Genomic DNA, 57,671 nt, shown 5'->3' with positions numbered 1-57,671 from the left:
TATTACTTGCACAAGGCGTTTTAGACCAAGCAAAAAAATATTCAACTCTTCCTTTTACTCAAGCTCATATCATCCGTCCACGAGTTGACGAAAAATATTATAGCTGGACACATTACGGTATTTTTTTCCCGCTTTTACCAGAGCCGCATCGTTACTTAAATATTATGATTTTAATCGGTACGCCCGGTGCACTTGCTTTTGACCATGATGATATCATCACTGGAAATCCTAGAAAAACAGCTACTTTCTTTTCAAGCACAGCTGCTCTGGAACAAGCTTTACTGAGGGCCTATGTCATTCCCGAAGATACAAAAATTAATAAAGATGGGAGCTTAATAGAACTAGGTCAAGAAATTTCAATTCAAGGTAAATTCCCTCAAATTCACATTAATGGTCATTATGATGGATTTGATTTCGACTTTGATATCGATATTACTTCACATGTTTCATGGTTTATAAAAACACCAATCTATGATCATTTTAGCTTATTGGCAAAGTTTAAAGGTTTTCTAAGCTATCAAGCAGAACGCATTGAAAGCCAAGGACTCTGCACTTACGAATATGCTCGAGCAGTTGGTCCTCACTCCATCACAAACAAACTTATTCCTGATGTATATAAACTGCCACTTGATTTTTTCACTTATCAAATCATCAATTTAAATGAAACCACTCAACTTCTTCTTACCAAAGCCGATATTGCAGGACAAACAGCTGCATATACCCTGCATATTCGACATCTGGACCAGCCAGCTGAAATTTATACAGATGTAAGCTTTGATATTATTTCGCATCAAGTTGATGACTTTGTTTCACCTACTGGGCATAAAATGCGACTTCCAAAATATTTTTCTTGGATCGCTAGAAATGAGGCAAAGCAAATTATCTTAAACATTCAGGCAGAAATTGACTGCCCATTCCGCTATGGTCATGGGCGAGGTTATGCGAGTAGCTATATATTTACAGGTCATTATTTTGGTAATGAAGTTCAAGGCCGTGGTTACATCGAATATATTGATATCGAAAACCAACATGCTTTTGAAGATGAATAATTTTACTCAGGAATAGTGAGTTCAGTCATCGGCCAGCGCGGCGTGGTCGTTACCGCTAAACCATCATGCTGACCTGCTTTTAAACGTTGATAGCCAGCAAAAGCAATCATTGCCCCATTATCAGTACATAAAGCAGGCTCTGCATAATAAACTTGCGCTTTAATTTTCGCCAAAGAGGTTTCTAATTGCTCGCGTAGTCTTAAATTTGCGCTAACTCCACCTGCAATCACTAAACGTTTAAGTCCAGTTTGCTTTAAAGCTTTTACTGATTTTTTTACCAAGGTATCTACAATTGCTTCTTGGAATGAAGCAGCAATATCAGCGTCACGATTTTCGCCATTCAATTTTTTCAATTGAACAGAAACAGCTGTTTTTAAGCCACTAAAAGAAAAATCCAAGCCTTGATGAAGCATAGGTCTTGGAAACTCAAAAGCTAATGGATCACCAGATAATGCAAGTTTTGCGATATTTGGCCCACCTGGATATGGCAAGCTCATCATTTTTGCAACTTTATCAAAAGCTTCGCCCGCAGCGTCATCAATAGACTCACCCAATAGTTCATATTGACCAATAGCGTGGGCTGCCATCAATTGTGTATGTCCACCTGAAACTAACAATGCTACAAACGGAAATTCAGGTGGTTGACTTGAAAGTAATGGGGCCAACATATGACCTTCCATATGGTGAACACCAATTGCAGGCTTGTTTAAAGAAAAAGCTAAAGTTCTGCCAAACAGTGCACCTGTCATTAATGCTCCCATTAAGCCAGGACCACGCGTATAAGCAACCGCATCAATCTCTTGTTTTGTTACACCACTTTGTTCAAGCAATTGATTCATTAAAGGAATTAATTTACGAACATGGTCTCGAGAAGCAAGTTCAGGTACTACGCCACCATATTCAGCATGAAGTTTAATCTGGCTATAAAGAACCTGTCCCCGTAAGCCGAGTTCGCTATCATAAAGTGCCAACCCTGTTTCATCACAAGAAGTTTCCAAGCCTAAAACAATCATCAAAACTGCCTTTTATATGAGTCAAAATATTGCAATCGCTATTATAGACTTGTGATATGAGTTGTAAATGAGTAAAATACTGACCTTCACTTGTGATCCGGCGCAATGGTGTGCCTGATCTTATCCATAATCTAGAGGATTTTACATGCCACAAGTTAAGTTGAAAGAAGGCGAACCAGTTGACGTAGCTATCCGTCGTTTCAAACGTTCATGCGAAAAAGCTGGTGTTTTAGCTGACGTTCGTAAACGCGAATTCTACGAAAAACCAACTCAAGAACGTAAGCGCAAAAAAGCTGCAGCAGTTAAACGCTACCAAAAGAAATTGGCTCGCGAATCTGTACGTACTACTCGCCTTTACTAATTAATTTGTGATTGACTGCTGAATTATGACTACTTTAAAAAACCAAATTACTGATGCATTAAAAACTTCTATGCGTGCCAAAGATATGGCAACAGTGACGGTTTTGCGTAGTCTACAAGCGGCAATTAAGCAAATCGAAGTCGATGAGCGCAAAGAGCTTGACGACGCTCAGGTTCTTGCGGTCATTGAAAAGCAAATTAAACAACGTAAAGAATCGATCAAAGCCTTTGAAGGTGCTGGTCGTAATGATTTAGCTAGTAAAGAACAAGCCGAAGCTGAGATTATCTCTCAGTTTCTACCAGAAGCTATGACTGAGGAAGAGCTTGATTCTATCATTGAGCAAACGATTGCTGCTCAAGAAGCAACTAGCATGAAAGATATGGGTAAGGTGATGAATTCTCTACGTCCGATCATAGCCGGGCGTGCCGATCCTGCTCAAGTTTCAGCAAAAATTAAAGCTAAATTAGCTTAATTCCTCTTTTTTAAATTTATATTTCTTCCAATCAAGCTTCTTTAGTTTGTATATATTTGCACATCTGCAAATTAAGTAAGATATAACTCTTAAATCTTCATTCTTCGCTCATCTTGCATTTGTTTCAAACGACTGTCTATTCTTGCCGACATTGCTTGATTATCTTTTGCCAATCGCTGAGCATGCAACATTGATTTAATTGCATTTTCCTCACTACCTGACCAATATTCTGCTTCAGCCCGATAGCGTAAAACATTGACTGCTCTCAACGGTCCTGTCTTGTCCAAATTAGCAGCCTGCTGCAGAAATTGCCAACCTTGGATATCTCTTGGGTTTTTATTGATAAATCGTTGAACAAGAGTTTGAACCTGTGAAAATTTTCCTTGGCGCAGCAACACTTCAGCCAACTTATAACTAAAAGCTTTATTTTCAGGCATCGTCATTTGTGTAGAAGCAATTGTTGTATAAGCTTGATCTAGCTTGTTTTGGCCAAGATAAATATCTGTCTGCAATAATGTGACAAGAGGCTTCCCACTAGATTTCGCTTGATCTAAAGTAGACTGCGCTTGCACATAATCACCTTGTCTTGTGTAAAATGCTGCTAAAGCAATCAGACCAGCAATATTTTTTTGGGACGCCAAACTTTGTAGTTGGTTTTCAGTTGCCTGATTGGCAATCACCATGGTGTACCATTTTAAAATCTCAAAATCTGCATCATATATACGATTTTTAACTCGAGGCATCTGGTTTGCACGCAGCCGCGCTTCACTCATACGCTCAGTCGTCAATGGATGAGTCAACCAGAAATCCGGTAAAAAACTTACTCGACTTGTAGCTCTATGCATTGTTTCAAAGTAATCAGCCATACTTTGAGGGTTATAACCCGCCGCATACATATATTGCATACCAATACGGTCTGCTTCACGCTCTTGATTTCGACTATATGTTAATTGCTTATCCATGAGTGCAGCTTGGGTTCCAAGCATCACTGCTGCACCCGCATCGCCACCACCCTGCGCAGCTATAGCCACCCCCGCTAAAAGTCCTGCTAGACTTAGCAAGGTTTGACCTTTAAAGGCTTCTTCAGAACGACTAAAATGTCTTTGCGATACATGCGCAATTTCATGCGCCATAACCCCAGCAATTTCATCAATATTTCGTGCTGAGGCAATAAGCCCTGTATTAAGCGCAAATAAGCCACCTGGGACAGCAAAAGCATTAATTTGTGGATCTTTAATCACGACTAGACCAATCGGCTGCCCAAGCTGAGTTTCACTTAAAATACTCGAAAATACCTGAAAAAATTGATCTTCTAGCCAGACATCCTGAATAACGGGCATTTGTTTGTGAACTTCACGAAAAACTTTTTCGCCAATGAACTTTTCTTTTTGTTGATCAAGTAAACCTATCCCACTTCCAATATTTGGAATTTCTACCTGATTTGCAGAAGGCTGAGGGTCGAAAGGCTGCGCGTACGAAGCATTTGTTATAAAAGCCGTACTTAAAATAATTGGCAAAAATCTCAAAAGTTTTTCTCTAGTAAAATTAAACCATCAAAAAAAGTCTACTGATATAAAACATAAAAAATTATGTTCAATCAATAGACTTTTAATATATCACTCGAGATCGCTTAGTTTTGCAATGAAGTGTTATTAATCATTTATGCAAAGTTTGGGTTTACCAAATATCTAGGAGTTTTATCCTCTAAAGCTTCAACCAGATTTTTATAAGCAAGATTTGCCATTTTTTTACGGGTCTCTGCAGTCGCAGATCCTACGTGAGGCAAAGTAACAACATTTGGCAGTTTAAAAAGCTCTGAATCTTGTAAAGGTTCTTTTTCATATACATCTAAACCAGCCCCGAAGATTTCACTACTTTGTAAGGCCTCAATTAAAGCTTGCTCGTCAACCACTGAACCACGCGCAATATTTATAAAAATAGCGTGCTTTTGCATAAGCTCAAATTGAGCTTTACCCATCAAGGCTTTCGATTCATTATTTAAATCAACTGCGGTTACTACAAAATCAGACTGTTGCAATAACTCATCTAAACCAAGATATTGTGCTTTTAAAGGCTCTGCCAATTCAGGCTTTTCACGACGGTTATGGTAAACAATATTCATGTTAAATCCATAAAAACCACGTCGTGCAATTGCAGCACCAATATTACCAAGTCCAATAATTCCTAGCGTCTTTCCAAAAACATCTAAACCAAACTGCTGAGGCCCAACAGTTCTTTTCCATTCACCTTGTTTAGTCCAATGATCAAGAAAAGGAACTTTTCTAGCAGCGCTAAGTAATAATGTAAAAGCAAGATCAGCCGTTGTTTCAGTTAAAACATGAGGTGTATTTGATAACCAGATTTTTCTTTGGTTTAGATAAGCTACATCATAATTATCATAACCAACTGTTACAGATGAAATAATTTTGAGTTTTTGAGCAGGCGCAAGATTACTTTCATTAAGAAGTCGACCAGCACCAATCATTCCATCAGCATCTACAACTTGTTGGCGTATTTGCTCATTAATATCACCCAGTTTTGGATTAAGAACTACAACATGATAATCCTGTTGTAATCGAGACAAAATTTCTTCATCAATTTGGCTAAAAACTACAACTTTTTTCATGTAAATCCCTACTACTCGTTGTTATCTTGCATTAATTGCCATAACCTTTTTTTAAGGAGTGGTTTCTCCAACATTTCTTTTAAACTCGCCAAATGAATAATATTGGCATGTTGAATATAAGAACATTCCCCAAGACACAAGATTTTCTTGTCTGCTGCGACAGCATCTAAAAAGCCTTGAATATATGAACCTGCACCACGTTGGTCTTGATAGTTAGCTAAAGGGAACGGCCATTTTAGTTCAGCATATTGCCCTATTTTTGCTTTTTGAATGTTATTCCAAAGCTGCTTTTCTTCTTCACTTAAATTGGTAACATCTAAAAAAATAACGCATTTTTCAAGTGCAAAAGCCTGCAACTCAAATGAAGCAATCGTAACTACTGGAGCTTGTACTTCAGTACGAGGCGACACAACAGGCGGAACTGCTACTGGAAGTGGTACCGCAATTTCAGATTCAACTTTTGGAACTTCATTAACTTGCGGTTTTGTCGGCTGCTCAAGAACTGGATTGTTCTTAGAAGGTAATATAATTGGCTCACCTTCTGGAGCAGCTTGATCTCGCCAGAGACTTTGAGCATTATTTTTTTGGCACACCTGTGTCTTAGGAATCCACACATCAATTCCTAAAGTTGCCAATATATTTCTTTGCTGCCCAATCATCTGTAAATCAATACCTCTACTCTATCTACATTCTAACGGGCTTCAGTTTTTTTTTCAGTGTTTTATTTCATTCAGATGTTTTTATAATCGCATATGTCTTTTAAATAATCATCACACTATTTCTCTTTTGCATTTGATCCACAATTTCTTCTGTCTCGAAGCCAAAACGCCAATAAAGCAATTCAAGCACATCCAGTTCATCTTGCGTAATAATACGGTCGCTCCACAAACACATTTCTGCAATAGCTAGAATACTTAGACGGTCACGTAATAATAAACCAGCAATATCATTTAAAATTTCAGCTAGATCTAATGGCTCATCTGAAATTTCATCATAGATATACATTTCATCAGGATTGAGCAGCGAACGTAAAATGCGCTCACGTACTTCTAATTGATTTGGGCTATTAATTTGCTGAACATGAAGCAAAGCATCAATCAAACGAACAATTTGAGGTTTCACTTCTTCAAATGCAGTCGGTAAATGTAACGGCATCAAGTTCAACTCATGTTTAACCCGCTCCAGTAAAAGTGCATCTAACAACCCAATTTCACCATCTTCTTGGATAATAAGTGCTAGCTTAGTAAGAAATTGCCGCGCAATACTTGCAGGTATATGCCCAATATTTTTACAAGCATCATGAAATATTTGAATATGAATACGCCCATCCAAATTCAATAATGCATCGATAATGGCATGACTCACAGGTGCATCTTTTGGAATAAACTCGCGATATTGGCGAATCATCAAAATAGCAACCATAACTTCACGTGAACCAGTCGCAGTTTGTAGTGCTCGCTGAATTAATTCAGGACGCTTCTTATTTCGACGTACATCACTACTCAGGGGTTTAATGGCATCATTTAATGCAAAACTAATTGGCGACAGCCTTAACAAAGGTAGAGGCTGTGGAGATGACCACGGAATATAAATTTCTTTCTCAGATTCTTCCAAGAAATGAAATAAACTAAACAACGGACGGTTGCGAAGCTTCTTTAAATTTTCTAATTGTAAATCTTGTAGCAAAGTGGGATTTAACTCATAAATACGTTCACGAATACTGGGGTGAATATTCATCCAGCTTTGTGGGCTCAGTGAGTTAGCAAAACACATATGCGCGATTGACTCAGAATAAGCACTATGAATTTGCGAACCAGAATGGTGAACATAAATACGCAACAAGGTTTGGGTATTCGCATTATTTTTTAATAGTCGCACTGTTTTTTGGTCATTACGAAAGGTACGTCCACTCAAAGTCAAATATTTGATAAAACGAGTAATCAGTACACCGAGGCTTCCAGCCAACCAAATGACTCCACCTACCGCAACAAAAACTGTTTCAAATTTATGTTTATAGCCCGGGCTATAGCGCTTAAAACCTTGCTTAGCTAATTTACTGCCCCACTGACTAAAAGTTGTTAAACCACTATATAAAATCTTTAATTTAGTATTCTCAACAGCCTCACCAGATAAAATCTGATTAAACTCATGGCCCAATAAACCATATAACTCAAGCTTATCCAGATTCTGTAAAGCACCCCATGTGAGAATAATAACGATATCTTTAGGATGAAACCCTGCCGTAAGTGCATTTACACCAACTTCATCAGGTAATACATATACAGTTGGAACTTTAAGTGAAAAATTTTGAGCTAAGTGTTCTGTAATTTTTAATGCCGCGAGTTCTTCGGGAGTGCTCTCCTCTTTCACCAAACGACGTGCTTTAAGTTGTTTTGCTAAAGAGTGCCCACCTTTACGCAGGATATAAAGTTCGGTAACTACCGACCAAACCATAATAAAAAGTAATAGTGCAACGAAGTAAGGACTTAAGGTATGCCACCAAATTGGCTGGCTATAATCAAAAAAATGAACGAGTAAACCTAAAATTAAATTTAAGATAAAAATAGTAAGCAGCACAGCAACCAAACACATAGTGATGGACCATGCCATATTTTTATTTTCGATGAGATAGTGGCTTACTTCTTTCAATGTAAATATTCCCAATTACATTGTTAGGTTTCATCATAAAAGAAAAAAGCGGGAAATACCCGCTTTTTTCGGCTATTTCTATTCTTCTTTGATGCCTGTTAAATCTACAGAAGCAGCATCGACATTAACGTCAATATAACCATCTTTTTTCTTCTTAGCAGAGTCATTACGCTTCTGCTCCAAATTATTTAGATAGTTACCATCAATATCACCTGTTACGTAGATTCCATCAAATACTGAGCAATCGAACTCAGTTAAGTCAGGCACTTTGCTGGTACGTACAGCATTTTTCAAGTCTTCCAATTCTTGGAAAATCAAACGATCAGCACCAATAATTTCTTGGATCTCTTCCACGCTACGTTCTGAAGCAATAAGCTCAGCTTTAGCAGGCATATCAATACCGTAAACGTTTGGATACATTACTTTCGGTGCTGCTGACGCAAAGTATACTTTTTTTGCACCAGAATCACGTGCCATCTGAATAATCTCATTACACGTTGTACCACGTACAATAGAGTCATCCACCAATAGAACGTTCTTACCTTTGAATTCTAACTCAACAGGGTTTAATTTCTGACGTACAGATTTTTTACGTTGCTGTTGACCCGGCATAATAAAGGTACGGCCGATATAACGGTTTTTCATAAAACCTTCACGGAACTTCACACCTAGAATATTTGCAAGTTCTAAAGCTGAAGTACGGCTCGTATCTGGAATTGGAATCACCACATCAATATCATGGTCTTCGCCCCAGTCACGTAAAATTTTATGAGCAAGCTTTTCACCCATTTTTAAACGTGCTTTATAAACCGAGATTCCATCAATAATCGCATCAGGACGAGCAAAATAAACGTACTCAAAAATACATGGGCGGTATTTCGGATTAGCAGCACATTGCTTAGAGAACAACTCGCCATTTGCATTGATGAAAATTGCTTCACCCGGTTCAATATCACGCTCAATTTTGAAACCAAGAGCAGTAATAGCAACCGATTCAGAAGCAATGATGTATTCCATCTCACCTTGTTCAGTTACACGCGAACCGTAAATAAGTGGGCGAATACCATTCGGATCACGGAAACCAACCAAACCATGACCAGTAATCATTGCTACTACCCCATACGCACCTTGGCAACGCTCATGCACACGAGAAACCGTGTGAAAAATATCGTCAGGAGTAGGATTTAAAGTGCCTTTTTTCTGTAATTCATGCGCGAATACGTTTAAAAGAACTTCTGAGTCAGAATCTGTATTCATATGACGTAAATCTGTTTTAAACAGGTCATCATGAATTTCTTCTGCATTGGTCAAGTTACCATTATGTGCAAGCGTAATACCGTAAGGTGAGTTTACATAAAATGGTTGTGCTTCAGCACTGCTCGCAGAACCAGCAGTTGGGTAACGTACATGGCCAATACCATAATTACCAAGTAATGCTCTCATATGACGAGTATGAAAGACATCACGCACCATACCGTTATCCTTACGAAGGAAAAGACGGCCTTCATGGCAGGTTACTATTCCAGCTGCATCTTGCCCACGATGTTGCAACATCGTTAAAGCATCAAACAACATTTGGTTCACTGGCGATTTACCGGCTATACCAACAACTCCACACATAGCAACCTCGCAGACAAGCTAGGAATTAATAAAAAGGATTCTTTGTCGAATGGTCGGATCGGTTTTCTAAATCTTCCGATTCGTCCATTGGTTTTGAAGGAGTGCCTGATACACTACCTCCAGATGTTATTTGATGAAATGCCTCACTTGCAGCATCTTTAGACAACTCGGTAGCTAAAGGCGCATAAGGCAATAAAAACTGTATAAATTTGGACTGTTTCCAGTGCGGTGAACTTTCAACCCAAGGTCCTACACCCTGCATTGTAATTAGTACAACCAACAAGCCCTTTAAAGAACCAAAAGCACCACCTGCTAAACGATTTAATGGCCCCAATTTCAGACTTTTCAAGAGGCCATTTAAAAATGCAGAGACGATCCATGTTAAAACAATGATCAAAAGCGCTATAAATGCAAAAGCTGCAATTTTTTGAACAACTGGATCATGACTTAAACCCGACATAGACGGAGCAAGAAGGACAGCATATTTTGCACCCATAATTAATGCAATGACCCATCCTACCAAGTTCGCAAAGGCTTTAATAAATCCTTGTCGCAAACCGTTTAGCCCCCCAATGAGCAAAAGTATCAGAATAATGATATCAATTGTGTTCATATTCACTTAAGACATAGCTGCAACACATTGTTTCACTAAAATAGGACCTGTATAAATTAGCCCACTATAGATCTGTACTAATGTTGCTCCAGCTTGCTGTTTGACTGCTGCTTGTTCACCCGACAAAATTCCACCCACGCCAATTAACGGGATTTGTCCTTTTAATGTTTGGGAGAACAAACGTAAGCATTCTGTACTTTTTTCAAAAACAGGCGCGCCTGATAAACCTCCCGACTCATTACCATAAGGAAGATTTTCTACACCTTCTCTTGATAAGGTCGTATTAGTAACGATCAAGCCATCAATTTTAAACTGTACTAACTGCGCTGCAATAAATTCAACATCTTCCGCTGTTAAATCAGGTGCAACTTTCAGTACCAAAGGAACATAGTGATTATTTTGTTCAGCTAGCTCAAGTTGTCTTTCTTTTAAGGTTTGCAATAGTTCAGTTAATGCATCACCACTTTGTAAACTTCTTAAGTTCTTAGTATTTGGAGATGAAATATTAACGGTAATATAAGAAGCGTAGTTATACACTTTCTCAAGGCAAATCAGGTAATCATCAACAGCTTTTTCTACAGGTGTATCAGCATTCTTACCAATATTAATGCCTAAAATTCCTTTAAACTTTGAAGCTTTGACATTTTCAATCAGCTTATCAACACCATCATTATTGAACCCCATACGGTTAATAATGGCTTGAGCTTCGGGAATACGGAATAAGCGTGGTTGCGGATTACCCGATTGAGGACGAGGTGTAATGGTTCCAATTTCAATAAAACCAAACCCTAACCCAGCTAAAGCATCAATGTGTGCACCATTTTTATCAAGACCGGCTGCCAAACCTACTGGATTTGGAAATTCAATTCCCATACAAGTCGTCGGTTTCGCTTCTACGCTCTGACGGAGTAAGCCGAACTTATGTGCTTTATCAAGCATAGATAATGTTAATTCATGGGCACGCTCTGGTGCTAAACTAAACAACATCGGGCGAGCAAGTGAATATAACATACCAATCACAATCTACTGATTTTAGGTAGGCATATTATAGGCACAGGGAGCACAAAACACCATGCTTAAGACCAGCATATTTTAATATGTTATTGAACCGTCGCTGTTAATTTAATCTGACCTTCACTTGAAACCATTTCCATTTTTTCAATACTTAAGCCCATTTGTGCCAGTTGGGTTAAAAAGTTAGCTAAAATTGCGTAATTCTGATGAGTAACAATAATTTGTAACTGCTCGCCATTTTGCTGAGAAGTAACCGTTAAACCTTGCTGTTGAGCTACACGTTGTATTTTTTCTGCCTGCCCCAGCTCAAGCTCACTCGCAGGTTTCATAGTGACTGCATTACTTTGCATCCACACCATCAAATCTTTTAAATCATTTAAGCGCTGTTGCTGCTGTTCTGCTAAGGAATGCATTTTCCAAAGTGAAGCCCCAATAATAGCCACTACAACAAAAATTGTAGTAAAGACTACCATGATACGTTCACGGACAGTCAAACGGTCTAAATATTGATTAACTTGTTCGATCCACTGATCAAAGCGGTTTTGCAATTGAGCTAACATTTTCATTATTGTATTTTCACCACCCCAATAGCCCCACCACCATCGGCTTGAACATTACCTAACTCCGCCTTAAATCCTTGCTGATTAAGCTGCTGTGTTAAAGCTTGCAAATCATCTGCCGATTTTGCTTTCAAGGCCATGGTTAGTGTAGAAGCATCATAATTTAATTGCTGAGCTAAAATTTGTCTTTGCATCAAAATAGGTCCAACACGACTCAATAAAGAAAGTGCTTGTGTATCGCCTTGTTTACTCATTCTTAAATGACTTTCAAATTGGCTTTTTATATTTTGTTCATTTACGCGACTAGAAGGACCAAACCAATATTTATATTGCTCAATTGTCTGCTCAGCTGTTTGATTGGCTACATTTCTTAATTTTACCCAACGCAACAAATCATAGCTGAACTGAACCACAATGATTGCTAAAACAATAACCGCACATGCTTTCCAGTACCCAGAAACCGTTTGCTCTTGCCCTTTGGCTTTTGGTAAAACATTAAAAGGATGCTGTTTAGGTTTATCTAAGCCCTGAAACTGATAAAAAAATTCTGAACGTTGCTCAACACTAGAAGCTGCTTCTAAGCTTTCTAATTGTTCTGTCGTTAATCCACTATATTGATAGTTTGTTTCAACTGGCTGGAATTCCAAAAACAATCCCAAATCATCTAGTGAGTTACCCACCCATTTACTTTCGCGCGCCAGTAATTTTTGGTCAATATTACACAGGATAACTTGGTGCTCTTGTGGTTCTGGCAAAATCAAAAAGTCTGGCAACAAAGCAACCAGCTTGATTGGCAACAAATTCATCGCATGTTGCCATGTTTCCACAGTAGTTTTTGCAACGCCCAATATTGTTAATTGATCAGCATGAAAATGATGAACTACTTTCATGTGATCAATAGGCAAAGTTACAAACTCTTCAAGCAAATATTTAACACCATCTGCTCCAAGTTGCTTGTAATGAGACTTTGCTATTTGTTGCTGGAATACCTGAGCATGACGACTAGGAAAAAAGACAACAGCCTCTTTTCCTTGGTGCAATTGTAGGTCTTGTATTAATTGATCAAGGCTTTCAGCCTGCAACCAGTTTTCTCCGTTAGACCAATGCCATATTCCATTGGTTTCAGGCATCCATAAATACAGCATAATGGGCTAAATAACCTTTTTAATTATATTGTGGGTATAAAACTATTTTTTTGTGTTGATAAACCAGTTGCAATCACAGCCTGATCATAAATTCGAGCTTCAGCCAACGCAAATGGATTAAAGTTTTCATGGGTCAGCAGTTCAGCAATATGCCCTACTACATTCATATGACACACGACCACAATTGACTCATAAGGAATCTGAGACAACCACTCGACTGCCTCTTTGGCGTTATCATCTGGTTTAATTTTATCGCATAACAACACAGGCACATCTTTAAAATACGCTTGAATATGTGCCAATGTCTCTTGAGCACGTAACAAAGGACTAACTACAAAAATATCAGGCTTAACAATATCTTTTAAAAATGTTGCTGTCTGTTCTGCTTGAGTATGTCCACGAGCAGTAAGAGGACGTTTAGTGTCATTACCATTTATAGGTGGAGCGGCTTCCCCATGGCGAACCAATGTTAGTTGCATAAATTTTCCTTGTTAATAATTCTTGTATTATAACCACAATTTATGACATTTCTTCTTCAGACTTCGTGATGAGGTAAAACAAATTCAACATCACTACGGTGTCCGTTTTTCATAAGAGATAATGCAATATTTAAAGGAGGCGCCCCTTCGAAAATAACTTCATATAAAGCGTTAGTAATAGGCATATAAACATCTAGTTCTTCTGCTTTACCACGCACCTGAACAATTGTATTAATGCCTTCTGCTGTCTGCCCCAACTCTTTACTTGCCTGATCCAGCGTTTTACCCGAACCTAAAGCATAACCAATCTGATAATTACGGCTTAAAGGACTATTACAAGTCGCGAATAAATCACCAACACCTGACAACCCCAAGAATGTAAGCGGATTTGCACCTTGTTTTACTGCAAAACGGCTCATCTCAGCCAAAGCACGCGTTAAAATCATACTCTTGGTGTTTTCACCAATTTTGTAAGCGGCACCAATTCCCATTGCAACCGCATAAATATTTTTAAGCGCACCACCTAACTCCACTCCATGTACATCATCACTACCAAAAACACGGAATAAAGCACTATGCAGAGCATGTTGCACAGCATAACGAACTAATTCGGAGTCACTGGCAATAACGGTGCCGGACGGCATACCCGCCATAATTTCTTTTGCAAGGTTTGGACCTGATAGCACACCATAAGGAACTTCAGGTAATTCTTCACGAATGATATCGCTCATGAAGCTGAAAGTTTTAGCTTCAACACCTTTGGTTAAAGACACAACCGCTTGTGCAGTAATATAAGGAGCGATTTGTTTTAAAACATCACGGAATGAGTGACTTGGAATTGCGACTAAAATAATATCTCGGTCACATACAGCTTGCTCAAGATCAGACACAGCGCGTAATGATGACTCTAAAATAAAATCTGGCAAATAACGTTTATTAATGTGTGTTTTATTAATTTCCTCAGCTGTTTCGGCGTCACGAATCCAGATCATGGTATCGCAACCATTACGTGCAGCTAAATTTGCCATAGCCGTTCCAAAGCTTCCTCCCCCTAGAACGGTAATACGTAAAGCAGTTTTTTTATCAACCGCAACAGGTTCCACCAAATCTGTAAACTTAAATTCAGCCATCTTTTATTATCCTATTTCTTACTTCTACAGACATTTAAGCCTGCCAAACTTTTACGAATTCTTTACTTTCAATATCTGCACGCGGTGCAATTACTTTAGCTGCTGTGCCGACGTAAATAATACCTGAAATTAAATCACGAGGTTGCAGACCTAAATGCTGTTTTAACCAATTTGATTCGACAACTGCACCACTACGCCACATGGTCGAAAAACCTTGAGCTTGTAGAGATAATAAAAGATTTTGTACTGCGGCACCCGTACTTAAGATTTGTTCGAAATGCGGCACTTTCGGATGATCTTGTAGTTGTGTAAGCGCTAAAATGAGTAATGGTGCGCGAAAAGGATGTTGTTTAACACGTTCGAGTTGAGCGGGATCAGTTTCACCTAAATCTGCTAGAGCCTTTGCTAAAACTTCACCAAAAGCACCACGTTGTTCGCCTGAAACAACTACAAAACGCGTTGGCTTAAGTCTATGATGATCTGGAGCAGTCAAAGCTGCTTGGAAAGCTAACTCTAATTGCTCTGTACTTGGAGCTGGCTCAACTAATTGGCCAATAGACTGACGCTGATGAATATTTTGGTGAATTATTTGTATTGCTGATTCCGTCATTAATATTGATCTAACTCAAAAATTCAAAATAGATTAGCATAATCTACCGTTAATCCACCATTGAATCTAGCTTATAAAATTAGCGAACTCTTACTTTGACATTTTTTAATACAAAACATCAAAACTCATACAACGTCTTCAAAATCAACTAGAAAACTTATGTTCAAATAGCTATGTCTTTTAGCGATTAACTTTAGGTGCATTATGAAAAAAATAATTTTAGCAAGCGCAATGAGCGGTGTTGTTTTATTACTTGGTGCTTGCGCAACTACTCCTAAAAATACTTTGGCAGTTCAAAAAGAAAATAATCAGTTTGAAGTTACAGGTATTGGCAAAACCAATTTAATTGCGAAAAATAATGCAATTACTGCAGCTCAAAAAACTTGCTCAAAAAACACTACACCAGTCGTTGTAGATGAAAAAACAACATATAACGGTGTATTAAAAGATGTTGTAAGTGAAAAAACCGGTCAAATGGTTGAAGCAGCAGCAGGGGTTATTGGTACATTAACTGGTAAAAATGCATCTTTAGCAAAAGATGATGACTACCAAACAACGCTTACTTTCTATTGTAAAATTAATTAATCAAAAAAAATCCCAATCAAATGATTGGGATTTTTTTATTAGCAATAACCATCTAATCTGGTCAGTGGTAATTTTTTACCAATTGCTTTTTCAATTTCGGGTAAATAAAAGGCATCATCTTCTGAAAGAAAACTAATACTTACACCTTGTGACCCAGCGCGACCTGTACGACCAATACGGTGTACATAGTCATCAGATTGTTCAGGCAATGTAAAGTTGATGACATGCGACACGCCATCAACATGAATACCACGACCAGCAACATCCGTCGCGATCATAATATTATGTTTACCTTGCTTAAATTGCTCTAACATTTTTAAACGTTTATCTTGAGCAATCTCACCAGAAAGCATACCGACTCTATATCCATCTTTCTTTAAATGATCATAAAGACGGCGGACTTGGTCACGTCGATTAGCAAAAATCATGACCTTATCGATTGGCTCTTCACGCAAGATATCTTGTAGTAAACGATATTTGTCTTGTTTAGCTACAACATAAACACGTTGTTCTACATCGTTATTGGTCTTTTGTTCAGGCTCAATTTCAACAGTTACAGGTTCAAATAACCATTGTCTTGCCAAATTAAGAACATCATAACTAAACGTCGCTGAGAACATGAGTGTTTGACGTTGTTCCTTGCGTGGTGAATAACGAACAATACGTTTTACGGAAGGAATAAAGCCCATGTCTAATAAACGGTCAGCTTCATCAATAACTAAAAATTCAATTTGATCGAGCCAGACTTCTTTTTGTTCTACAAAATCGATTAAACGCCCAGGTGTGGCTACCATGATATCGACAAAATTAGCATCAAGTTGCTTCTTCTGCTTATCGAAGTCAACACCACCCAATAGGGTCACTAAATGTAAATTAGAGAATTTTGTGAGAAATTTCGCATCACTTTCAATTTGCAATGCCAACTCACGAGTAGGCGCCAAGATTAAAGCACGAGGCTCGCCCCGGAAGCGTTGCTCTTGAATCGGATTATTGAGTAAATCATTAATTACACTAATCAGAAAGGCAGCTGTCTTACCTGTTCCTGTTTGTGCTCGCCCAATTGCATCATGCCCGGCTAATGTATATTTTAAAACCTTTTGCTGAATTGGGGTCATTTGAGTAAACCCTAAAGCATCAATCGCCTTTTTAAGTTGCGGATGTAAATTCAAGGTTTCAAAACCAGATGTCATAAATACGCGCTCTAACAAACAATCTCTCGAATGAGAAGATCATTATAAACAAAAACGCCCCAATTCAAAAATTGGAGCGTCCATCATTCATCAAAAAGATGAATTAGTCTTAGTCTAAAGGCTGAACGTTTTCAGCTTGAAAACCTTTTTGACCTTGTACAACGCTAAACTCTACACGTTGACCATCACGTAGAGAACGGTGACCGTCACCTACGATTGCACGGAAGTGAACGAATACATCGTCGCCGCCGTTACGTTGAATAAAACCAAAGCCTTTAGTGTCATTAAACCACTTTACTACGCCTTGTTCACGAGCTGTCATAAGTCAATCCTCAGATGTTGAAAAAAGGACCTTCCGGTGTTGCAAACAGCAGAGCAAACAAGGTTTTAAAATATTTATAATCTTAAAGCTTGTAATCATTCTGTAAAACTATCAACAATTTCCGGTTACATCCATTTGTTATAGGGTTATTAAATCAATTTGATTGTGTGGTAAATCCTAAAACGGTTCGAGCTTAACACGGGTTTATGACAATTAATAGAATTTTTTTCAAATATTTCCCCTATTTTTAGTTCTTTTTTTAAACAGCTTATTACAATATTTTTTATAGAAATTCCTGCATCTTCTTTCATAAAATATGCTGTATTTATTAAAAATTTGTTAGAATATTTTTTTTAGTTGTTTTGATGATGAATGAGCAATACTTCTTCTAATACAGCACCCATTGAAATTAATGCCCTTGGGCAGCCCTGCCCAATGCCATTGTTAATGTTAAAGCGTGAACTTAAAAAAGCGTCAGGCAAACAACAATTTTTATTAAAATCTTCAGATCCTCATAGTGAAATTGATGTAACTCGTTACTGTGGTTTACATCATTTTACGTGTCAAACTACACACATATCAGAAAGAGAATTTCACTATTTAATTGAAACTCAATAATTCTTTGCTAAACTAAAAGATTAGAAATTGCATAAAATTTTACATTTCTCTACCCAATTTTCCTTAATTATGAAGCTGATTCAAATTAAGATGAATTTATTGGTTATCCCATTCGATCCTATAAGGAGAACTCATGAGTGACAGCAGCAATCAATTGATGCCCCTGTCATTGTCTGCGCCCGGTGTAAACCTTGGTGCATATATCAGTACTGTCAATCAGATTCCTATTTTAACGGCTGAGCAAGAAAAAGAACTTGCTGAACGTTATTATTATGACCAAGATCTTGATGCCGCAAAAATGCTGGTAATGTCGCATTTACGTTTTGTCGTTCATATTGCGCGCAGCTATGCAGGTTATGGCCTACCACAAGGCGACCTTATTCAAGAAGGTAATTTAGGCTTAATGAAAGCCGTGAAACGTTTCGACCCAAATATGGGCGTGCGTCTAGTATCTTTTGCCGTCCACTGGATTAAGGCAGAAATTCATGAATATGTTATTCGCAACTGGCGTATCGTCAAAATTGCAACGACAAAAGCTCAGCGTAAATTATTTTTCAATTTACGTAGTTTAAAAAAATCGAGTAAAAAGTTAACGCTCGAAGAAGCTCAATCGATTGCTAATGACTTAAATGTAACTCCAGAACAAGTTCTGGAAATGGAAGGTCGTTTAACTGCTTATGATGCTGCTTTTGAAGCACAAGGCGATGACGACGACGATACTCCACACACAGCACCTGCGTTGTACCTTGAAGATAACCGCTACGATCCTGCCCGTTTAGTCGAGAACGAAGACTGGGAAGAGCAAAGTACTTCAGCCTTGCATGATGCAATGGACCAGTTAGATGACCGTTCGCGTAATATTTTACAACGCCGCTGGTTAGATGATGACAAATCTACTCTTCACGAGTTAGCAGCTGAATATAATGTTTCGGCAGAACGTATTCGTCAGCTTGAAAAAAATGCGATGGAAAAAATCAAAACTGCCATGTCAGCAAGCTAAAATAAATGAAAAAAATAAAAGGGCGAATCGCCCTTTTGTTTTATCTGGCTATGTTTAGCCAACCCAATCTATGTTAACGTTGCCTTTCATTATTCAGTTGCGTTTTTTGTTATGTGGATCGCCATTTCAGCCCTTAATCTTGCTTTTGCAGTCATGTTGGGTGCTTTTGGAGCACATGGTCTTAAAGCTCACGCGGGTCCTGAGCAACTTGCTTGGTGGCAGACTGCAACCGACTACTTTTTTTATCATGCGCTTGGCCTGCTAGCCCTTGGTATTTTAAGTAAGGTTCTTCCTCATTTCCCAATCAAGTTATCTTTCTTGCTTATCCAAATTGGTATTCTATTCTTTTGTGGTTCGCTTTATATCATGGCGCTGGGTTTACCACGAATATTAGGTGCAATTACGCCAATCGGTGGAGCCTTAATGATTGCGGGGTGGCTAGTCTTGGCTTGGAATGCTTTCAAATGCGCAAAATAATCGGAATGTGATCATGCAAATTTATTTAAATGGCGAATTAACGGACACGCCTAGCCAAAACCTGTTGCAACTCATTCAGGAGTTGGCACTTGAAGGAAAACGTTTTGCTGTTGAGCACAATCAGCAAATCGTTTCTAAAAGCAAATTAGAGCAAATTTCTATTGCTCAACATGACCGTATCGAAATTATTCACGCTGTTGGCGGCGGCTAAGTCGGAGTTATCCATGCAAGACACCCCTCTCATTATTGGTTCACGTTCTTTTCAATCTCGTTTATTGGTCGGAACTGGCAAATATAAAGACTTAAATGAAACGGATTTAGCTATTCAAGCCAGTGGTGCAGAAATCGTAACCGTCGCAATCCGCCGTGTGAATATTGGACAAAATCCAGATCAACCGAATTTACTTTCGGTCATCCCACCAGAGAAATATACAATTTTACCAAATACCGCAGGTTGTTTTGATGCTGATAGCGCAGTACGTACCTGCATGTTAGCACGTGAGCTACTGGATGGTCATAACCTAGTAAAACTTGAAGTTTTGGGCGATGAAAAAACCTTATATCCAAATGTAACCGAGACCTTAAAAGCGGCCCGTACTTTGATTGATGATGGTTTTGAGATTATGGTCTATACCTCTGATGATCCGATCATTGCACAAGAACTTGAAAGTATGGGCTGTGTTGCGATTATGCCTTTAGGTAGTTTGATTGGTTCAGGTTTAGGTATTTTAAACCCACACACCATTTCAATTATCAAAGAAAATGCGAAAGTTCCAGTTTTAGTTGATGCAGGTGTTGGCACAGCAAGTGATGCTGCTATTGCGATGGAACTCGGTTGTGATGGTGTATTGATGAATACAGCAATTGCAGCTGCGCAAAACCCTATTTTGATGGCTTCAGCAATGAAAAAAGCTGTTGAAGCAGGACGTGAAGCATTTTTAGCAGGTCGTATGCCACGTAAACGCATGGCAAATGCAAGCTCGCCAGAAACAGGTTATTTCTTTAAATAATTTATTTCCAAGGAATCACTGCTTTTTCCAGTGATTCCTCTCCCGTCATATAACTATTTTACGTTTTAAAAATATATCGCTTTATTCTAATATGCTTAGGCTATTCCAATATTCGTCTTAAATTATCCTTGGCGTTTAACTCAAAATTCTTTTGGAAATATACAGTTTGATAAAGTGGCTCAGACTGATAAAAATGTATTAAAACTTGTTTTCTCTTAATTGAATATACTTCTGGATCAACCCAAGAATACTCCTGCTGAATTTGCTGTTCATACTGAATAAAACGTTCAGGTGTTGCTGCCAAAATAGCTAAATCAATATCCAATAAAAATTGCAAATCTGTTTCATCGGTTAATGCATGCTTTTGAGTCGCAAGAATCCAACGCTTTATTTTCTCTAGAGTATCGGATGATAAATCTTGCACCATCGCTTGTTCAAATAACTCAACACTCTTAAGTTCATTGTCTTTAGCTTCTGGATCATAGACCGCATCATGAAACCAAAGAGCCAATGCAACAGCATACGGATCATTTAATTCGTATTGAACCGCCTCCATTAAACTCAAACATTCATATAAATGTTGGACGGTATGGTAGGCTCGCTGCTTTTCACTATAAGCCGCAATTAGTTCATCATAAATTTTCTGTGGTTCAGAAAAATCATAATGCTGATGCAGCTCAAACCAAACATGCTTTAGTTTTGATAAATAAAGCTGCATCATCAATTAACCACGCTTAAGATTATTGCTCATCACGTTTAAACACCAACTATAAATAAAGCTGCATCATCAATTAACCACGCTTAAGATTATTGCTCATCACGTTTAAACACCAACTCTTTTGCCGATGAGTTATCAGCATCAAAGTAGTAACCCTCGGTATTAAACGCTTTGATGTCTTCAGCTTTATTTAATTGGTTTTCAACAATAAAACGAGCCATTAAACCGCGTGCTTTTTTCGCATAGAAACTAATGACTTTATATTTGCCATTTTTCTGGTCAAGAAAAACAGGCTTCACAATTTCAGCCTTAATTTTCTTTTCATTGACAGACTTGTAATATTCATCTGAAGCTAGATTTACCAGCAATTCAGATTTAATTGCTGCCAAGTCTTCATTAATTTGGTTAGTGATGATATCACCCCAGAATTCATACAAATTATGACCGCGAGTATTTTTTAATTTAGTACCCATCTCTAAACGATAAGGCATCATTAAATCTAAAGGACGCAATAAACCATATAAACCAGAGAGCATACGCAAATGCTGCTGTGCAAAATCAATATCTTTGTCTTTTAAATGATAAGCATCTAAACCGGTGTAAACATCCCCTTTAAATGCATAGATTGCTTGGCGAGCATTTGAGAAATTAAATTCGGGATTCCAATCTCTAAATCGATCTGCATTTAATGTGGCAATTTTCTCACTCACACTCATTAAACTCGCAATTTCCGAAGCAGAAAGTTTGCGACAAACATCAATTAATTGTGCTGAGTTTTCTAACAAGCGAGGCTGAGTAAACTCATCTGTAGGTAACGCTGTTTCATAATCTAAAGTTTTTGCAGGAGAAATTAAAGCAAGCATAGACAACCTGAAAAAATTATTCTTAATACCAACTATAACAGTAGATATTTTTTAATGCTAACTCGTGTTTTCAATGACGACTATCGGTAAAATAGCATCACGTATTGTTATTTAGCGGTTCTTATATGTCTGAGCAAACTTTCATCCAGGGTCCAGTAGGTAAAATTGAACTTTTCGTTGACCGCCCTGAAGGTGAAATCAAAGGCTTTGCGGTTGTTTGTCATCCGCACCCATTGCAAGGTGGAACCCCTCAACATAAAGTCCCTGCCCTTTTAACCCAAATCTTTAATGAATATGGTTGCATTGTTTACCGCCCAAGTTTCCGCGGCCTAGGTGGCAGTGAAGGCATTCATGATGAAGGCCATGGTGAAACTGAAGATATCTTAGCTGTCATTGAACATGTTCGTAAGCTTCATGAAGACCTACCATTTTATGCAGGCGGTTTTAGCTTTGGCTCACATGTTTTAGCAAAATGCTTTGCACAGCTTAATCCTGAATTACGACCTATACAGTTAATTTTATGTGGTTTACCAACAGCTACTGTAGTAGGTTTACGTCACTATAAAACTCCTGAAATTCAAGGTGATATTCTACTCATTCATGGTGAGCAAGATGATATTACTTTACTTTCAGATGCAATTGCATGGGCAAAACCACAGAAGCATCCAATTACGATTTTACCGGGTGCTAACCACTTCTTTACAGGCTATTTAAAGCAGCTTCGCCAAATCATTACACGTTTTATTATCATGAAATAAACGGTAACTTGATGGGCATAACTCGAGAGTATGCCCATCATTTTATAAGCCGTGTCATTATTGAAAATTATTCCAACTTAACCCAAAACGGGCTAAATATTTTTTCACTCGGTCGCTATCGTTCGTTGTATTACGTTGTTGACGAGATACTGAAAAGAGTTGTCTTCCAGCCTCTGCCATGGATTTTGAATTTTCGCAGACTTTGAACACACCTCGTAATTGAATCTGATCAAATTCATCTATTTGTTCTAGCTGTTCAGGACTCAAATAGTTCAAAAGAATATCTTCATCTTTATCATTGTAAGATTCATCCTGAGTAAGCCAAAGTTGCTTTAGGCGTTGAATTTCTTTTTCTACAGCTTCACGACGAATTAACTCACCGTGAGATAAAGTTGCCAAACGAGTTACGCTCGCTGCTAAATCTCTAAAGTTCCCTTGCCACGATGCTTCTGCCGATTTAGCAAACTTTAAATATGTTTCTAAAGCATCACGTTGAAAACGTAATTGTCTTTGATGAATTGCAGCAAAACGCTGTAGCTCAAAATCAATATTGGGTGCAATATCTTCTACACGGTCTTTTAAATTTGGTAAGAAGAACATCCACGTATTCAAACGAGCCCATAAATCTTCACGAAAACGGCCAGCTTGAACCTCATTACGCAAATCACGGTTAGTACCTGCAATCAACTGAAAATCGGCCTGACTTTCCTTATCACTCCCAACAGGAAAAAAGCTTTTATCCTCTAGTGCTTTTAACAGCATTGCTTGTTCATCAAGCCCCAATTCACCGATTTCATCTAAAAATAAAATGCCTTGGTCAGCACTTTTTAATAAACCAGCACGAGATGCAGCTGCTCCTGTAAATGCACCTTTTATGTGACCAAATAAGGTCGACATAGCACTATCACCACGTAAGGTTGCACAGTTAACATCGATAAAACGACCGCTTAATTGAAATTTATCTTTCTTTAATTGAAAAATCTGTTTTGCCAAATGAGACTTACCAACACCTGTTGCACCCATAATTAAAATAGGCGCGCTAGAGCGAGTTGCAACTAACTCAACTTCCTCAATAAGCTGATTAAACGCTTTATTATGAGTAGAAATATTTGCTTTAAGTTGTTGCCAATTTTGCTTTTGCTCATCATCGAAGCGCTGTTTTAAAACATCGTATCGAGACAAGTCCAGATCAATAATTCTATATTCACCTTCTGGGGTCTTTGGTTGATTAGGTGAGCTTTGAATGAGTTGAGCTGGCAAATAATGTGCATCTACCAATAAGTACCAACAAATTTGGGCAACATGTGTTCCCGTTGTGATATGCAATAAATAGTTATTTTTTTCGACATCAAACGGATAGGTTTTTACAAAATCATAGAGTGCACCATAAACTTCAGCAAAATCCCAAGGATCTTTAATACTTACCTTATGTCCAGAAACCTGTGTTTGTGGAGAAATTTCTTTCGCGTCTGCTGCTATAGATTTAACTAAATTATGATGTTGTCGATCATGTAACAGTACCAATTCATCTATAAGCAAATCTTCATGCATTAACAAGCTAATCGTAGGACGCCAACGTTGCCATCGATCTGGCTTTCTTCCCTGATCAAGTGTAGAACCGACAAAGCCAATAACGACTGTTTTCTTTGCATCCGCCATAATTTCTATAAAATTTTATAAGTATCTATAATATACAATACGCATTTGACCAAAAAATTCCAAGAATATGCTTCATTTTACTTTTTTAGGCACATCTTCGGGTGTACCGACCTTAACACGTAATGTTTCAGGATTAGCAGTTCGTAACAGTAAAAATAAGGACTGGATTTTAATTGATGCTGGCGAAGGGACACAGCACCGTATTCAACAAGCTAAACTTTCACTACAAAACCTAGTTGCCATTTGTATTACACATGTTCACGGCGACCATTGTTATGGTCTAGTTGGTTTATTAGCAAGTGCAGGCATGAATGCCCGTAGCAAACCCTTAATCGTGATTGCACCGAAAGAAATTCAGCAATGGTTTGAAATCACTGCCCAACTTACAGATTTACATTTACCCTATTCCCTTCAATTTATTGATGTGAATGAAGCAACGCAGCCACAACAAATCACTGACGAATTCATTGTTCAAGCACATCCACTAAGCCATCGTGTTCCAAGTTTTGCTTTTAGCATTTATATCAAATCTATTCAGAAGAAGTTAGATACCCAAACTCTGACTCAGCTTGGCGTACCTCAAGGCGATATGTGGGGCCATTTGAAACGAGGCTACAATATTGAATTTGAAGGACAAACATTAAAAGCTCAAGACTTTATCAAAATTCAAAATCAACAAGTTCATGCAATTATAGGTGGTGATAATGACCAACCAGAACTATTAGCTGACGCTTGCAAAGATGCTCAACTCCTTATTCATGAGTCTACATACTTACAAACGGTTTTAGATAAAGTCGGCAAAGGTCCAATGCATAGTTCAGCAAAAATGGTGGCTGAATTTGCAGAAGAGCAATCTTTAAGCAATTTAATTCTAACGCATTTTAGCCCCCGACATCAGGATAAAGCTGGGCAGCAAGCTATTACTGAAGAAGTTCGCCAGTTTTATAAAGGTCATTTTTATTTAGCAAATGATTTTGATGAATTTACTTTAAGTGAAGCTGGACAGCTTTTAAAAGTCGATAAAAACGGGAAGACCCATTAAACACATATATCCAAAAAGATATTTAAATATATTTTTAGATATCTTTTAAATATTAAAATTTCCAATAGAAATTAGTTACGCAGAAAGAATAATTATTTTTATATATTATTTTCAAAAACTTATATTCTTAATTAAGTGTATTTTTAAAAGTTGGCACATTCAGTGCAATAGTACAAAGCACACAACATCATTCGGATATTGTGAATAACACCTGCCTGCAAACGCTTGGCAGGCAGGCTTTGAAAGGAAAAAAAATGTCTGTCATTGAAGAAATTAACCAACAAGCTCAATTTGAACAAAAGCAGCAAGAACGTTCTTATCAAGTTCTGCAAAATGAAAAAAGTATGCCAGTCAAAATGTGGACTAAAGGCGTGCTTGTTGATGACAACTCAAAACAACAATTATTGCAAACAGCTCAAATGCCTTTTATTTATAAATGGATGGCTGTTATGCCAGATGTACACTTCGGTTTAGGAGCAACTATTGGTAGCGTAATTCCAACTAAAGGGGCAATTATTCCTGCTGCTGTGGGTGTAGATATTGGTTGTGGAATGATGGCAACCCGTACAAGCTTAACTGCTTCAGATTTACCAGATAACTTACATGCTCTACGTACTGAACTTGAACGATTAATTCCCCATGGAATGACTAAGCGCGGACGTGATCGTGGATCATGGGAAACTCCACCAGAAATGGTAGATCAAGCTTGGGCTGATCTGGTTGCAGATTTTGAATACATTTGTGCCAAACATCCACGCTTAAAAAACACCAACAACCGCAAGCATTTAGGGACTTTAGGTACTGGAAATCACTTTGTCGAAATCTGTTTAGATGAGCATGATCATGTTTGGATTATGTTGCACTCAGGTTCTCGTGGTGTAGGAAATGCTATCGGTAATCATTTTATCGAACTTGCACGTAAAGACATGCAGAAGCATTTCATTAACTTACCAAATAAAGATTTAGCATACCTAGTCGAAGGAACTGAACATTTTAATGATTACTGGTTTGCTGTAGGTTGGGCTCAACGCTTTGCGATGAAGAACCGAGAAATCATGATGCAATCTGCGATTAAAGCCTTGGCTACGATTGTACCAAAGCCTTTTCAGGCACGTTTGGAAGCGGTGAACTGTCACCATAACTATGTGGAAAAGGAAGAACATTACGGTGAAGAAGTAATGGTCACTCGTAAAGGTGCAGTCCGTGCGCGTCTAGGTGAATATGGAATTATTCCAGGTTCAATGGGAGCGAAGTCATTTATTGTCCGTGGGCTTGGAAATCAGGAATCTTTCTGTTCATGTTCGCATGGTGCAGGCCGTGTTATGAGCCGTACTGAAGCAAAACGACGTTTTACTGTTGAAGATCAGATTGCACAAACTGAAGGTGTGGAATGCCGCAAAGATGCTGCTGTTATTGATGAAATTCCATCGGCATATAAACCAATTGAAGATGTAATGAAAGCACAAAGCGATTTGGTTGAAGTAGTGTATACCTTACGACAAGTGGTGTGTGTTAAAGGGTGATTATGGAAAAAGATAGTTTAGATATTCGAAGCTATAGAATCAGAGCAAATGAAGAAAAGCATCTGATTCTGCCTAAATGGCGTAATTGGATCTGTGAGCAGATTGTCTATTCAAAACACTGTATTCAAGCAATGGTTACAGGATATGAGTGTTCTGTTTGGCATGATGTCCTAGACGAAACATATCTAGTTTTTTATAACTATCAACTACCAGTCGATCATTGCTTTATGACAACTTGGCATGAAGAAGAAACTTTAGAAGACATTACTGAATGTGCAAAAACTACGATGCAATTAGAAGATATTTCGAACTTATTGATTGTACATATTGAATAAAAGGTAAATAAAATGAAACTCGCAGAAGCACTTTTAGTTCGAAGCGATCAACAAAAAAAGCTCACTTCGTTAAAACAACGGATCAATGCCAATGTATTGGTACAAGAAGGTGATGAACCTAGTGAAGATCCAAATGAGCTCATCAAACAAGTATTCGCTTTAACTCAGGAAAGCAATCAATTGATTTGTCGTATTCACTTGACCAATGCACAAGCAAAACTGGAAGATGGCAAAGTATTATTGTCTCTATTAAGCTTGCGCGATAGTTATGCTGAACAGCATAAGATTTTAATCGATGCGATTGCCAATACACATCGAGAACCTGATCGTTATAGCTCACGTGAAATTAAGTGGAAGAAAGTCATTCCTGTTTATAGCTTACAAAAGCAGGCGGATGATATCAGTGCGAAACTCCGTGACTTAAACGTTAAAATTCAGGCTGCTAACTGGCAAATTGATCTAATCAATTAAACAATAGATTTTGTGAAATTATTTTCACAATCAAAGTTTGGGCATACTGGGCGAGTACAAGATCCTGCGTTACTCCGATCTGAGGGATTGAAAATAATTCAGGCGGCTATGGCAGCATGTGAGTCGTGCATCGATATTCACTTATCAGACTCAGCACTATGTACCTAGTAAACCTTTGTCGAAAACAAAGTCAAACGTTACTTCGCATTACCATGTACTGACAGTATGTTCATTAAATTAGAAAATAAGGAAAATAGAAGTGAATAAAGCTTTGGCAAATATGCCCAAAACCATCCAAATTGATGGTTCACAAGGTGAAGGTGGTGGACAGATTTTAAGAACTGCCCTTGCCCTTTCAATGATTACAGGTCAGGCATTTGAATTAATTAATATACGTGCAGGACGTAAAAAACCAGGGTTAATGCGTCAACATTTGGTTTGTGTACAAGCATCTCAACAAATTAGCCAAGCTTATGTAGAGGGTGCTGAATTACATAGCCAACGTTTATATTTCGCACCTCAGCATGTTCAAAGTGGTAAATATCAATTTCAAATCGGTTCAGCGGGTAGTACAACACTGGTTTTACAAACGCTTCTACCTGTTTTGTTATTACAAAATGAAGCTACCGAACTCACCATTTCAGGGGGTACACATAACCCACTTGCACCAACAGCAGATTTTATTGAACACTGCTTTTTACCTGCTCTAACAAAGATTGGAATTAACGTCGATTTTAGATTAAATAAAGCTGGCTTTTTTCCAATTGGTGCTGGTGAAATTCAGATTACTGTTCAGCCATGGCAAGATCGAAACAGATTAAATTTATTAGATCGTGGTGCTTTGCAAGGCAATGAAGCTTTTGCAGCTGTATTAAATCTTTCAGAAGAAGCACAAATTGCACAACGTGAATTAACCACATTAAGTAAAAAACTAAACTTAAGCTCTCAGCAGCAATTTCATTTAAATGGAATTAGCCAAGGCAATACAATGTATGTGAAAGTTGCTCATCAATATCACACTCAACTTTTTACAGCTTTAGGTGAAATGCGCAAAAGTGCGGAGCAAATAGCTGATCACTTAGCAAAAGATATAAAGCTATATTTATCTTCGCAGGCTGTTGTAGATGAGTATTTGGCAGATCAATTGCTTCTACCTTTAGCTTTAGGTCAAGGTGGTGAATTCACCGCACAATGTATTAGCGAACACACTCGTACTCAAGCAGACATGATTGAAAAATTTATTGATTGTAAAATCGAATTTATCGAGTTAAGTCCAGATCATTTTCACGTAAAGGTTAAAGTTTAAGAAGCTCATGATTGAGCTTCTTATTTCTAAAAAACTACTCTACAGATGCTAAAGCTGTCACCAACAGCTTCCAGCATTTCTCTACAGTATCAACTTTGACTCGTTCACCCGGTGCATGCGCACCTTGAATATCAGGCCCAAACGAAACCATCTGTAAATGTGGGTAATGTTCAGCAATAATCCCACATTCCAAGCCTGCATGAATTACTTTTAGATTTGGTTCAATATTAAACGCATTTTGATAGGCTTGCTGTAAGCACTTTAGAGCAGCCGAGTCAGGGTTTGGTGTCCAACCCGACACTAACGGTGTGAGTATAGAGGCGATATTAAATTGACTAAAATGTGCCTGAATTTTTTCTGCAAAATCTTGAGCTTCTTGGTTCACCATTGAGCGAACCATTAAAACAGCTTTTCCGCCTTCTCTATTTAGTCTCACCACTCCAATATTATTTGAAGTTTCAACTACGTCTGGTAAAGCTTGACTCATACTTGCAACGCCATAAGGACTTGTTGCTAAAGCTTGTAACCACTCGTTTTGCTGTTGTTGAGTAATCACTTCAGTCACTTCAGCACTATTAGGCTGAATAATTAATTGCAGATTGTCATCAATACCTTGTAGCTGTTTTTTCCATGCTGTTTGATATTCATCGAGTAATTTTTCTAATTTAGGCAATTGGTTAGATGAAATTGCAATAGTCGCTACAGCTTCTCTCGGTAAAGCATTACGCGCCGTGCCACCTGTAAACTCAACAAGATGCCCACCAAGTGAGCCTAAATATTGATTTAAAAAGCGAGCCAAAATAACGTTAGCATTGCCACGTCCTAAATGAATATCTACGCCAGAGTGACCACCTTTAAGACCAGCTATCTGAATATTCATAATATTCAAATTTTCAGGGATTGGTTCATAACTAAGCGGCTGCTCTACTTCAACATCAATACTACCAGCACATCCGAGATACAACTCGCCCCACTCTTCTGTATCAATATTAAATAGCCACTTCCCTTTTAGTACACCTGCCTGTAAAAGTCGCGCACCACTCATCCCTGCTTCTTCATCAACTGTTAGAAGAACTTCAATTGGCCCATGAGCAATATCATTTGAGTCTAAAACTGCCAAAGCTAATGCTACCCCAATGCCATTATCAGCACCTAAAGTAGTATCTTTAGCAATTAACCAGCCATCTTCGAGGACTGGCTGGATCGGGTCTTTAAAGAAGTCGTGTACTGTGCCAGTATTGGCTTGAGTGACCATATCTAAATGGCCTTGCAGAATAACGCCAGACACATGTTCTTTACCCAGAGTCGCATTCTTACGAATAATCAAATTCCCCACTTCATCTACGTAAGTTTCTAAATTTCGACTTTCGGCCCAGTTTCTTAAAAACTCACGAAGTTGCTGTTCATGCTTCGATGGGCGAGGAATAGTGCAAAGTGTTTGAAAATGCTGCCAAACCACTTGAGGAGATAACGCTGCAATATCAACTTGTGTCATGAAAACCACACTCTAATTATGTAAATATCTTAATAATTTCAATATACACAATGCATTAAAGATAGGTAGGGATTTCGGGAAAGATTTTGTATTTTTATATTTAATCTAAAGAGATTGTACGACTTTTCTAAAAAGCCGTACTTCATGAATAACTCTTAACAGCCGTGCGCTTAGTTTTTCCATTCAAATGCTGAAAAGCTATGATCAGCCTTCAAACTATTTTCAACTGCCTGTGCAAGCTGACGAATAATGCTTTGTGTTTCGATTTTCTCAAACCAGTCTTGTTCCTCATCTGGATTGGCAGAGATTTCACACATCAAATGCCCTTCATGGTCTGTTTTCTGGCAAGTAATCGATAATGGCAAAAGATGATTATCAATACTCACTTCTACTTTTTCATGTTCATGCACAATGTGCTGCGCATCAAAACCATAATGCCCCAATTGTTTAAACAGTAAAGCCGCTACATATTCTTGAGTGATATGGCATTCATTTGGTGGATGATCAAGCACTCCATGTTGTGGGCAACTGGCAATAAATTGTAATTTTTTCATCCTTTGTCCTAACACTATTATCATTATCTGCACTTAGCATAAGCAATAAACAAACAGCAGCCAAGCCTTTAGCCCGCTGCTGCCGTTGCTATTGTGTTAGCAATTATAAAATGTGTCAGGTCAAAAGTTATTGGCTAACTTCGATTGTTAAGCCTGCACGATTCGCCAACTCAGTGAAAGTCGGGAAGCTTGTCGCCACAGTTTCAGTACCATGAATTGTAATCGGACCAGAATTACGAAGCCCTGCCATACTAAAACTCATGGCAATACGGTGGTCATGATGTGATTCAATTTCGCCGCCAGCAAAGATTGGTGACCAATCGCCAGATTTGCCTTTACCTTCGATAATGATGCCATCATCAGTCGGTGTGCAGTCAATACCCATGATTTTTAGGCCATCAGCCATGACCTGAATGCGGTCAGACTCTTTCACACGAAGTTCTGCCGCACCAGTTAATACTGTTTGACCTTCGGCACAAGCTGCTGCAATAAATAAAGCGGGGAATTCATCAATTGCTAAAGGTACTTGGTCTTCAGGCATATGAATACCTTTAAGAGTACGTGAACCTTTAATATGAATATCAGCAATAGGCTCTCCACCGGCAATACGTTCATTTTCAACAGTCAGGTCAGCACCCATCTGTTTTAAAATTTCAATTACGCCAGTACGTGTTGGATTAATACCTACAGCTTCCAGAACAACATCGGAACCTTCTGTAATTGCAGCACCCACCATAAAGAAAGCAGCAGATGAAATATCAGATGGAACCTGAATATCAGTACCTACTAATTTTCCGCCACCAACAAGAGAAATCTTATTGCCTTCAGTTTTAACATCATAACCAAATGCACGAAGCATGCGCTCTGTGTGGTCACGAGTTGGTTCTGGCTCAGTGACTGAAGTTTCACCTTCACCCCATAAACCAGCAAGTAAAATACCCGACTTCACCTGAGCAGATGCCATTGGCAAGTCGTATTGAATGCCTTTTAATTGCTGGCTACCCGTAATGCTTACAGGTGGTGTACCTTTCTCACCTGTTGTCTGGATTTGCGCACCCATTAAACGCAATGGTTTAGCAATACGCTCCATTGGACGTTTAGAAAGTGATGCATCACCTGTCATCACTGAATCAAATTTTTGTGCTGATAACATACCTGAAAGCAAACGCATGCTCGTTCCAGAGTTACCCATATACAAGGCACTCGCTGGTGCTTTTAAACCATGCATGCCCACGCCATGAATGGTCACTTCACCATTTTTAGGGCCTTCAATGCTTACACCCATATCACGGAAAGCTTGTAAAGTTGCTAAAGCATCTTCACCCTCAAGGAAGCCAGTGACATGCGTAGTGCCTTCTGCAATAGCACCAAACATAATGGAGCGATGTGACACAGATTTGTCACCCGGTACGGTAAATTTACCTTTAAATGCCTTATTTCCCGGTAAGATACTGAATTGCTGTGTCACCTTATTTTTCTCCATTAAAGGTTTTTTGGCTAACATATGATTGAAATGCTGACGTGCTGCCTGAGCATGGCCGAGTAAACCCATTAATGCATGAGAATCTTCGTTTTCAATCAATTTTCTAAGTACGGTAAGTTGTTTCTCGAAGCCATCTACAGCATTTAATATAGCGGTTTTATTGGCAAAGAAAATGTCATGCCACATTTGTGGATCACTAGCAGCAATACGCGAAAAGTCACGAAAGCCACCTGCTGCATAGCGGAAAATATCAAGGTTATCTTCACGGTTTGCAAGTTGCTCAACCAAATTAAATGCCATCAAGTGCGGTAAATGACTTGTATGTGCTAAAACTTCATCATGCTTGGCAACGTCCATACAAATGACTTCAGCTTTAGCAGCAGACCAAAGTTGAATCAGTTTATCAACAGCCCATTCTGCACTTGTTGGTAACGGCGTTAAAATAACTTTGTGATTTGCAAATAAATCGACCTTACCTGCATGAACGCCCGTATGCTCACTACCAGCAATAGGATGTCCTGGTACAAAACCTGCTGGTAAATCTTCACCAAATACAGCTTTTGCTGCATCAACGACATTACCTTTTGTACTTCCCACATCAGTTACAATCGTGGTTTCTGTCAAATAAGGTTTAATTAGCTCAAGCACTTTTTGTGTCGCACGTACTGGCAAGGCTAAAACAACTAAATCTGCCCCTTTCACGGCTTCAATAGGATCAGAAAATCCTTCTTGTATTAAGCCAAGTGATTTTGCATCTTCTAAAGTTTTCTGTGAGCGTGTAGATGCCACAATAGTTGTCGCCAAATTTTCTGCAACAATAACGCGCGCCAAACTCGACCCGATGAGTCCTAAACCAATAAATGCAACTTTTTTAAATAGGGGTTGTGACATAACTTCAACTTTGCTTTTGCTCAAACTTATTTAAATCTTTGAGCAATTTGTTTTTAAGCATAATGACATGACCATCTTGATGCATGTCATTATTCCAACATGAGTAATTAGAGAACGGCAGCAGGATATGAACCTAAAATACGAAGCTCTTTCACCATTGGACGAATATCATTGATTGCAGCAGCAACATTCTCTTGATCGATATGACCTTCTAAATCGATAAAGAATACATATGCCCATTTTTCAGGTAATGCTGGACGGGTCTCAATACTTGTTAAGCTAATATTATGTTTTGCAAACGGCGCTAAAATTTCTAATAAAGCACCAGCACGGTCATGTGCTGAAATTAATAATGAAGTTTTGTCATTGCCACTTTGTGGAATTTTTTCACGGCCAATGACTAAGAAACGAGTAGTATTTTCCGGATTATCTTCAATATTGCTATGTAAAATTTCAAGGTTATACATACCTGCTGCAATATCAGATGCAATTGCTGCTGAATGCCATTCGTTGCGAATACGGCGTGCAGCTTCTGCATTTGAGTTTAAAGCAACACGTTCAACACCCGGATAATGCGCATCTAACCACTGACGACATTGAGCCAAAGTTTGCTGGTGAGCATAAATCTGTTTAATACTGTCTTTACGTGTATTTTCAGAGACTAAGAATTGATGATGAATACGCAATTCAACTTCACCAATCACATTTAAATTCGATGTTTTAAAACAATCTAAAGTATGGTTCACAATACCTTCAGATGAGTTTTCAACTGGCACTACACCATAATGTGCACTACCGGCTTCTACTTCACGGAACACTTCATCAATTGTTGGTAATGGACGAACAACTGCATCTTTACCAAAGTGTTTAAGTACAGCAGATTGAGTAAAAGTACCTTCTGGCCCTAGAAATGCAATGCTCTGCGGAGCTTCTAAAGCAAGGCAAGCAGACATAATTTCACGGAACAAACGCGCCATGGTGACATCAGACAAAGGACCTTGGTTGCGCTCCATGACTTTGCGTAAAACTTGTGCTTCACGTTCAGGACGATAAAACAAAGGATTCTCTTCGGAAGCAAATTTAGCTTTAGCAACAGCTTCAGCAAGGCTTGCGCGGCGATTTAATAATTCTTGAATCTGTTGATCTACACTATCAATATCTTCACGAATTTGTTCTAAACTAAGAGAAGTCGTTTTGTTTTGATCATCGTTGATCATTAGAATGCAGCCTCAGTAAAATCATCTTTTAAACGAGAGTATAACAATAGTCTGCTTTGATTTGTTAGGCAATATAGCTGTAAGAGCTTTTTTCATTAACCTTTTTGCTTCCATTTCTTGATTACTTTATTTGATAATGATTTTCATTTATCATTTGTATAATAAATTTTATTATCTCCCATTATGCAAAGATCATTTTTCCTTTTATCTACTAGTTTTTTATTGAGTACTTTAATAAGCTGTTCTACCTTCGCCCAAACGCCTATACAAAATCAACCAAAAATCGTTTTTCAAAATAATCAGGCTCAATTTCAAATTAAATCTAAAAATACAGGCCATGATTATCTTATTCAAATTTATAAACCACCTGTCGCCCCGCCCCAACATGGGTATCCAGTACTTTATATATTAGATGGAAATGCTACATTTCCAAGTGCTGCCAATATTGCTCAGTCGATTGGCGCTGGTTCTACCAAATTAGGACTAGATCCACTCATGATAGTAGCGGTTGGTTACCCTCAGCAAAAAACCTTTGATGTGCAAAAGCGTGCTTATGATTACACTCCAAAACCTTCTGCCCAATTTCAAGCACAAGGTAAATATAAATATGGGGGTGCTGATCAGTTTATTGCTTTTTTAAATCGCGAACTCAAGCCTACAATTGCAAAACAATTTCCGATTAATAGCCAACAGCAAAGTCTTTATGGACATTCTTTTGGAGGTTTATTTGTGCTTTATCATTTTTTTCAAAAGCCAGATGCATTTCAGCGTTACTTCGCTGCAAGCCCTTCCCTCTGGTTTGACCAAGGCATGTTATTTCAGCAGTTAAATCATTGGCAAAGTCAGAAACCAAATCATTCCCCTTTACTCATGACCACAGTCGGTACACATGAGCAAGGTGGTCCTCGCACTCAACTTAACAATAAATTTAATGAAACAGATTTCTTTAAAGCCTTAGAAAATAAACGTTCAAACCAATTTAGTTATTGGCATTTTTATAATCCAGCTGAACAACACATTACAAATTTGTATGCGAGCTTGCCTAAAGCGCTTATGTTTGCTTCTTGTCAAAATTTAGAAAGCTGTAAATCTTTATTTGATGGGCCATTGCAGCAGCCAACCAAGTAAAACATAATTACATTTAAAGATGATTATTTTGTTGTTCTTAAAGATAGTCCTCTTAATATATAGATTGGTTATACTGACTCAATATGTCATAACAACAGTAAAATAGAATGAATAAAATTATTGTTTTAAGCCTATTGGGTTTTGCAACTTTTAGTTTAACAGCTTGTGGCGGTTGCCCCTTAATCGCAGGATGCAATGGTAGGGATAATTCTCCGTACTATATGACGACTGTCGGTAATCAAGTTCGTGGCATTCCAATTCCACCTCAAACCAAGCTGACATATCAGTCACAACATTTTAGGCAGAAATATGAGCAAACACATGCTTTAAAAGAGAAAAATTTATCAGGCATTTATTTACCACCAGATATAGCAATCATTTGGGGCGGTATGCCAGTAGATATGTTTATACAGTTTTCTAATCCCGAAATGAAAGGCTTCTCGGTCTATCCAGCACGAGGATTTAAAGCAGAATTATCAAATGAGTTTTTACGTTTATGGAAAAGCTGTGAAAGTGATTTAAACATTAACTTAAAGAATCCAACTGACTGGTCATTTAATCCTGAAAATATGAAAATAACGGGTTGTGGTGTCGTCTTTCAAGAACGTAGTAAATACACCGAAGATTCATTCCATCAAGATGAAGCAGATGAGTTTTTAAGAAAGATGAATCATGCATTACAGCAATTACCGAAACAACAAGACTATCCTGTCATTCAACAGAAGACCAAATAGTTAAAAACAAAACAGCCCATTCTAGGACAGGCTGTTTTTCTCTGCTTAATTAAGCTTTGCCAATTAATCCACGCGCTACGATTTCTTTCATAATTTCATTTGTACCACCGTAAATACGTTGAATACGTGCATCTACAAAGAAACGTGAAATTGGATATTCAGTCATATAACCATAGCCACCAAAAAGTTGCAGCAAGTTGTCTGCGACTTTCATTTGCATATCCGTGCTGAAACTTTTAAGCGCTGCTGCTGTTTCAACATCAAGTTTACCTTCTTGATATAGAGCAACATTTCTCTCATAAAAAGCAGCCGTAGCAAGCTCATCAATTTTTGCTTGTGCTAAAACAAAACGAGTATTTTGGAACTGTGAAATAGGTTGACCAAATGCATGACGTTCTTTTACATAAGCAGTTGCCAAATCAATTGCACCACGAATAGCGCCAATTGCGGTAGATGCAATAGCTGTACGTTCTCGCGGTAACTCTTGCATTAAATAAGCAAAACCTTGTCCAGCTTGACCGAGTAACTGGTTTTTAGGAACCTTAACATTGTCAAAAAATAGCTCAGATGTGTCTTGAGAATGCAGACCGATTTTGTCTAGATTTGTACCTTTTTTGAAGCCTTCTAGATGCGTATCTGCCAATAATAATGACACGCCTTTTGCACGCGCTTGAGGATCAGTTTTTACTGCAAGCACCACAAGATCAGCATGTTGTCCATTTGAAATAAAGGTTTTTGAGCCATTTAATAAATAATGGTCATCTTGCAAAATGGCGCTAGTACGCATTGATTGTAAATCCGAACCCGCTCCAGGTTCAGTCATACCAATTGCACCAACCACTTCACCTGTTAGCATTTTCGGCAACCAATATTGTTTTTGCTCTTCTGTGCCAATGTGTAAAATATATGGTGCAGCAATTTCAGAGTGGCAAGAAATCGCTGTTGATAATGCACAAAAACCAGCGCGTGCCGATTCTTCAACCAACATTAATGAATAATAGGTTGGCACACCATAACCACCGTATTCTTCTGGAACATCCACACATAAAAAGCCATTTTCGCCCAGTTGACTCCAGACAGAACGTGGCATGATTCCTTCGCGTTCCCATTGGTCATAATGTGGAGCAATATGCTCATTCATAAAACGTTTAAAATTATCACGGAATAATTCTAAATCTGCATCGTATGCCAACATAATATTTTCCTTCAGCTTTATTGTTTTATCGAATCTCATTGCTCTGCATGCTAATCATTTTTTTAGCAACTGTCATGGCATAGCTGCTCATTAAAACTGTACTTTTCAGTCAGCCAATAAAAAAGGAAGCCAAAGCTTCCTTTTTTATATAGGTTTATTTGAATTAATCTAAACCTTCAGCGACTTGAGGAGTTTTTTGCTCCATCATTTTTCTGTCGACTTCATCTGGATTATTTAAAGCATCATTTAGCTTATCTTTATCTAAAGCACCGACCCATTTTGCAACAACAATCGTTGCTAATGAGTTACCAACAAGGTTAGTTAATGCACGGGCTTCTGACATGAAACGGTCAATACCTAAAATCAATGCCAGACCTGCCACTGGAATATGTCCTACAGCAGATAAAGTTGCAGCCATAACAATAAAGCCAGAGCCTGTTACACCCGCAGCACCCTTAGATGAAATTAAGAGTACCAACAACAAAGTAATCTGATGTTGAATATCAAGCTGTGTATTTGTTGCCTGAGCAATAAAGATTGCGGCCATAGTCAAATAAATTGACGTACCATCAAGGTTAAATGAATAACCTGTTGGAATAACCAAACCAACTACAGATTTTTCACAACCTGCAATTTCAAGTTTACGTAACATGCGAGGCAAAACAGATTCAGAAGAAGATGTACCAAGTACAATTAATAACTCTTCACGAATCAGGCGAATCATCTTAAGGATACTGAATCCGCTAATACGGCTGATCGTACCCAAAATTAAGAAGATAAAGAGTAAGCACGTAATATAGAAGCAGATAATGAGCTGCCCTAATTGTACGAGTGAACCAACACCATATTTGCCGATAGTGAATGCCATTGCACCGAATGCACCAATCGGAGCTAATTTCATGACCATATTCACAATGTTAAAGAACACGTGTGCAACTTGATCAATAAATTTTAAAACTGGACGTCCTGCATCACCTAACTTATGTAAAGCAAAACCAAAGAGGATTGCAAAAAGAAGGACTTGTAAGATTTCACCATTTGCAAATGCACCAACCACCGTATCAGGGATGATGTGCATTAAGAAATCAATGGTAGATTGTGACTCACCAGAACTGACGTATTTTTGAATGCCCGAAGTATCGAGAGTGGTAGGGTCAACATTCATCCCTACACCCGGTTTAGCAATGTTAATTACAACAAGGCCAATTAGAAGTGCAATTGTTGAAACGATTTCAAAGTATAACAACGCAACGCCGCCAGTTTTTCCGACTGACTTCATGCTTTCCATGCCAGCAATACCGCTTACCACGGTACAGAAAATAACTGGAGCAATGATCATCTTGATCAAACGAATAAAGGCATCACCTAATGGCTTGAGTTTTTCACCTAACCCCGGAATATGCTGTTCGACACCATTGACAATTTGCGTTGAGCTTGGGGAAAAATGTCCTACCAAGATACCCGCAATAATCGCAATAATCACCTGAAAATAAAGTGATTTATAAATCGGTTTTTTAGCCATAACTTTACTTCAATCTATATTTCCAAGTCCGTTGGAAATACCAAAATGAAACGTCTATTCTTTACGAATACACAGCCCTAACCTTTCACATTAACACCGCAAAAGGGAAATGGTTTTTTGTGAACAAAAAACCTTCCTACTACCTCAATGAAAACAAAATCAATGTTTTCTAAAACAGGAGAATACCTGAAGTTTCTAACCACTTTGAGTAGCTCGAAATAACCTCTTACTTTTTCAATAAAAAGCTGAAGATATAGGAGAATCACATAAAATTATGATATGAGTGCTCAAAAAAGCACGGGAAAGTGTACTCGAATTAAATAACGATTCGGTTAAATTTTTAGCTGATACGCATAAAAAACACTCAGGCAATCCTAAGACTTTAGTATAAGAAACACTTTTGATATTTTTTCAGCAGTTTTTTATGTCATATTGATTAAATACTTGTGGACATTTCATTTTGAGCTGCCTACATCCCATCATTTTTATTGTTTTGAACTACGATGAATACTAAACGCAATATCTATAAAGATGCTGAACATCCCTTTGCTCAATATGTCCGTATTTTAGGTAAGGGGAAAACTGGATCTCGCTCTTTAAGCTATGAAGAAGCTTATCAAGCATTTACCATGATTTTAAAGAGTGAAGTGTTAGATGTACAGCTAGGCGCATTTTTAATGCTGCTTCGGGTTAAAGAAGAATCTATTGAAGAACTCGCGGGTTTCGTTCAAGCAACCAAAGACCAGCTTCATTTTGAGCCTTTAGAAGTCGATTTAGATTGGTCATCTTATGCAGGTAAGCGAAAACACTATCCATGGTTTTTGTTAGCCGCTCTTACACTTGCTCAGCATGGCCATAAAATTGTTATGCATGGTGCATCAGGTCATACGCTTAACCGTGTTTATACAGAGCAAGTTTTAGAATATCTTGGTTATCAAATTTGCCATTCTGAACAAGAAGTTCGTACGCAATTAGCAGAACAAAATTTTGCTTACTTACCGCTAGACGTGATTTCACCAGTTTTAAGCGAATTGATATCTCTAAGAAATGTCATGGGATTGCGTTCGCCTATTCATACTTTGGCCCGTTTAATTAATCCTTTTAAAGCTAAAGCTACCTTACAAGCAATATTCCACCCTGCTTACAGAACTTCCCACCAACATAGTGCATTACGCTTAGGCTATCAAAATAGTGCCGTCATTAAAGGTGAAGGTGGTGAATTTGAACGAAACCCAGATGCTAAAACGCTCATTTGCGGTATTAAAAATGGTGAGCTCTATGAACATGAGTTGCCAAAGCTCACACCTGAACGAAGCCCAATTGAAGAAGAATTAGATTTAGCAACGTTTAAAGCAGTATGGCTTGGTCAACAGCACCATGAATATGGAGAAATAGCCGTAACAGAAACCATCGGAATCGCGCTATATACGATGGGCGTTGTTGCTAGTTTTGAAGAAGCGATGCAAAAAGCAAAAGTGTTATGGAATACACGAAATTTAAGCAATCTTAATTCGTAGTTAACAAATACTATCGTGAAGGTCGACATGGATATCGACCGTATCACTGCGATACAGGAAGTATCGTCAGTGATACAAAGGATTTTTGGTTACTTTTGATCCTTCAAAAGTAATAAAAGCCTATATGCTACAACTTATGAAAAACATGCTATATAAGGCTGTATGGAATAACCAAAAATAATTTTCTGTCTTATTAAGTTTTAAACAAAACGAATAGGTTTAAACTCTGGCTCATGCTTGTGATGATCATCATCACATTCTTCGCCTTCTTCTTTTGTACCACGGTCAATATAACCGCTACGCTGATCTTCTGGTAAGTTCTTCAACTCCCAAGCGATTACAGCTTGCATACAAGTTTCACGCTGCTCTTTCGTTAAAACAACGCCATTTGGCCATTTACCAATTTCTACGGCTGTTTTTAAACGCTCTACAATTTCAGGGTTTAAAACAGATAGCATTTGTTCAATATTCATGATTCATCTCTTTGAAAAGATTCAAAATCTTGGTTCCAACCAAGTTTGGTACGGCAGGCCATATAGAAATCATAACCTGGTGGATGCAATAAACTTAGTTTAAATGGGTGTTTACGGATGTGTAAACTGTCTCCAACATTGAGCGAGACACTATGTTGTCCATCTGCACTCACCATTGGTAACACCCGATTTTCGCGAATAACGATTTTAATTTCGCTTTGACCACCGACTACGATGGGACGTGATGACAATGTATGGGGATGCATTGGAACTAATGCAATAGCATCCATACTTGGATGTAAAATTGGGCCACCACCTGACAATGCATAAGCCGTTGATCCGGTTGGCGTCGAAACAATTAAACCATCACTATGTTGGCGGTAAACATATTGACCATCAATATTAAGTTCGAAGTCAATCATGTGTACTGATTTACCCGAGTGCAAAACCACATCGTTTAAAGCAATGGCGTCATAAATGACTTCACCATTTGTTCTTACTTCCATTTCAAGTAAGAAACGACGGTCAAGCTGGAAATGCCCTTGAAGTACTTGGTCAAGTTTGAAAATGGCTTCTGAAGGTTTGATATCAGTTAAAAAACCTAACCGCCCGCGGTTAATACCAATAACAGGCGTATTGTAGCGAACTAAAGCTCTAGCAGCGTGGAGTAAAGAACCGTCGCCTCCAACAACTATGACTAAATCAGCAACTTCACCCAATAAATGACGACTTACAATTTGTGCATGATCATAAGGCACTAATTCAGCAGTTTCCTGATCAAAAATGGGGTTTAAGCCTAGGTTCAACAAATGATCATGAATTAAACATAGTGTTTCTACTACTGATGATTTATCTGGTCGACCGATTAACCCGACGTTTCTGAAGGACTTATGTGAAATTTGCACGAATGAGTAAGCTCCGCTGCGATACTTCGCTATAATAACATTAACCTGATTAATTTAAAAAAACATAACAACAAGATGCTGTAAAATTCAATCTAAGTTTTCCAATTATTCACAGTTTTATCATTGCAAATTGATGACAAGCTATCGCATCATTACAGGCATTGTTAGGGTTTTATCTCATTTTTATGAAGTTTGAACGTGGTATCGGTTTCTTTGCACTAATTTTTTCCATTTTGGTCATTGGTGCTTTTATTGCTCTTAGTATCTATCTGATTCGTTTAGATAATATTATCCGTGAAAAATTTGAAGGACAACGGTGGGATATTCCCGCCAAAGTGTTTGCACGTCCTTTGGAAATTTATAATAACGCACCTATTACCCAAGCAAATTTCACTCAAGAACTAAAACTCTTGGGTTACAAAACTTCAAGTAATTATGACAAGTCTGGAACCTATGTTGCTCAGGGTAGCAATATGTATATCCACACGCGTGGTTTTGATTACGGCGACAGTGTTGAACCCGAACAAGTCCTAGAGTTAAGTTTTGCAAATGACCAAGTTGCTGAAGTTCGAAGTACAAAACCTTCTTCAACGGGTGTTGCGCGACTAGAGCCACTTCTGATTGGAGGGATCTACCCTCAACATAATGAAGACCGTGTTCTCATTAAACTGAATAATGTCCCTAAACCACTTATTGAAGCTTTAATTTCAACAGAAGACCGTAATTTCTATCATCATCACGGTATTTCAATTCGTGGTACTGCTCGTGCATTAGTGAGCAATATCACAGGTGGTAAACGTCAAGGTGGTTCAACCCTGACTCAGCAATTAGTTAAAAACTTCTATCTCACACCTGAACGCACATTAAAACGTAAAGTTAATGAAGCATTAATGGCTTTACTCATTGAGCTGCATTACAGCAAAGATGAAATTTTAGAAGCCTACTTAAATGAAGTGAATCTAGGCCAAAATGGTAGCTACTCAATTAATGGCTATGGTTTGGCTTCTCAATTTTATTTTGGTTTACCTTTACGTGAGCTTAGCGTTGCACAACAAGCTTATTTAGTTGGTTTAGTGCAAGGCCCTTCTTTATATAATCCTTGGAAAAATCCTGAAGGTGCAAAAAAACGCCGCGATACCGTGTTAAATAACATGCGTGTAATGGGTTATTTAACTCAAGCAGAATACGAAGATGAAATTGCACGTCCTTTAAATGTGCTAAGCAAACCAAGTTTAGGTCCTGCAAAATTCCCTGACTTTTTAGATATCGTGCGTCGTCAATTACGCACAGAATATCAAGAAAGTGATTTAACTAATCAGGGCTTACGTATTTTTACGACTTTAGACCCAATTACTCAAACTCAAGTTCAAAATGCGTTTAAAGCTTCAGTAGACCGCTTAGCAAACAGCAACCCAGCCCGTTTGAAAAACTTACAGGGTGCGGTGCTCATTGCACATCCAGAAAACGGCGAGCTCGTTGCTGCTGTTGGTTCTACACAAGACTTTACTGGTTTTAACCGTGCTGTGGATGCAAAACGCCAAGTTGGTTCTTTATTAAAACCTGTGATTTATTTAAGTGCTATTGAATCTGGGCGTTACAACTGGGCAACCCAAATTGAAGATGCACCGATTAGTGTCCCTGTAGATGGAGGCAAAAGTTGGACACCTAAAAACTACAGTGGTGGCGGACATGGTGTAGTCAGCCTGAGTGAAGCTTTGGCAAATTCATATAACCTATCTGCTGTGCGCTTGGGTCAAGAGTTTGGTCTATCAACATTTACAAACAACTTAAGAAAGTTTGGTGTTGAGTCGACCATTCCTGCCTACCCTTCTATTTTCCTTGGGGCAGTCAATATGTCACCAATGGAGGTTCTGGGAATTTATGAGAACTTTGCTACAGGTGGCTTTAAATATCCGACTCGTGCGATTCGATCTGTCGTAGATGCCAATGGTCGCCTGCTTGACCGTTATGGCCTGAATGTTCAACAAACCATTGATCCATCTGTTGGTTATATCATGAACTATGGTTTACAACAGGTCATGTCTTCGGGTACTGGTCGCGCAGCTTATAATAGCTTGTCTCCAGCTTTAAAATTGGCGGGTAAATCAGGCACGACTAACGATACACGTGACTCATGGTTTGCGGGTTACTCAGGTAACCACGTTGCTGTAGTGTGGTTAGGTTTAGATGACAACAAAGTGACTGGATTAACAGGTTCATCTGGTGCATTGCCAGTATGGATTAATGTGATGAAACAATTACGTCAAACGCCTGTAAACCTACGCCAACCAGACACTGTACAGTGGCAGTGGATTGACCGTGCAACGGGTGATTTATCTGCTCAAGCTTGTGATGGTGCCATGTATATTCCGATGCTAACGCATACGGTTCCGCACCGTGCTACGCCATGTGGAGCACCTTATTATCAAGTTGATCCAACATATACGCCACAAAGTGATAACACAATTCCTGACTCTCAGGATGATAATACCGACAGTTATATTCGTGAAAGTGAAAACCAGATGGAACAAGATCTATCAAACAACTCACGGGTAATTTCAAGTGGTAGTTATAACAACTAAGCGTTAACAGGAAATTAGGATATGTTGAAGAAAGGTGTTTTTTATATTGGTGCTGTTCTTATGGTCGGCTGTACAACTCTGCCCGATCATTCTGACTCCAAAGAGAAAACACCTACTCCTCCAGTCAAAAAGACGGAAACTCCATCAGGTGTAAAAATTACGCCTTATGATCACCCAGAAATTCAACGTAAGAATTTACAGGTGATTGTTCCTCAACAGAAAAAACCACAACATTTTAGTGATGATGGTAGCCAGTTACCTGCATTTAAAGTTTTAATGCAAAAAACACAGCAGGCTTATAAAAATCAGCAATGGTCAGAGGCAGAGCGCTATGCACTTCAAGCACAGCGTTTAGCACCACAGGCCGCTGAGACTTATTTATTTCTTGCACTTACGGCAAATCATAAACAGCAATATTCTAATGCTGAGTCTTTAGCAAGACGTGGTTTGAGTTTTGCCCAAAGTCAGCCAATGAAAAAGCAGCTTTGGTTGGTTATCTTAAAAGCTGGGCAACAACGCAATAATCAAAAAACTGTTCAAGAAGCACAACAAGCATTAAAAGCTCTCTAGCTTTTAATGCTTTTTTATTTTCTCATTAGAAATTACGAATACCTGCTAAGCCATATGCACCATGCTGCTGTGCAGTGGCTAAATCTTCCGGATCCACTCCTCCTAATGCAAAAACCGGAATCTGGCTATTTTGAGCGAGATCACTAAAACGTTCCCAACCTAATGCTACAGCTTCTGGATGAGTCATTGTTGATTTTACAGGACTAATAAAAACAGCATCACAACCAATCTGCTGAGCTTGCTTTAAAGAAACAGCATCATGACAAGCAGCAATATATCGTACGCCCACTGTTAAATCGCCTTTATGCAAATTCATGAGCTGAGATTGTTTTAAATGAACGGTCTTTATTTGTTTTTGTAATTCAGGACTTAATTGCTGCCACATATCGATATTAATAATTAAATTTGATCGTTGCCCTTCATCTAAAGCAGTTAATTGCTCTATATACTGCGGCTCAAATTCTTCGATACGCCAGTACAATAAAGCATCACTGCTTTCTACCATTGAAAGCGTATTGCTAATTTTGATGAGATGAGGCCAGTAGAGCCTTTTTATAATATCTTTATTCGCTTTTGGAAAGTTTAGATGAAGCAACTGTTCACGTGTATACCAGGCCCATGGTTGATGAATAAGATTTAATAACTCGTCAGGTACATAACTATGGAACAAATGAAGGTTGACGATAATGTCATCATATTCATGGTGAATATAATCAAACTGGTGCCAATCTTTTAAACCAATACCCACTTCTTCATAGATTTCACGGCGGCAGGCTTCTTCTGGTGTTTCACCCTGCTCCACCTTTCCACCAGGGAACTCATGCTTTCCACCTTGATGTTGCTGCTCTTCGCGCCATCCAACTAATATTTTTCCACGATGGATCAAGATTGCTATAGCGACATCGACTATTGGTTTGGGCATCTTTTTACTCTCTAAAACTTTTCTCAAGTGTAAGCAAATTTTATCATTTTATAAAATCTTAAAAATCTCATTGACAGATCTATTCGATAATGATTATCATTTAAATCGTTCAAGAACATACCACGGAGCACAACAAATGAACGCACCTTTTAGCTTATTTACCCGTAACAATGACACAGCTCACGCCTTACCAATGTTACATTCTAATAACCTCTTTGCATTAGGCCGTGAAATTCGCATTATGCATGCTGGCGAGGAATATCGTTTACGCCTCACTCGCAACAATCGCCTAATTTTAACTAAATAAAAAACATACTCGCGTTTCAATAATATTCGTGGGAAAACAAAAAATGGATAGCATGGGTAACCATGCTATTTTTTTATGAAGGAAGAATAATCTCTGCTCTCAGCCCACCTTGTTCAGCATGCATAAAACGTAACTTGCCATTATGCAATTCAATAATTTTTCGAGTAATTGAAATTCCTAAGCCAGAACCTTGCTGCTGAGTACCAAGTACCCGAAAAAAACGCTGCCCTAACCGTAATAGCACTTCATCATCTACTCCATTTCCCGTGTCTTCAATAGACACCTTAATTTGCTGTTCATATTGACTAATCTCAACATGAATAGAGCCTAGTGTCGGACTATAACGAATGGCGTTATCAAATAAATTTCTAAAAGCAATAAACAGTAATTCTTCATTCGCATATGTTTTAGTTTCTGTCGATAAGGTATTTACCTCTATCAACATCTGTTTAGCTTTCGCATCTAAATCTACAGTTTCAATCACTCTAGCCAGTAAGTAATTTAAATCGATAACTGTCTTAGGAAGTTCAGGCTGTTCAGCTTCATTAGGTTCTAAGCGGGCCAGAAGAAGTAAATTCTCAAGTATTTTTGTACTTCTAGAAACGTCTTCTTGTATGCGTTCAAAATCTTGATGAAGTTCTGGAAGATGTTGGTATTTACGCTGTAAAACCTGAAGACGCATTTGTATAGCAGATAACGGAGAACGTAGCTCATGCGAAGCATCCGCGGTAAAACGCTGTTCAGCAACAAGAGCCCTTTGCAATCTCGCAAGCAATTGATTTAATGCATCTATAACAGGTTGAATTTCTGTAATGACATCTGGTTCTTGAATTGGCTCTAAATTTGATGCAGTTTTTTGAGCAATTCGTCTAGAAAGTAAATTGAGTGCAGCCAATTGATGCTCGGTACGCCAACTTACAATGACCCATTGCAGTAACCAAAACAACACCATAAGACCGCTATATCCAGCAAGTGCTTTGAGTACCTCTTCAACACGTGTACTCATTGGTTGAAAAACTTCAACTTGTAGCTGAGAGTCTTCTTGTTGTGCAGCCAGACTACGCCATAATTGGCCATCAAACCAAAAATACGAAAAACCTTCTGATAAGTTACCTTGCTCAAAAAGTTCATGCTGATAGCTATGAGAATGAGTAAGTACTTGGCCTGTGTTTAATAACTCATACTGAATATCAAATTCATCACTCAGCTCATCAAACTGTTTCATGGAATGTTCAGAAAGATCAGAAACCAGCAAAGTATCTGAAATTTCATCCATGATTTCATCTTGCACTGACATGTTGTGATAGATAGAAAATATGGTGAGTAAGCTTAAAGCCAGTAATCCCACCACGATACTACTCCACATCGTAGTTTTAACCAGTTGAGACTGCAAAGATGAGCGATTCGATTTCATTTTACATCTCCCATACGGTAGCCGAGCCCCCGTATGGTTTTAATACTGCTGCTTCCGATTTTTTTTCGAAGTTGATAAATAAATACCTCGATTGCGTTACTTTCAATTTCCTCGCCCCATGCATAGAGTGCTTCTTCTAATTGATCACGGGTAATAATATGCTCGGGATGCACCATAAGCTTACGCAATATTTGGAATTCTTTTGCCGTTAAATCGATAGACTTGCCAGCGCTTAATACGACTTTCGCTTGTGTATCAAGTTGTAGGTCACCCCATGTTAAAACCGATTGCTGACTCAAAGTTTGTTTGCGTAATTGAGCGCGGATGCGAGCCGATAATTCTTCTAAACTAAAAGGCTTAACCAAATAATCATTTGCACCTAAATCTAGCCCCTCTACCCGATCATGAATGCTGTCACGTGCAGTAATAAAAATAACAGGAACATTTTTTTGTTTGTGACGGATCGTTGTTAAAACCTTTTCACCAGCCAGTTGAGGTAGTCCCCGATCAAGCAAAATACAGTCATAATCATGCTGTTCGATTGCCGTAAGTGCATAATCACCTCTTTCGACCCAATCCACCTGATAACCGTCTAACTCTAACCATGATTGAATGCTTTCAGCTTGAGAGCGATCATCTTCTGCAAGCAAAATTCTCATCTATTTTTCCTGTTATATCCTGATTTGATCTTGCCAAGCCTTTATAAAAAAAGCAAAGCCGCATGATTTAAATGCGGCTAAAAGTAGTAGATCTACAGACCTTATTCATTAGAACTGAACTTGATCCACATCAATTTCTACGCGTTTTAAAGGTTTATAGTCAATGTCTACTTCACCAATTAAAGTCACATTTGTATTGGCTGAAATAGGGCGACCTTGCCAAAGTTCATCATCTACATCAATTGTAATGCTACCTGTCTTATCACGGAATTGATATTTTTCATCACCTAAAGACTTTACAACCTGACCATGTAATTTGATCGGTGTATTATCTTTTGAGGTTAATGCCTGTTTTACTGTGGTGACAGTTGCCGGAGCAATTGCAGCTTGATTCACTGGTGTATTCGCCACAACTACGCCTGCAGCAGTCATACCAGCAGTCATCAACATTACTTTAAGCATATTCATATTATTACTCTCTGTTTATGGTTCCCTTTTGGGATAAAGCAATTAAATCAACCATAAATGAGGTGAATCTTAAGAAAAACTTAATTTAATGGCACAACCCTCAAGACCTCTTCTAATGTCGTAAGTCCTTCAATCACTTTACGGGCTCCCGCAATTCTTAAAGGTTCTATACCTTCTTTTTTAGTTTGAGTTCTTAAATCATTTAATGTCACATGACTACTAATAAGGTGTTTAAGCTCAAGACTGACTGGCATAAATTCGTAAATACCGACTCGCCCTTTATAGCCTGTATGACGACATTCTTCACAGCCTACCGCTTGATAAACCGTTTCAGGCATTTCCATAATGTAGTCAAAGGTTAAGTGTTCCCACTCATCCTCATTAATATGAGTTTTTTGCTTACAGTGTGGGCAAAGCTGGCGGACTAAGCGCTGCGCGAGAACACCCAAAATTGTTGCAGCTGTCAGAAATGGCTGTACACCCAAATCATGCAACCGAGTCAAACTAGACGGTGCATCATTGGTATGTAAAGTTGATAAAACCAAATGACCTGTTAATGCTGCCTGAATGGCCATATTCGCTGTATCTTGATCACGAATTTCCCCAATCATAATAATGTCGGGATCTTGTCGCATCAGTGCACGCACGCCGTCTGCAAAGCCTAATTCAATTGCATTATTGACCTGCATTTGGTTAAAACTAGGCTCTAGCATTTCAATCGGATCTTCAATGGTACATACATTGACCTGCTCGGTTGCAAGCTGCTTTAAGGATGAATATAGCGTGGTCGTTTTACCAGAGCCTGTAGGACCCGTGACTAAAATAATGCCGTGGCTATTTTTTGTTAATTGTTGCCACTGTTGCAATAAACGCTCTTCAAAACCTAGTTGCTGAAAAGAACGCACCAGCACATCAGGATCGAAAATTCGCATGACCAGTTTTTCACCAAATGCGGTTGGTAAGGTTGATAAACGTAATTCGGTTTCTTGTCCTTTAGGTGTACGTGTTTTTAACCGGCCATCTTGTGGTTTACGTTTTTCCGCTACATTCAAACGTCCTAAAATTTTAATCCGAGAAATCACGGCGGTCAGAGTATTTGAAGGCATGTTATAAATGGTGTGTAAAACGCCATCAATCCTAAACCTGACTTTACCATTATCTTTACGCGGTTCCATGTGAATATCACTGGCACTCTGCTCGAATGCGAACTGTAAAATCCAATCGACCAACTTCACTATATGCTGATCATTCGCATCTGGATTTTGACTATCGCCAAGCTGCAAAAGTGCTTCAACATTTTTACTGTCGCGGTCATGAGCCGCATCTTTTTGAGCCGAGTTTACCGCGCGACTTACCTGATAATATTCTCGCAAATAACGTTGTAACTGTTCGGGATTAAGCAGTACCCGTTCAATTTTTTTAGGCGCTAGACTTCGTTCGAGATTATTGAGCCAATCTGTTTGAAATGGTTGATCTGTTCCAATCACGATTCGGTCAGCATGAATTTCAACAGCTAAAATATGGTTACGAATGGCAAACTCTTGTGACATGACCTGCGTTAAAGCGCTGACATCTGCCTTTAAAGGATCGATCACAAATAGAGGTAGCTGAACCCGATCTGCAAACCATAAGCATAAGCGGTTTAAACTCAAATGCGCATGCGTGTGTTGCTGATCTTTTAAATTAAAATGTGCAATCCACTGTAATGGGTGCCACTTTAACTGGTCTTTTTGGCGGTGACTTGTCTGTACCAGTAATTTATCTCGTTCTGTTATACGGCCTTCTTGTAATAGTTGTTCTAGACACCAATATGTATCTATTTCTACATGTGCATTCATGCGTTATCCCCAATATATTTTTATAATATAGCAGAGATGTTTTATATTTAAATATCCTTTAACATCAGTTAATTAAACCAATTCTCATCTTAATATTTTTTTGTGTCACAGGTCATATTTATAGAAATATTTCCTACCTAGTTTTGTCTAAAAAAAGACACTATGCTCACTATAATAAAAAGAATAAACTGAACATGAATACATGATTTTAAAATGATTCAAATCTACATATAACAATAAGCAAAGAGGAAGTAATATGGAGCTTCCAATGACAATGTCATTACAAACAGCATCATTTGAAGAATTCATTACAGTAATTGCTGCGGCGCTTGGTTGTGGTTTATTAATTGGTTTAGAACGAGAACGAAGTAAGCTTAAACATGAATATAAAACCTTTGCGGGATTTCGATCTTTTGCCATTAGTGCATTATTAGGAGCGGTCTGTTTTATATTTGGCATTGAAATTGGAATTGTAGGTGCCTTACTCATTGGTGCTATTAGTATTGTTTCCCTCAAAAATCAGCCAAATGACCCGGGCGTGACCACCGAACTCGCCTTTATTATGACTTACTTCATTGGGGCACTTTGCATTTGGAATATTTCGCTCGCTGCTGGCCTAGCTGTGATAATGACAACTATCTTAATAGCTAAGCAGTCTATGCATGGCATTGCCAGTCAGTGGATTACTGAATCGGAGTTGCGTGATGGTATTTTTCTACTTGCCTTACTGTTAATTGCTCTGCCTTTAGTACCTAATAAGCCTTTTTGGGGGCCTGTTTTAAATCCACATGTGATTTTAAAATTACTGACTTTAATCTTATTTGTACAAGCCCTCGCCCATATTGCGAAGCGACTTTTGTCATCTAAAAATGCTTTATTGCTTTCTTCTTTAGCTTCTGGATTTGTTTCTAGTACAGCAACTATTGCCAGTTTAGGTTTAGAAGTACGCTCTGGCAAAGCCAACGCAACAACAAATGCAGGTGCTGCATTGATGTCTTGCGTTTCAACACTGATTCAAACCTTAATTATTGTGATCGGTATTAGCTTTGCTTGGTTCAAACTGATTATATTTCCTACACTTATTGCCTTACTAGTTTTAGCAGTATGGGCTTTTATTTTATTACGTAAATCCGAACCTAGTACGGCTTCGCCCGAGCTTGACTCAAGAATGTTCAGCTTAAAAGAAGCCATTATTATTGCGGGTACACTTACCCTTATTCAGGCAGGTGTTTATGGTTTAAGTCTATCTTTAGGCGATGCGGGATTAATCGCGGGGACCTTACTTGCTTCTTTATTTGAAATACATGCAGCTATAGCGGCGGTCATTGTGCAAGGTGAACCTGATAGCGCACATATGACACCTTTATTAATTGCCTTTTTAGGAGGTTTTGCAGTTCACGCTCTTGCTAAAAGTGTGAACTCTGCAATTTCGGGCGGACTACGCTATGCCCTTGCTTTCGTTCCCGCCCAGCTCATTCATATGGCTATTTTTATTACTTTACTTTGGCTCAACATCCACTGGTTTTAAAATATCTATTGTGCAAGCGCAGAAGTCTTCACCACATCAATGACGGTAACTACAAATTGATCGACCTTAAAATGAATATCAAAGTCTGAAAATTTCATTTTATAGATTCTTTCAGGGTCTTCTTGGTAGGCAGGCCGAGGATCTAAAGCTAACACTTGCTCAAGCTCATCAATGTACTGCGAATCTATTTCTTTATTTTGAAGAAAATATTTTTGAGCTGTTAACGCAGTTTCATTCCAAATAACTGCCTTTCGTTCTGGTTCTGCATGCGCATAACCACTTTGAGCCTCCGCAATTGCATCAGAATATTGAATATAAGGTTTGATATCTAAAATTGGGGTGCCATTTAATAAATCACTTCCAGTGACATAGACACGCACAGACTTCCCCACTTTTTCGACTTTATTAAGTTTTACGACTGAAAGCCCGATTGGAGAAGGTCTATACATACTTCGTGTAGCAAATACTCCAATTTTTTCATTACCACCTAAACGTGGCGGACGAACCTGTGGACGGAACTTAGCTGCATTGCCTTGATTTTTATTGTCATGAAACTGCCAAACTAACCAGAGATGACTAAATTGCTCAATTCCCTCAAATGCTAACAAGTCGTTATATGGTTCTACCATATCAATATAAGACTCGATATTGACCAAATTAGGCTGGCGTGGAATACCGAATTTTTCACGATAGGGAGAGCACATGTGGCCAATGATGGGGAAGGTGACAGAATTGATCATCACTTTTTCTTATAAACACAATTAAATATATTCAGTTTATCGGGAATGAAATTAGATTAGAATAGCAATCTGTTTTCTTTTAATCGTGATCGAGACCTTTAATGGCTGCTTTTAACGTTGAACGCATTACTCATGTTCACCACTGGAATGACACTCTTTTCAGTTTTAAAACTACACGCGATACCAGCTTACGTTTTAAAAATGGTCAGTTCGTAATGATCGGACTTGAAGTGAATGGCAAACCGTTAATGCGTGCGTATTCGATTGCAAGTGCAAACTACGAAGAAGAGTTAGAATTCTTCTCAATTAAAGTACAAGACGGTCCTTTAACTTCGATTTTGCAAAAAGTACAAGTTGGTGATGAAATCTTAGTTTCTAAAAAACCAACAGGTACTTTGGTTCATGATGACCTTTTACCAGGTAAAAACTTATACCTTTTATCTTCTGGTACTGGTCTTGCTCCATTCTTATCAATTATTCGTGATCCAGAAACTTACGAACGCTTTGAAAAAGTAATCGTTGTTCATGGTACACGCTATATTTCTGAATTAGCTTATCAAGACCTTATCTTGAACGAATTACCAAACCACGAATTCTTTGAAGAGTTAGGTATTAAAGACAAGCTTGTTTACTACCCAACTGTTACTCGTGAACCTTTCCACACTCAAGGCCGTGTAACAACTGCAATTGAAACTGGCGCTTTATTCGAAAAAATCGGTTTACCACGCTTCAACCGTGAAACTGACCGTGCAATGCTTTGCGGTAGCCCTGCATTCTTAAAAGACGTGGCTGCATTACTTGACCAACACGGTTTAGTTGAATCACCTCGTATGGGTGAAATGGGCGACTACGTCATTGAACGTGCGTTCGTAGAAAAATAATTTTTTCTAGACATAAAAAAACCGAGGCAAAGTCCTCGGTTTTTTTATGTCTGTTTTACAATTTAATTGTGCCATCGATACAGGTGACAGCGGTTCCACCCACTAAAATTTTATCTTGATACAATTCAAGTTGAAGTTGTCCGTCTCGACCTACCGCCCCACCTTGTGAAGAAACTACGACATCATTTTGTGCAGGAAGAATCCCATAATAACGAATAAATGAAGCTACGCTACCATTACCACTACCACAAACAGGATCTTCATTTATTCCACATGAAGGGGCAAATGAACGAACTTCTATGTGTTTTTGTTCATCATTATTTTCATGAAAACCAAAAACTGTCGCACCCGTAACTTTCATTTCTAAGTCATGTTCTTTTAAAGCGGCAAAGTCTGGTTGGCTATCTAAAACAGCGTCAGCATTAACAGCCTGCAATACAATCCAGCGTGCCCCTACATCCACCAATGCAGCGTTCCATTGAGTATTAATTTCACATTTTAAAATTTCTGCTAACTTTTCAGTGTGCATTGCATCTAGTGGAGTAATTTTAGGCTTAGGTAGTTCAAATGAAATATGACTTGACTCACTCACGGTCAGAGTCACTAAACCAGCACCGCACTGCTGTACCAGCTTACCTTCTTTCGCTTTAATTAGATTAGCCTCAAGCAAAGCATAGGCAGTACCAATTGTAGGATGGCCTGCAAATGGCAACTCACTTTGCGGAGTAAAGATTCGTACCTGATAGTCAGCTTGTGAATCGGTCGCAGGGAGCACAAATGTAGTTTCAGAAAGATTGGTCCAGTTCGCAATGGCTTGCATCTGTTCAGATGTTAAGGTACTGGCGTCCATAATGACCGCAACAGGATTTCCTTTAAATGCTTGTGAAGTAAAAACATCAACTTGTTTAAATGCAACAACAGACATAGACCTCTCCTACTGATTTTGTAATTTAAAATATGGTTTTTAAGTCCTCACCATTTCTTGATCTTACTGATTTATTTTTAATGGTCACAGTATCAGTTAATATGAAAAATAATAGACACAGTTATTAAAACTATATCCCTATTAAATGGATTAATCTAAATGCATAACAATATTTGAGATAAATCAGGGATCGCTATAAAGTGTATCCATTGCTTTGGCTTTTTAATGAATGGATATGTACAAATATAAAAAAGTGAGTGATGACCTCACCCTGCAAATTCAAAATGGCAGGCAGCCTATTGGTTCTCGGTTGCCATCAATTCGAGATTGTGCCCAGCATTATCAGGTCAGTATTAATACCGTAAAAGAAGCTTATCGCCAGCTTGAAGATCAAGGTTTAATTTCAGTTCGTCCACAGTCTGGTTACTATGTTTGTCATGCACCTTCAAACTTACTAGAACTCGAAGAGCGTTATGTCAGTGAAGAAAAAGTATCACTTTCAGGAGTTAGTTGTTTTCTCGCACAAATTGTTAAAAAGCAGATGGACCCTGACTATGTCAATTTGGCCCTAGCTTGCCCTTCTGGGGAAAATTTCTATCCAATTGAACGCTTAAAACGCTTAACTGCTCAGGTGTTGCGCTCTCAATCAGATATTTTTAAAAGCTATACCTTGCCGCCCGGTTCTATACGTTTACGTACTCAAATTGCTAGGCGAAGCTTACAGCTAGGTATGTTTCTTTCAGCAGATGATATTGTGCTGACTCATGGCACGATGGAGGCTTTAAGTCTTGCGATTATGGCAACCACTCAAGCGGGTGACAGCATAGCGCTTGAGATTCCAACATTTCACAACCTGTACCCACTCCTCCATAATTTAGGCCGAAAAATTGTAGAAGTGCCGACCTCACCACATACAGGTATGTGCCTAAATGCTCTTGAAGAACTCTTAAAATCTCAAAGTGTACAAGCCATTTTAACCATTCCAACAGGACATAACCCCCTCGGTTTTAGCATGCCTGAAAGTAACCGTCGTCGCTTGGCAGAGTTAGCTAATCAGTTCCAAGTTCCTGTCATTGAAGATGCGATGTATGCCGAATTGCAACTCACCGAGCCCCTCTTACCCAACATCAAAGCGTTTGACCAAAACGGATGGGTTTTGGTGTGTGGTAGCTATACCAAGACTGTAGCACCTGATTATCGGATTGGTTGGTTAGAAGCTGGGCGCTTTCGTAATATTGTGCAGCAGCTTAAATTTACAACCACTGTTGCAGAGCCAGCTTTACTCACAGAAACGTTAGGCCTTTTCTTAGAAAATGGTGGTTATGACCTGCATTTACGTCAACTCAAAAAACGCTATCAACAACAAATTGACACCATCAAATCTTATATTTGCCGCTTTTTCCCAATCGGTACTCGAGCCAGTCGTCCACAAGCGGGATTTATTTTATGGTTAGAACTACCCGAATCAATTGATACCCTAGAACTGTTTCACCGAGCAATGGACGAAAAAATCTTATGTATGCCGGGAATTTTGTGTTCGGCTGATAAACGTTTTAGTCATTGTTTACGAATTGCAGCTTGTTTTGAGTTAAATCCCAAAATGTTAAATGCTTTGATGCGCTTAGGAGAGCTAGCAAAAAATATACTGCCCGTACAAAAGGATGATGATCAAATCCCTACTAATTCAGTAGGTTGAATCCCAAATGTGGAGTTAATAAAATAAAACCATATATTTTTTATGCCTTTTATTTTATGAAAACTGAGCTTCTCTCTCCCGCAGGTTCACTTAAAAACATGCGCTATGCTTTTGCCTATGGTGCAGATGCCGTATATGCAGGCCAACCACGTTACAGTTTACGTGTGCGCAATAATGCTTTTGATCATGACAACCTAAAAATCGGAATTGATGAAGCCCACGCTTTGGGCAAAAAGTTTTATGTTGTGGTGAACATTCAACCGCATAACAGCAAATTAAAAAACTTTATTCGTGATCTTGAACCAATTGTAGCGATGCAACCAGATGCACTCATTATGTCTGATCCGGGCTTAATCATGATGGTGCGTGAGCATTTTCCTGATGTGCAAATTCATCTATCTGTTCAAGCCAACGCCATTAACTGGGCCACTGTTAAGTTTTGGAAAGATTATGGTTTAAGCCGTGTGATTTTATCGCGTGAGTTATCTTTAGAAGAAATAGAAGAAATCCAGCAAAACGTACCAGATATTGAACTCGAAGTTTTTGTACATGGTGCACTATGCATGGCCTATTCAGGCCGTTGCCTACTCTCTGGTTATATGAATAAACGTGATGCCAACCAAGGTGCTTGTACCAATGCGTGCCGTTGGGACTATAAGTTGCATGAAACTCAAGAAGATGCAAACGGCGATGTAATTCCAGTTACTCAGCTCAACGCGTCAGAAAAGTCTTGCTGCTCATCAGCACAATCAGAAATAACCTCAGCTCAAACGCTGCTGGTACAACGCAATGATGAAGAAATGTTTGCG

At 38.5% G+C, this 57,671-nt stretch carries 58 protein-coding genes (2 of these 58 running past the window's edge); 25 read left to right on the top strand and 33 right to left on the bottom strand.

From position 1 onward, the window contains the following. Positions 1-1,049: the 3' portion of a DUF6670 family protein gene (locus J580_RS14265; RefSeq protein WP_032004652.1), read on the top strand. It extends 55 nt beyond the left edge of the window; 1,049 of the gene's 1,104 nt are visible here — the last part of the coding sequence; its start codon lies off the left edge, out of view; its stop codon occupies positions 1,047-1,049. A gap of 2 nt (positions 1,050-1,051) precedes the next feature. On the opposite strand, the gene tsaD is transcribed toward J580_RS14265, so the two are convergent. After that, positions 1,052-2,062, bottom strand: coding sequence for a tRNA (adenosine(37)-N6)-threonylcarbamoyltransferase complex transferase subunit TsaD (tsaD, locus tag J580_RS14260; RefSeq protein WP_005068344.1), 1,011 nt, complete (start codon positions 2,060-2,062; stop codon positions 1,052-1,054). A gap of 145 nt (positions 2,063-2,207) precedes the next feature. Between tsaD and rpsU the strand changes: the two genes are divergently transcribed. Next, positions 2,208-2,423 carry a 30S ribosomal protein S21 gene (gene rpsU / locus J580_RS14255; RefSeq protein WP_001136722.1) on the top strand — a complete coding sequence of 72 codons (216 nt, stop codon included), beginning with the start codon at positions 2,208-2,210 and terminating at the stop codon, positions 2,421-2,423. A gap of 25 nt (positions 2,424-2,448) precedes the next feature. Next, the gene (locus J580_RS14250) at positions 2,449-2,895 is read left to right on the top strand and encodes a GatB/YqeY domain-containing protein (RefSeq protein WP_002115302.1); all 447 of its coding nucleotides are present in this window, start codon (positions 2,449-2,451) and stop codon (positions 2,893-2,895) included. Between the two features lie 89 nt (positions 2,896-2,984). Here the strand turns inward: J580_RS14250 and J580_RS14245 are convergent, their stop codons facing one another. The 12 genes from J580_RS14245 to J580_RS14190 all read right to left on the bottom strand — a co-directional run bounded on the left by J580_RS14245 (position 2,985) and on the right by J580_RS14190 (position 15,341). After that, the gene (locus tag J580_RS14245; RefSeq protein ID WP_075383632.1) at positions 2,985-4,412 is read right to left on the bottom strand and encodes a M48 family metalloprotease; all 1,428 of its coding nucleotides are present in this window, start codon (positions 4,410-4,412) and stop codon (positions 2,985-2,987) included. 143 nt (positions 4,413-4,555) lie between these two features. Then, positions 4,556-5,521 carry a 2-hydroxyacid dehydrogenase gene (locus J580_RS14240; protein WP_032004648.1) on the bottom strand — a complete coding sequence of 322 codons (966 nt, stop codon included), beginning with the start codon at positions 5,519-5,521 and terminating at the stop codon, positions 4,556-4,558. Between the two features lie 11 nt (positions 5,522-5,532). Continuing rightward, positions 5,533-6,180 carry a hypothetical protein gene (locus tag J580_RS14235; RefSeq protein WP_032004646.1) on the bottom strand — a complete coding sequence of 216 codons (648 nt, stop codon included), beginning with the start codon at positions 6,178-6,180 and terminating at the stop codon, positions 5,533-5,535. Positions 6,181-6,280: 100 nt separating this feature from the next. Next, complete coding sequence (locus tag J580_RS14230; RefSeq protein ID WP_005068334.1) at positions 6,281-8,170, bottom strand: M48 family metalloprotease; 1,890 nt, start codon at positions 8,168-8,170, stop codon at positions 6,281-6,283. A gap of 78 nt (positions 8,171-8,248) precedes the next feature. After that, a complete protein-coding gene (gene purF, locus J580_RS14225; protein WP_005068333.1) occupies positions 8,249-9,790 on the bottom strand; it encodes an amidophosphoribosyltransferase in 1,542 nt (513 codons plus the stop codon). Between the two features lie 25 nt (positions 9,791-9,815). Continuing rightward, a complete protein-coding gene (locus J580_RS14220; RefSeq protein ID WP_032004645.1) occupies positions 9,816-10,403 on the bottom strand; it encodes a CvpA family protein in 588 nt (195 codons plus the stop codon). 6 nt (positions 10,404-10,409) lie between these two features. After that, positions 10,410-11,414 carry a quinone-dependent dihydroorotate dehydrogenase gene (locus tag J580_RS14215; protein WP_032004644.1) on the bottom strand — a complete coding sequence of 335 codons (1,005 nt, stop codon included), beginning with the start codon at positions 11,412-11,414 and terminating at the stop codon, positions 10,410-10,412. Between the two features lie 89 nt (positions 11,415-11,503). After that, complete coding sequence (gene gspM, locus J580_RS14210; protein ID WP_005073507.1) at positions 11,504-11,983, bottom strand: type II secretion system protein GspM; 480 nt, start codon at positions 11,981-11,983, stop codon at positions 11,504-11,506. Next, the gene (gene gspL / locus J580_RS14205; protein WP_005068325.1) at positions 11,983-13,122 is read right to left on the bottom strand and encodes a type II secretion system protein GspL; all 1,140 of its coding nucleotides are present in this window, start codon (positions 13,120-13,122) and stop codon (positions 11,983-11,985) included. The genes gspM and gspL overlap by 1 nt, the downstream gene beginning before the upstream one ends. 23 nt (positions 13,123-13,145) lie before the next feature. Continuing rightward, the gene (locus tag J580_RS14200; RefSeq protein ID WP_002115304.1) at positions 13,146-13,601 is read right to left on the bottom strand and encodes a SixA phosphatase family protein; all 456 of its coding nucleotides are present in this window, start codon (positions 13,599-13,601) and stop codon (positions 13,146-13,148) included. A 56-nt stretch (positions 13,602-13,657) separates the two neighbouring features. After that, positions 13,658-14,731 (bottom strand): NAD(P)H-dependent glycerol-3-phosphate dehydrogenase, encoded by a 1,074-nt coding sequence (locus J580_RS14195; RefSeq protein ID WP_002115297.1) that lies wholly within the window; start codon positions 14,729-14,731, stop codon positions 13,658-13,660. A gap of 34 nt (positions 14,732-14,765) precedes the next feature. Continuing rightward, on the bottom strand, positions 14,766-15,341 hold the full coding sequence (locus tag J580_RS14190) for a nitroreductase (protein ID WP_005073504.1): 576 nt from the start codon (positions 15,339-15,341) through the stop codon (positions 14,766-14,768). Positions 15,342-15,545: 204 nt separating this feature from the next. Here J580_RS14190 and J580_RS14185 point away from each other — a divergent pair, with 204 nt between their 5' ends. Further along, positions 15,546-15,926, top strand: a complete 381-nt coding sequence (locus tag J580_RS14185) for a hypothetical protein (protein WP_005073503.1) — start codon at positions 15,546-15,548, stop codon at positions 15,924-15,926. 38 nt (positions 15,927-15,964) lie between these two features. On the opposite strand, the gene rhlB is transcribed toward J580_RS14185, so the two are convergent. Further along, positions 15,965-17,116, bottom strand: a complete 1,152-nt coding sequence (gene rhlB / locus J580_RS14180) for an ATP-dependent RNA helicase RhlB (RefSeq protein ID WP_002115257.1) — start codon at positions 17,114-17,116, stop codon at positions 15,965-15,967. Between the two features lie 109 nt (positions 17,117-17,225). Beyond that, positions 17,226-17,438: a cold-shock protein gene (locus J580_RS14175; protein ID WP_000126912.1), complete on the bottom strand. Its 213-nt coding sequence runs from the start codon at positions 17,436-17,438 to the stop codon at positions 17,226-17,228. A 372-nt stretch (positions 17,439-17,810) separates the two neighbouring features. Between J580_RS14175 and J580_RS0104295 the strand changes: the two genes are divergently transcribed. The 5 genes from J580_RS0104295 (at position 17,811) to J580_RS14155 (ending at position 20,543) form a co-directional block, all read left to right on the top strand. Then, entirely contained in the window at positions 17,811-18,056 is a 246-nt protein-coding gene (locus J580_RS0104295) for a sulfurtransferase TusA family protein (RefSeq protein ID WP_005068314.1), read from the top strand. Between the two features lie 133 nt (positions 18,057-18,189). Beyond that, complete coding sequence (gene rpoH / locus J580_RS14170; protein ID WP_002115267.1) at positions 18,190-19,056, top strand: RNA polymerase sigma factor RpoH; 867 nt, start codon at positions 18,190-18,192, stop codon at positions 19,054-19,056. 111 nt (positions 19,057-19,167) lie between these two features. Further along, positions 19,168-19,533 (top strand): DUF423 domain-containing protein, encoded by a 366-nt coding sequence (locus J580_RS14165; protein ID WP_032004642.1) that lies wholly within the window; start codon positions 19,168-19,170, stop codon positions 19,531-19,533. Between the two features lie 13 nt (positions 19,534-19,546). Continuing rightward, a complete protein-coding gene (thiS, locus tag J580_RS14160; protein WP_002115323.1) occupies positions 19,547-19,744 on the top strand; it encodes a sulfur carrier protein ThiS in 198 nt (65 codons plus the stop codon). 13 nt (positions 19,745-19,757) lie between these two features. After that, positions 19,758-20,543 (top strand): thiazole synthase, encoded by a 786-nt coding sequence (locus J580_RS14155; protein WP_001154366.1) that lies wholly within the window; start codon positions 19,758-19,760, stop codon positions 20,541-20,543. Positions 20,544-20,643: 100 nt separating this feature from the next. On the opposite strand, the gene J580_RS14150 is transcribed toward J580_RS14155, so the two are convergent. Together J580_RS14150 and yaaA are read right to left on the bottom strand one after the other, a co-directional pair. Beyond that, a complete protein-coding gene (locus tag J580_RS14150) occupies positions 20,644-21,267 on the bottom strand; it encodes a metal-dependent hydrolase (RefSeq protein WP_032004641.1) in 624 nt (207 codons plus the stop codon). A gap of 83 nt (positions 21,268-21,350) precedes the next feature. Further along, a complete protein-coding gene (yaaA, locus tag J580_RS14145) occupies positions 21,351-22,124 on the bottom strand; it encodes a peroxide stress protein YaaA (protein ID WP_002115321.1) in 774 nt (257 codons plus the stop codon). A gap of 125 nt (positions 22,125-22,249) precedes the next feature. Here yaaA and J580_RS14140 point away from each other — a divergent pair, with 125 nt between their 5' ends. Beyond that, entirely contained in the window at positions 22,250-22,882 is a 633-nt protein-coding gene (locus J580_RS14140) for an alpha/beta hydrolase (protein ID WP_032004640.1), read from the top strand. 57 nt (positions 22,883-22,939) lie between these two features. Here the strand turns inward: J580_RS14140 and rtcR are convergent, their stop codons facing one another. Beyond that, the gene (rtcR, locus tag J580_RS14135; RefSeq protein WP_032004637.1) at positions 22,940-24,541 is read right to left on the bottom strand and encodes an RNA repair transcriptional activator RtcR; all 1,602 of its coding nucleotides are present in this window, start codon (positions 24,539-24,541) and stop codon (positions 22,940-22,942) included. Between the two features lie 67 nt (positions 24,542-24,608). Between rtcR and J580_RS14130 the strand changes: the two genes are divergently transcribed. From J580_RS14130 to rtcA, 5 genes are all read left to right on the top strand, one after another. Further along, positions 24,609-25,583: a ribonuclease Z gene (locus J580_RS14130; protein WP_032004635.1), complete on the top strand. Its 975-nt coding sequence runs from the start codon at positions 24,609-24,611 to the stop codon at positions 25,581-25,583. A gap of 254 nt (positions 25,584-25,837) precedes the next feature. Beyond that, positions 25,838-27,106 (top strand): RtcB family protein, encoded by a 1,269-nt coding sequence (locus J580_RS14125; protein WP_032004632.1) that lies wholly within the window; start codon positions 25,838-25,840, stop codon positions 27,104-27,106. Between the two features lie 2 nt (positions 27,107-27,108). Next, positions 27,109-27,441, top strand: a complete 333-nt coding sequence (locus J580_RS14120) for a hypothetical protein (protein ID WP_032004630.1) — start codon at positions 27,109-27,111, stop codon at positions 27,439-27,441. Positions 27,442-27,453: 12 nt separating this feature from the next. After that, positions 27,454-27,912: a DIP1984 family protein gene (locus J580_RS14115; protein ID WP_032004628.1), complete on the top strand. Its 459-nt coding sequence runs from the start codon at positions 27,454-27,456 to the stop codon at positions 27,910-27,912. 259 nt (positions 27,913-28,171) lie between these two features. Further along, on the top strand, positions 28,172-29,218 hold the full coding sequence (rtcA, locus tag J580_RS14110; protein ID WP_032004626.1) for an RNA 3'-terminal phosphate cyclase: 1,047 nt from the start codon (positions 28,172-28,174) through the stop codon (positions 29,216-29,218). A gap of 34 nt (positions 29,219-29,252) precedes the next feature. Here rtcA and J580_RS14105 read toward each other — a convergent pair whose 3' ends face one another. The 4 genes from J580_RS14105 to pheA form a co-directional block, all read right to left on the bottom strand. Next, a complete protein-coding gene (locus tag J580_RS14105) occupies positions 29,253-30,713 on the bottom strand; it encodes an aminoacyl-histidine dipeptidase (RefSeq protein WP_032004625.1) in 1,461 nt (486 codons plus the stop codon). A 170-nt stretch (positions 30,714-30,883) separates the two neighbouring features. Further along, complete coding sequence (locus J580_RS14100) at positions 30,884-31,267, bottom strand: hypothetical protein (RefSeq protein ID WP_005068294.1); 384 nt, start codon at positions 31,265-31,267, stop codon at positions 30,884-30,886. A 127-nt stretch (positions 31,268-31,394) separates the two neighbouring features. Then, entirely contained in the window at positions 31,395-33,641 is a 2,247-nt protein-coding gene (locus J580_RS14095) for a bifunctional prephenate dehydrogenase/3-phosphoshikimate 1-carboxyvinyltransferase (protein ID WP_032004623.1), read from the bottom strand. A 107-nt stretch (positions 33,642-33,748) separates the two neighbouring features. After that, positions 33,749-34,858 (bottom strand): prephenate dehydratase, encoded by a 1,110-nt coding sequence (pheA, locus tag J580_RS14090; protein WP_002049199.1) that lies wholly within the window; start codon positions 34,856-34,858, stop codon positions 33,749-33,751. A gap of 183 nt (positions 34,859-35,041) precedes the next feature. On the opposite strand from pheA, the gene J580_RS14085 reads away from it, so the two are divergent. Beyond that, positions 35,042-35,986, top strand: coding sequence for an alpha/beta hydrolase (locus J580_RS14085; RefSeq protein ID WP_032004621.1), 945 nt, complete (start codon positions 35,042-35,044; stop codon positions 35,984-35,986). Positions 35,987-36,093: 107 nt separating this feature from the next. Next, positions 36,094-36,720 (top strand): hypothetical protein, encoded by a 627-nt coding sequence (locus J580_RS14080; RefSeq protein ID WP_032004620.1) that lies wholly within the window; start codon positions 36,094-36,096, stop codon positions 36,718-36,720. Positions 36,721-36,769: 49 nt separating this feature from the next. Here the strand turns inward: J580_RS14080 and J580_RS14075 are convergent, their stop codons facing one another. Both J580_RS14075 and J580_RS14070 read right to left on the bottom strand, forming a co-directional pair. Next, positions 36,770-37,915, bottom strand: a complete 1,146-nt coding sequence (locus J580_RS14075) for an acyl-CoA dehydrogenase family protein (RefSeq protein WP_032004619.1) — start codon at positions 37,913-37,915, stop codon at positions 36,770-36,772. A 163-nt stretch (positions 37,916-38,078) separates the two neighbouring features. After that, complete coding sequence (locus tag J580_RS14070) at positions 38,079-39,437, bottom strand: dicarboxylate/amino acid:cation symporter (RefSeq protein WP_002118145.1); 1,359 nt, start codon at positions 39,435-39,437, stop codon at positions 38,079-38,081. Between the two features lie 503 nt (positions 39,438-39,940). Between J580_RS14070 and J580_RS14065 the strand changes: the two genes are divergently transcribed. Further along, positions 39,941-40,954 carry a glycosyl transferase family protein gene (locus J580_RS14065; RefSeq protein WP_017386520.1) on the top strand — a complete coding sequence of 338 codons (1,014 nt, stop codon included), beginning with the start codon at positions 39,941-39,943 and terminating at the stop codon, positions 40,952-40,954. A gap of 200 nt (positions 40,955-41,154) precedes the next feature. On the opposite strand, the gene J580_RS14060 is transcribed toward J580_RS14065, so the two are convergent. Then, on the bottom strand, positions 41,155-41,427 hold the full coding sequence (locus J580_RS14060) for a YeaC family protein (RefSeq protein ID WP_002118245.1): 273 nt from the start codon (positions 41,425-41,427) through the stop codon (positions 41,155-41,157). Then, entirely contained in the window at positions 41,424-42,332 is a 909-nt protein-coding gene (locus J580_RS14055) for an NAD(+) kinase (protein WP_005073476.1), read from the bottom strand. The genes J580_RS14060 and J580_RS14055 overlap by 4 nt, the downstream gene beginning before the upstream one ends. 185 nt (positions 42,333-42,517) lie before the next feature. On the opposite strand from J580_RS14055, the gene mrcB reads away from it, so the two are divergent. Further along, positions 42,518-44,914, top strand: coding sequence for a penicillin-binding protein 1B (gene mrcB / locus J580_RS14050; RefSeq protein WP_017402976.1), 2,397 nt, complete (start codon positions 42,518-42,520; stop codon positions 44,912-44,914). Positions 44,915-44,935: 21 nt separating this feature from the next. Continuing rightward, the gene (locus J580_RS14045) at positions 44,936-45,484 is read left to right on the top strand and encodes a tetratricopeptide repeat protein (protein ID WP_002118198.1); all 549 of its coding nucleotides are present in this window, start codon (positions 44,936-44,938) and stop codon (positions 45,482-45,484) included. A gap of 25 nt (positions 45,485-45,509) precedes the next feature. Here the strand turns inward: J580_RS14045 and J580_RS14040 are convergent, their stop codons facing one another. Next, a complete protein-coding gene (locus J580_RS14040) occupies positions 45,510-46,406 on the bottom strand; it encodes an NUDIX domain-containing protein (protein WP_017386522.1) in 897 nt (298 codons plus the stop codon). A 136-nt stretch (positions 46,407-46,542) separates the two neighbouring features. Here J580_RS14040 and hemP point away from each other — a divergent pair, with 136 nt between their 5' ends. After that, positions 46,543-46,713, top strand: coding sequence for a hemin uptake protein HemP (gene hemP / locus J580_RS14035; protein WP_002118129.1), 171 nt, complete (start codon positions 46,543-46,545; stop codon positions 46,711-46,713). 73 nt (positions 46,714-46,786) lie between these two features. On the opposite strand, the gene J580_RS14030 is transcribed toward hemP, so the two are convergent. From J580_RS14030 to J580_RS14015, 4 genes are all read right to left on the bottom strand, one after another. Next, positions 46,787-48,127 (bottom strand): sensor histidine kinase, encoded by a 1,341-nt coding sequence (locus J580_RS14030; protein WP_032004618.1) that lies wholly within the window; start codon positions 48,125-48,127, stop codon positions 46,787-46,789. Further along, positions 48,124-48,786 (bottom strand): response regulator transcription factor, encoded by a 663-nt coding sequence (locus tag J580_RS14025; RefSeq protein WP_014207221.1) that lies wholly within the window; start codon positions 48,784-48,786, stop codon positions 48,124-48,126. Before J580_RS14025 ends, J580_RS14030 begins: the two co-directional genes overlap by 4 nt. A gap of 108 nt (positions 48,787-48,894) precedes the next feature. Beyond that, on the bottom strand, positions 48,895-49,254 hold the full coding sequence (locus tag J580_RS14020) for a NirD/YgiW/YdeI family stress tolerance protein (RefSeq protein WP_002118236.1): 360 nt from the start codon (positions 49,252-49,254) through the stop codon (positions 48,895-48,897). A gap of 80 nt (positions 49,255-49,334) precedes the next feature. Continuing rightward, the gene (locus J580_RS14015; RefSeq protein WP_017398589.1) at positions 49,335-51,092 is read right to left on the bottom strand and encodes a GspE/PulE family protein; all 1,758 of its coding nucleotides are present in this window, start codon (positions 51,090-51,092) and stop codon (positions 49,335-49,337) included. A 256-nt stretch (positions 51,093-51,348) separates the two neighbouring features. Here J580_RS14015 and J580_RS14010 point away from each other — a divergent pair, with 256 nt between their 5' ends. Then, the gene (locus J580_RS14010) at positions 51,349-52,620 is read left to right on the top strand and encodes an MgtC/SapB family protein (RefSeq protein ID WP_032004616.1); all 1,272 of its coding nucleotides are present in this window, start codon (positions 51,349-51,351) and stop codon (positions 52,618-52,620) included. A 5-nt stretch (positions 52,621-52,625) separates the two neighbouring features. Here J580_RS14010 and tsaA read toward each other — a convergent pair whose 3' ends face one another. Then, positions 52,626-53,360 (bottom strand): tRNA (N6-threonylcarbamoyladenosine(37)-N6)-methyltransferase TrmO, encoded by a 735-nt coding sequence (gene tsaA, locus J580_RS14005; RefSeq protein ID WP_068791278.1) that lies wholly within the window; start codon positions 53,358-53,360, stop codon positions 52,626-52,628. A gap of 101 nt (positions 53,361-53,461) precedes the next feature. Here tsaA and J580_RS14000 point away from each other — a divergent pair, with 101 nt between their 5' ends. Continuing rightward, positions 53,462-54,241: a ferredoxin--NADP reductase gene (locus tag J580_RS14000; protein WP_002118187.1), complete on the top strand. Its 780-nt coding sequence runs from the start codon at positions 53,462-53,464 to the stop codon at positions 54,239-54,241. 55 nt (positions 54,242-54,296) lie between these two features. On the opposite strand, the gene J580_RS13995 is transcribed toward J580_RS14000, so the two are convergent. Next, positions 54,297-55,166, bottom strand: coding sequence for a PhzF family phenazine biosynthesis protein (locus J580_RS13995; RefSeq protein WP_032004614.1), 870 nt, complete (start codon positions 55,164-55,166; stop codon positions 54,297-54,299). Between the two features lie 229 nt (positions 55,167-55,395). Between J580_RS13995 and J580_RS13990 the strand changes: the two genes are divergently transcribed. Continuing rightward, positions 55,396-56,862 (top strand): PLP-dependent aminotransferase family protein, encoded by a 1,467-nt coding sequence (locus tag J580_RS13990; RefSeq protein ID WP_081403652.1) that lies wholly within the window; start codon positions 55,396-55,398, stop codon positions 56,860-56,862. 56 nt (positions 56,863-56,918) lie between these two features. Continuing rightward, positions 56,919-57,671 carry the 5' portion of a tRNA 5-hydroxyuridine modification protein YegQ gene (yegQ, locus tag J580_RS13985; RefSeq protein ID WP_032004610.1) on the top strand. The gene runs 618 nt beyond the window's last position, so the window shows 753 of its 1,371 coding nt (coding positions 1-753); its start codon is at positions 56,919-56,921; the stop codon falls past the right edge of the window.

It is taken from the genome of Acinetobacter sp. 1542444 (assembly GCF_000581835.1).
GTDB classification, from domain to species: Bacteria; Pseudomonadota; Gammaproteobacteria; order Pseudomonadales; family Moraxellaceae; genus Acinetobacter; species Acinetobacter pittii.
The sequence above is the reverse complement of the archived record's forward strand: the minus strand, read 5'-3'. Positions and strand labels throughout refer to the sequence as shown.

Bases quoted from the DNA above. Each gene is read 5' to 3' on its own strand.
- J580_RS14165 (WP_032004642.1), top strand. From the start codon at position 19,168: ATGTGGATCGCCATTTCAGCCCTTAATCTTGCTTTTGCAGTCATGTTG.
- hemP (WP_002118129.1), top strand. From the start codon at position 46,543: ATGAACGCACCTTTTAGCTTATTTACCCGTAACAATGACACAGCTCAC.
- J580_RS14065 (WP_017386520.1), top strand. From the start codon at position 39,941: ATGAATACTAAACGCAATATCTATAAAGATGCTGAACATCCCTTTGCT.
- J580_RS14215 (WP_032004644.1), bottom strand. From the start codon at position 11,414: ATGTTATATTCACTTGCTCGCCCGATGTTGTTTAGTTTAGCACCAGAG.
- J580_RS14010 (WP_032004616.1), top strand. From the start codon at position 51,349: ATGGAGCTTCCAATGACAATGTCATTACAAACAGCATCATTTGAAGAA.
- tsaA (WP_068791278.1), bottom strand. From the start codon at position 53,360: ATGATCAATTCTGTCACCTTCCCCATCATTGGCCACATGTGCTCTCCC.
- purF (WP_005068333.1), bottom strand. From the start codon at position 9,790: ATGTGTGGAGTTGTTGGTATAGCCGGTAAATCGCCAGTGAACCAAATG.
- J580_RS14025 (WP_014207221.1), bottom strand. From the start codon at position 48,786: ATGAGAATTTTGCTTGCAGAAGATGATCGCTCTCAAGCTGAAAGCATT.
- J580_RS0104295 (WP_005068314.1), top strand. From the start codon at position 17,811: ATGAGCAATACTTCTTCTAATACAGCACCCATTGAAATTAATGCCCTT.
- rhlB (WP_002115257.1), bottom strand. From the start codon at position 17,116: ATGACATCTGGTTTTGAAACCTTGAATTTACATCCGCAACTTAAAAAG.
- J580_RS13990 (WP_081403652.1), top strand. From the start codon at position 55,396: ATGGATATGTACAAATATAAAAAAGTGAGTGATGACCTCACCCTGCAA.
- thiS (WP_002115323.1), top strand. From the start codon at position 19,547: ATGCAAATTTATTTAAATGGCGAATTAACGGACACGCCTAGCCAAAAC.
- J580_RS14115 (WP_032004628.1), top strand. From the start codon at position 27,454: ATGAAACTCGCAGAAGCACTTTTAGTTCGAAGCGATCAACAAAAAAAG.
- J580_RS14240 (WP_032004648.1), bottom strand. From the start codon at position 5,521: ATGAAAAAAGTTGTAGTTTTTAGCCAAATTGATGAAGAAATTTTGTCT.
- J580_RS14125 (WP_032004632.1), top strand. From the start codon at position 25,838: ATGTCTGTCATTGAAGAAATTAACCAACAAGCTCAATTTGAACAAAAG.
- J580_RS14095 (WP_032004623.1), bottom strand. From the start codon at position 33,641: ATGTCACAACCCCTATTTAAAAAAGTTGCATTTATTGGTTTAGGACTC.
- J580_RS14080 (WP_032004620.1), top strand. From the start codon at position 36,094: ATGAATAAAATTATTGTTTTAAGCCTATTGGGTTTTGCAACTTTTAGT.
- J580_RS14155 (WP_001154366.1), top strand. From the start codon at position 19,758: ATGCAAGACACCCCTCTCATTATTGGTTCACGTTCTTTTCAATCTCGT.
- J580_RS14045 (WP_002118198.1), top strand. From the start codon at position 44,936: ATGTTGAAGAAAGGTGTTTTTTATATTGGTGCTGTTCTTATGGTCGGC.
- rtcR (WP_032004637.1), bottom strand. From the start codon at position 24,541: ATGGCGGATGCAAAGAAAACAGTCGTTATTGGCTTTGTCGGTTCTACA.
- J580_RS13995 (WP_032004614.1), bottom strand. From the start codon at position 55,166: ATGTCTGTTGTTGCATTTAAACAAGTTGATGTTTTTACTTCACAAGCA.
- J580_RS14100 (WP_005068294.1), bottom strand. From the start codon at position 31,267: ATGAAAAAATTACAATTTATTGCCAGTTGCCCACAACATGGAGTGCTT.
- gspL (WP_005068325.1), bottom strand. From the start codon at position 13,122: ATGCTGTATTTATGGATGCCTGAAACCAATGGAATATGGCATTGGTCT.
- J580_RS14000 (WP_002118187.1), top strand. From the start codon at position 53,462: ATGGCTGCTTTTAACGTTGAACGCATTACTCATGTTCACCACTGGAAT.
- J580_RS14105 (WP_032004625.1), bottom strand. From the start codon at position 30,713: ATGACACAAGTTGATATTGCAGCGTTATCTCCTCAAGTGGTTTGGCAG.
- J580_RS14075 (WP_032004619.1), bottom strand. From the start codon at position 37,915: ATGTTGGCATACGATGCAGATTTAGAATTATTCCGTGATAATTTTAAA.
- gspM (WP_005073507.1), bottom strand. From the start codon at position 11,983: ATGAAAATGTTAGCTCAATTGCAAAACCGCTTTGATCAGTGGATCGAA.
- pheA (WP_002049199.1), bottom strand. From the start codon at position 34,858: ATGATCAACGATGATCAAAACAAAACGACTTCTCTTAGTTTAGAACAA.
- yaaA (WP_002115321.1), bottom strand. From the start codon at position 22,124: ATGCTTGCTTTAATTTCTCCTGCAAAAACTTTAGATTATGAAACAGCG.
- tsaD (WP_005068344.1), bottom strand. From the start codon at position 2,062: ATGATTGTTTTAGGCTTGGAAACTTCTTGTGATGAAACAGGGTTGGCA.
- J580_RS14015 (WP_017398589.1), bottom strand. From the start codon at position 51,092: ATGAATGCACATGTAGAAATAGATACATATTGGTGTCTAGAACAACTA.
- J580_RS14030 (WP_032004618.1), bottom strand. From the start codon at position 48,127: ATGAAATCGAATCGCTCATCTTTGCAGTCTCAACTGGTTAAAACTACG.
- J580_RS14200 (WP_002115304.1), bottom strand. From the start codon at position 13,601: ATGCAACTAACATTGGTTCGCCATGGGGAAGCCGCTCCACCTATAAAT.
- mrcB (WP_017402976.1), top strand. From the start codon at position 42,518: ATGAAGTTTGAACGTGGTATCGGTTTCTTTGCACTAATTTTTTCCATT.
- J580_RS14040 (WP_017386522.1), bottom strand. From the start codon at position 46,406: ATGCCCAAACCAATAGTCGATGTCGCTATAGCAATCTTGATCCATCGT.
- J580_RS14175 (WP_000126912.1), bottom strand. From the start codon at position 17,438: ATGACAGCTCGTGAACAAGGCGTAGTAAAGTGGTTTAATGACACTAAA.
- rpsU (WP_001136722.1), top strand. From the start codon at position 2,208: ATGCCACAAGTTAAGTTGAAAGAAGGCGAACCAGTTGACGTAGCTATC.
- J580_RS14060 (WP_002118245.1), bottom strand. From the start codon at position 41,427: ATGAATATTGAACAAATGCTATCTGTTTTAAACCCTGAAATTGTAGAG.
- J580_RS14235 (WP_032004646.1), bottom strand. From the start codon at position 6,180: ATGATTGGGCAGCAAAGAAATATATTGGCAACTTTAGGAATTGATGTG.
- J580_RS14120 (WP_032004630.1), top strand. From the start codon at position 27,109: ATGGAAAAAGATAGTTTAGATATTCGAAGCTATAGAATCAGAGCAAAT.
- J580_RS14190 (WP_005073504.1), bottom strand. From the start codon at position 15,341: ATGACGGAATCAGCAATACAAATAATTCACCAAAATATTCATCAGCGT.
- J580_RS14130 (WP_032004635.1), top strand. From the start codon at position 24,609: ATGCTTCATTTTACTTTTTTAGGCACATCTTCGGGTGTACCGACCTTA.
- J580_RS14140 (WP_032004640.1), top strand. From the start codon at position 22,250: ATGTCTGAGCAAACTTTCATCCAGGGTCCAGTAGGTAAAATTGAACTT.
- J580_RS14250 (WP_002115302.1), top strand. From the start codon at position 2,449: ATGACTACTTTAAAAAACCAAATTACTGATGCATTAAAAACTTCTATG.
- J580_RS14085 (WP_032004621.1), top strand. From the start codon at position 35,042: ATGCAAAGATCATTTTTCCTTTTATCTACTAGTTTTTTATTGAGTACT.
- J580_RS14070 (WP_002118145.1), bottom strand. From the start codon at position 39,437: ATGGCTAAAAAACCGATTTATAAATCACTTTATTTTCAGGTGATTATT.
- J580_RS14220 (WP_032004645.1), bottom strand. From the start codon at position 10,403: ATGAACACAATTGATATCATTATTCTGATACTTTTGCTCATTGGGGGG.
- J580_RS14195 (WP_002115297.1), bottom strand. From the start codon at position 14,731: ATGGCTGAATTTAAGTTTACAGATTTGGTGGAACCTGTTGCGGTTGAT.
- J580_RS14020 (WP_002118236.1), bottom strand. From the start codon at position 49,254: ATGAATATGCTTAAAGTAATGTTGATGACTGCTGGTATGACTGCTGCA.
- J580_RS14185 (WP_005073503.1), top strand. From the start codon at position 15,546: ATGAAAAAAATAATTTTAGCAAGCGCAATGAGCGGTGTTGTTTTATTA.
- rpoH (WP_002115267.1), top strand. From the start codon at position 18,190: ATGAGTGACAGCAGCAATCAATTGATGCCCCTGTCATTGTCTGCGCCC.